Raw genomic sequence first — 56,475 nt, forward strand, 5'->3', positions numbered from 1 at the left:
CCGCCTTCGGCCGTCGCCTGGGCGCCCAGGGCCCCCGGTGGACGATCATGGGCATCGGCTTCTACCGCTCCCCCCAGGTGCCGTGGGCACCGTAGGCGGGGGCTCCGGGAATGACGCGGTGGTGAAAACGGTTATCGACACCGTCCCATGGTCCGTCAATCGAACAGGAGTCCACAGTGGCCGCCAACGAACCACGTCCCGTGATCAAGCTGCGCTCGACCGCGGGCACGGGCTACACCTATGTCACCCGGAAGAGCCGGCGTAACGACCCCGACCGGCTCGTCCTCACCAAGTACGACCCGGTCGTCCGCAGGCACGTCTCGTTCCGCGAGGAGCGCTGAGGCCCAGGCCGGGGATTCCCGCCGGGCCACGTGTCAGCCCCTCTCCGGGCCACGCGCCGGTGTGCGGGGCGTGGTCGGTGGGCGTTTCCGGTTACGGGGTGTCCGAGGCGGCGAGTTTCTCCAGGGCCTTTCCGGTGATGCGGTACGGCACCCACTCGTCCATCGGTCCGGCGCCGAGCGACTTGTAGAACTCGACGGCCGGGATGTTCCAGTCGAGGACCGCCCACTCGAACCTGCCGTAACCGCGTTCGACGCAGACGCGGGCGAGTTCGGTGAGCAGCTGCTTGCCGTACCCCTGTCCCCGGTGGCCGGGGTGGACGAAGAGGTCCTCCAGGTGGATCCCGTGCTTGCCGAGCCAGGTGGAGTAGGTGACGAACCAGATCGCGAAGCCCGCGACCCGCTCCCCGTCGGTGGCGATGTGGCAGAACACCGCGGGATCGGACCCGAAGAGCGAGTCGTGCAGCTGCTCCGCGGTGGTCTCGACCTGGTCCAGCGCCTTCTCGTACTCCGCGAGGCCACGGATCATGTCAATGATCGCCGGGACGTCGTCCGGCGTTGCGGGGCGAATCATGCTCGAAGTTTAGGCTTCGAGGCCGGGTGCCCCGGCGGGGGAGACGAGGTGCGGGCGCGGGGGACACGGGGGACACGGCGGGCACGGGGACGAGGCGGGCTCGGGGAAGGCGGAGACGGGGTGAATGGCCGGATTCGCCGGGATTCCCGTAAGTTGTCTGCTGATCGCACGCGGGTCGTTGAGAGAGGCGGATCACCATGTCGGCAGAGCCCACCGGTGAGCGGTTGACGGAGCTCAGGCAGCGGTTCGCCGCCATCGACGGCGACGGTGACGGCTTCATCACCGAAAGCGAGCTCACCGGGCACTTCCCGGGCCTGCCCGCGGAGGCGATCGGATCGCTGAACCGCGACGCGGACGCCGACGGCGACGGGCGGCTGTCCTTCGAGGAGTTCGTCCGGATCGTGGCGCAGGACTGACGGGGCTCAGTCGAGGGCGAAACCCAGCAGGGCCACGTCGTCGGGGCTGTCCTCGCGGTCGACCAAGGAGAGCAGCGCCTCCAGCTGGGCGTCGAGGTCGAGGCCGGCGACCCGCGCCATCTCGGCGCGCAGCCTGCCCATGCCGGTCACGACGTCCATCGACCGGCTCTCGATGATGCCGTCGGTGTACAGCAGCAGCCGCTCGCCGCGCTCCAGGCGGGTCTCGGCCGTCGGAAAGGTCGTGGACGGCAGGGCGCCGATCAGCGGGGCGAGCGCGCCGCCGAGATAGTCGACCTCCCCGTCCGCCCGGCAGACGAGGACGGGGGGATGGCCCGCGCTGGAGTAGGACAGCCGTCCCGTGGCCGGTGAGAGCCGTACGCACAGGACGGTGGCGTGCATGCGGTCGTAGCCGCTCGTCGTCATCCGGTTGAGACGGCCGAGGATCCGCCCCGGATCGGGGTCCTCCAGGGCGTAGGCCCGCAGCGCGTTGCGCATCTGCCCCATGGCCGCGGCCGCCCTGATCCCCTTGCCGACGATGTCGCCGATCACCAGCACCACGTCGCCGCAGGTGACCCGGACGACGTCGTACCAGTCGCCGCCGACGCTGGCCTCGTCGTTGCCCGGCAGATAGCGGCCGACGATCCTCGCGCCGTCGACCTTCGGGACCTCCGGCAGCAGGGCCAGCTGCAACGTGGTCGCCAGCCGCTGCTCCAGCTCCAGCTGACGCAGGTTCCGCAGGCGCGCGGAGGCGAGCTGGGCGAGCTGCCGCAACGCCGTCTCGTCGGTGTCCCGGGAGGAGACGGCGCCGCGGGCACGGGAACCCGACGGCTCGACCCGGAGGTCGCCGTCCGGGACGGGCGTCACCACGACCTCGGGGGCGTCCGCCAGCAGCCTGCCGTACTTCTCCGTCAGCTCCAGCACCTCCCGCTCCGACGACGCCTCGTTGATCGCGAGCGCGGCCTCGGTCAGCCCGCGCAGCCGCCGGTTGTGCCGGGACCGTACCGCGGCCAGCCGCAGCACCCCGCGCACCCGGGTGAGCAGCTCGCGGGCCGAGAACGGCTTGGCCAGGTACTCGTCGGCTCCCGCGAGGAGCCCGGTCAGCGACTCCTCCTGGCCCGCCCTGGCCGACAGCAGCATGATCGGCACACCGCGGGTCGCCGTGTCGGCACGCAGCCTGCGCACCAGCTCCAGCCCGTCCATGCCGGGCATCATCACGTCGGCGACGATCAGGTCGAAGGGACGCTCCCTGACGGCCCTGAGGGCGCTCGCCCCGTCGGGCACCGCCGTCACCGCCCAGTGCGGGCCGAGCAGGCGGACGAGATAGGCGCGCAGGTCGGCGTTGTCGTCGGCGACGAGGATCCGTTCCACGGCGGGCCCGTTCTCCGCGTCGCCCGCCGGGGAGTTCTCCGTGTCGCCTCCCGTGGAGGGCGCGAGGTGGATCCCGACGGCGGGAGCTCCGTCCGCCCGTTCGCCGAGGTCCCGCGGATCGGACAGCCACGACGCCTCGTCCGGCCCCTCCTCGTACGGCGCCGCCGCCTCCGCGAGACGGTCGGCGGGCAGGTGCGCCGAGCCGTACGGCAGCGTGATCGTGAAGGTCGTCCCGCTGCCGAGAAGACTGTCGACCTCGACCCGGCCGCCGTGCAGGGTGACCAGTTCGCGGACGACCGCCAGGCCGATGCCCATCCCCTCGTGGCTGCGCGCGGGGGAGCTCACGACCCGGTGGAAGCGTTCGAAGAGGTTGGGGATCTCGTTCTCGGCGATGCCGACCCCGGTGTCGGAGACCGTGACCACGGCGCAGCCGTCACCCGGCCTGACGCCGACCGTGACGCCGCCGGTGAAGGTGTGCCTCAACGCGTTGGACAGCAGGTTGAAGACGATCCGCTCCCACAGCCGCCGGTCGAGGTGGATCGGCTCGGGCAGCGGCTCGCCCTCCAGCCGCAGGGTGAGCCCGACGCTCTCGATCGACGAGCGGAACACCCCGGCCAGCTCGGCGGTCTGCGCCGCCAGGTCGGTCGGCTGGTAGCGGGTGTTGACACGGCCCGTGTCGATGCCGGTGAAGTCGAGCACGTCGTTGACCAGCGTGAGCAGCCGCAGCGCGTTGCGGCGGGCCGTACGGAGGACGAGCCGCTGCCCTGAGCCGAGCGAGGGGTCGTCGAGCAGCTCCTCCAGTGGTCCGAGGACGAGGGTCAGCGGGGTGCGCAGCTCGTGGCTCGCGGTGGTGAAGAAGGCGGTCTTGGCGATGTCGAGCTCCATGAGCGCCCGCGCCTCCCGGCGTTCCCGCTCGTGGGTCTCGGCGGCGGACAGCGCCCGCGACAGGCTGGCCGCGAGCAGCCCGAAGAACTCCAGGTACGGCCCGTCCAGCCGCGACGCGGGGCTCACCCCGCACACCAGCAGGCCCCGCGTCCCGCCTCCCGCGCTGACGGGCAGGGCGATCGCGGGGCCGGAGAGGCCGAAGCGCTCGCCGGGCACCGTCGTGACGCCGCCCTGACCGGTCAGGGGTTCCACGAGCCCGTCGCCCGCCTCCAGCCGTTTCCTGGCCGTGGCGTGGGGCACGGCCAGGCGGGGTGTGCCGTCGTCGCCGGGGAGGTACACGAGGCAGAACGGCACGTCGTCACGCGCGTCGGCCAGGGCCGACACCGCGGCCCTGGCCACCTCCCGGCGGGTGGGCATCCCGCTCGTCGCCGCGTCGACCATGCCCAGCGCGCGCATCCTGCGCTCGCCGAGCACCCGTTCCGTCGTCTCGCTGACCAGGCACAGCACCCCGCCCACCGTGCCGTCGGCCAGGTGCACCGGGTCGTAGGAGATGTCGAAGTAGGTCTGCTCGGCGAAGCCGTGCCGGTTCAGGGCGAACGGGTGGTCCCGCGCCCAGAAGGGCTCGCCCGTCTCGCGCACCCGGTCGAGCAGCGGGTGCAGGACGTCCCAGAGCTCGGACCAGTTCTCCGCGGCCGGACGGCCGAGCGCGGCCGGATGCTTGGCGCCGATGGTCGGGATGTAGGGGTCGTTGTAGAGGGCGATGTACTCCGGCCCCCAGAAGAGGACGATCTGGGCGCGTGAGGAGAGGGCGACGTCGACCGCGCTCCGCAGGGGGGCGGCCCACCGGTCGATCGGTCCGAGAGGGGTGGCCGCCCAGTCGTGTTCGCGGATGCGCTCACCCATCTCCCCGCCGGTCACGGGGCTACCCTTCCGCATTTCACTCCCCGCCCATCAGGTAATGTGACAATACCTGGTCGACCAAGAGATCCCTCGGTGAGGACATGGCCATTCGCCTGGAGAGACGGACGGATCCCGACGGGTCGCGGGTGCTCGTCCCCATCGGCGACCTCGACCGGGAGGCGGCGGACCGGCTGACCGAGGCGGTCGAGGACGATCTGGCCCACTCGCCCGGCGTGCTGGTGATCAGCCTGACACATGTGTCGTTCTGTGACTCGTCGGGGATCGTCACGCTGCTGGAGGCCCACGCCGGCGCGAAGCGGCGGGACACCGAGCTCGTTCTCGCCGACGTCGACGGTCATCTGCGGAACCTGTTCCGGCTCTGCGCGCTCGACCAGGTGATCCGGATCGTGGAAGAGTCCCATGACTGAGACGGTCGGCGGCGAGGTGCGCCGGATCTCCTTCCCGATAGAGGGCGATCTCTCCGAGATGCGGCGGCGGGCACGGGAGTTCCTGGCGATCGTCGCCTTCGACGAGTTCCGGGAGACGAACTTCATCCTGGCCATCAGCGAGGCCGCGAACAACGTGCTCGACCACGCGGGCACCGACGGCCTCGTCACCCTGCGGTGCGACGCGGACCGGGTCGTCGCCGAGATCCGCGACGAGGCGGGAGTGCTCACCGACACCGAGGCCGGCCGTACGCCGCCGCCGGTCGGATCCCGCCGGGGTTACGGGATCTGGCTGATGCGCGAGATGTGCGACGAGGTGGAGATCTCGCAGGAGCGGGGCGCGTCCACGGTCCGGCTCACGATGATGCGTCCCTGACGGGCTCCCGCGCCAGCGGGTCCCGCCGCTCGCTGATCCGGACGGCGCACTCGCGGATCCGCCGTTCGTCGAGGTGCCGGACTCCGGGAATCTGCAGGAGGCTCACCCGCAGCGTCTCGTACACCTCGTCGGCGGGGCGTCCGCCGTGCGACGTGGCGACGCGCCGTATCACCTGAGTGGTCCGGACGTCGAACCCGGACTCCCGCGTGGCGTGCGCGGCCACGTCACGCAGGGCGGCGTTGTCCATGGTGATGCGGACGCGAGGCATCCTCGGTTCCCCCCGGGTGATCGGCACGTCTTGCCCGATCACCCTAGGAGCCGGAAAGGCGCGGGTCACGCACCGGCCGGGGTGTCGCGAGCCTTTACCCGCGGGTGTCGGACCCCGCCTCCCGGCGCCGGGGAGGCATGATGTCCAAGGTCCTGCCTTTGACCCTTACCCGGGAGAGTCCGTGACGACCTGGATGTTGTTGGACTACGGCAAAGTCATATCGCTGCCCCAGCCCGCCGAGGACATGGCGGCCATGGCGGCCCTCGCGGGCCGCGACCCGGACGTCTTCCACGGCCGGTACTGGCACCACCGGAAGTCCTACGACGGGGGCCGGGCCTCCCATCTGTACTGGGGCGACGTCCTGGAGCGGGAGCTGTCTCCCGACGATCCCGTCGTGGCCGAGCTGGACGCCGCCGACGTCGCGAGCTGGTCCCACCTCAACCCCGAGAGCATGAGCCTGCTCCAGGAGCTCACCGGCGGCCACCGGCTCGCCCTGCTGTCCAACGCCCCGGAGCCGATGGCGGCGGCCATCGACCGTGCGCCCTGGGCGCAGGTGTTCGCCCACCGCTTCTACAGCTGCAGGATGGCCCTCGCCAAGCCGGATCCGGCCATCTTCGAGAGCGTTCTGCGGCGGCTCGGCGCCGAGCCCGCCGACGTCACCTTCCTCGACGACCAGGCCGTCAACGTCGAGGCGGCGGCCGCGCTCGGCATCAACGCCGTGCTGTACCGCCCGCCGGACCCGCGGTAGCCGCCGGACCCGCGGTAGCCGCCGGATCCGGGGAACCGCCGGATCCGGGGCGGCGCCGGGCCCGGGACGACCGCCGGGACGAAGCGGAGCGGGCATGTCCCAAGGGATTCCCGGCGGTGGGAGACGAGAGAGGGGAGGAGGCGGCTCAGCGGGAGGTCGAGACGCTTCCTCCGAAGGCCCGCAGCAGGGACTCGTCCACGTCTCGGTCGATGGGAAAGGCCTCGGTCAGCCTGGTCAGCTCCAGCAGGCGTTCGAGCACCCCGTGCACGCCCGCCAGGCGCATCCAGCCGTTCTGCTCGTAGGCGCGGCGCAGCGTCGCCAGCAGGGTCCAGATGCCGGTGGAGTCGCAGAAGTCCAGCTTCGCCGTGTCGATGATGATGCGGACATGCCTCCGCGTCAGTGGCTCAGCGAGCGCTTCCTCAAGCCGTGGGGCCGATATTTTGTCTAGATCGCCGTTGAGCGAAACCACCGAGAAATGCGGATGGTCGTTCACGGTGACGGAAAGCCGTGTCATGATGCCCCGCTGTCTACGTCTGCTGAGACAGCGCCCTTATGGGAGCCGTGCGAAGACGGAAACCACTTCAACCACCGTACGCCCATGGCTCATGACAGTTCAACGGCCCGAGGCCAACAGTGACGCGGCGGGCCCACCGGCGGAGGAACGCGCCGGGGCCGGTGGAGTCGCGGGGGTGCCGGGGCCGGCGGGCGGGGCCGTACGGGAGGGGAGGCCGTCCGGGGAGGAGTCGTGTGAGAGGGACGGGAGGACAGGAGGGGGGAGGCCGTCTCGCCGGATGGTGATCGTGGAGACGGCGGAACCCTGTGTTTCCGTGGTCTTTTACGTGGTCTGCTGTCTCGTGCTGTGCGCTGCCGCGTTCCGTCGCGCGGTCGGCCGGTCGCCCGTCTCGCCGTGGATCCGGCGTGGGCGGTCCGCCGCGACCTAGACCTTCGCGACGACTTTCGCGACGCGCGAGGCCGACGGTGGCCGTATCTCCACCGGGTTGAGGTGGGAGCCGTGCTCGTCGTGGTGGTCGGCGTCGGCGTCGTCGAACCACAGTCCGCCGTCCGCCAGGTAGCGGAAGCGGATCGCCTGCTGCGACGGGATGGTGAGGGACACCTGGTAGGTGCCGTTGTCCTTGCGCTCCATCGGGTGGGCGTATGGATCCCAGTTGTTGAAGTCGCCGACCAGCGAGACGCCGCCGACGGACCGATCGAACGGCACGGTGAAGGTGATCCTGACCTTCCCGTTCTTGGTCGGCTTACCACGTTTGATCATCGAGATTCTCCTGACGTCACTGTCTCCGTAGGTGGCCGGCCGTGATCTCGGTGGCGGCGGACGCGAAGGTCATGCGAGCCCCGTGAACACGTGCCCGCGAGACAGGCCGCGATCAGGAGGCCGACATCCGGTCACGGCTGGCGGTAACGATCCACATGGATGGTTACCGTCAGTCATCGACCGACAACATGAGGTATTGATTTTTGGTCCGGATCACGTCCGATCTTGACTGGATCGTGATGGTTGACCGGTTCACGTTGAACCTGATCATGCCTGTAGGGATCGTCGCTGACGTCGGTGAAGCCCTGAGTGCGGTTACATCGGGAAAGATGTCGTGAATTAGGCGGTGATCGGTAGGCGGAGGCGATCGAGGAGGCCGGAACGGTCAAGAGGGCCGGGCGGGGCCGGGCGGGGCCGGGGCGGTCGAGGGCCGTTGACGCGGGTGGATTTTCCGTGGCCGTCGCCCGGAGGGTTACGATCCTCTGTGGAAATACGGCCTATCTCGCCATCGCTGCTGATCGAGGAACTCGCCGACCGGATAGCCTCCGCGCCTCGTTCCTCCTGGGTGCGCGTCGCCCTCGACGGCGCGCCCGCCGCGCGTCCCGGGCGGCTGGCGGACGAGTTGGTGGAGCCCCTGCGTCTTCGCGGGCGTGAGGTTCTCCGGGTCTCCGCCGACGACTTCCTGCGCCCGGCCTCGCTGCGCTTCGAGTACGGCAGGACCGACCCCGACGCCTTCTACACCGACTGGCTCGACGCCGGAGCCCTGACCCGGGAGGTTCTCGGCCCGCTGGAGCCCGGCCGCTCGGGAAAGGTCCTCCCCACGTTCTGGGACACCCGGATCGACAGGGCGACGCGCGCGTCCTACGTCACCGTGCCGCCGGGCGGCGTGCTGCTGCTGGACGGGGCCCTGCTGCTGGGCAGGGGACTGTCCTTCGACCTGACCGTGCACCTGTGGCTGTCTCCCGGTGCCCTCGCGCGGCGGACCCGCGAGGAGACGCGGTGGACGCTGCCCGCCTACGAGAGGTACGAACGCGAGGTCTGGCCGGTCGACAGCGCCGACGTCGCCGTCCGCGTCGACGATCCCCGTCATCCGGCGCTGGTCGGGAGGTCGTGAGAGGGGTCCGGCCTCCGGCCTCCGGCGTCCGCGGAACGCGCGCACCGGCGGGCCGGGCCTCGGCGCGCTAGACTCCGGCGCGCGACGGCACCAGGTTCTCGGCGTAGCTCCTTTCGAGGATTTCCTCCCGCACCGGCTGCATCATGTCGCGGGTCTCCTCAATGCGCAGGGCGATGCCCACCGCGAAGAACGTCGGCGCCCACTGGCCGATGAAGATCCCCCAGCGGTCGGCGCGGTCCAGCCCGGCCTCCTCGAACGACTGGGACGTCAGCCAGGACGCGAAGGACAGGCCGATCGACGCGACCCCGGCGGCGTACATCATGTGGGACTTTACGCCCATCTTGTGAAGTGCGTTGATCATTTCTCCCCCTGATTATGGCTCGCTGTTATCGGTACCCTTTCGGGTTTTATGTAACCAAATGTCCGATATTGCGAGTTGGGGAGGCGTGTCAGGAGTCCTGGGCTTTGGCGTGCCCGGCGTCGCCGATCCGCTTGAGCAAGCTTGCCCGCCGCTCCTCCAGTTCGTCGGCCAGGCCCTCCTGCTGGTCGGCCATGCTGATCAGCGCCGACCGCTCCGCGGCGTCGGTGGGTCCCAGGTCGCCGACCTGCCGGCGCAGGCTGAAGACCTCGGCGCGGAGCCTGGCCAGGTCATGCTCGACTTGGTGGAGTTCTTCTTGGATGCTCATCCGCTGTCCATACCCGCATCCTCGGACCCGACTCCACCGCCCCCGGTCGCTCGCGAGCGGTACCCTTCGCGTGGTCGTCCATGCCGTCTCGCCTGGTCGTCCGCGCCGCCGGAGGTGTCGACGGAGGTGTCGACGGGGAGAGGCCGGGCGCTCACCGGGCGCGACCCAAGATCTCTGTTAGAACAAGATCCAATGTCAGCCCTGTTTCTGACGCGAGGATAATGCTGCCAAAGTTGTACGATCCGCGTCTGAAATGTGAAACCGTTGCACCGTCCACGGGTGACAGGGAGCGATCATGGGCATACAACATGCCGAAGACGGTGCGATGGGCGGTGTGCTCGCCCACGCGGGCAGTGGACCAACCATCCTGCGAATCCTGCTGGGCGCCCAACTGCGCAGGTTGCGCACGCTCAAGGGCATCTCCCGGGAGGACGCCGGATACGCCATCCGCGCCTCTCACGCCAAGATCAGCCGGTTGGAGCTGGGACGGGTCGGTTTCAAGGAGCGCGACGTCGCGGACCTGCTGACCCTGTACGGCGTGACCGACCCCGACGACAGGGCGCCGCTGCTCACGCTGGCCCGCCAGGCCAACGCCCCCGGCTGGTGGCACAAGTACGGTGACCTGCTCCCGAACTGGTTCCAGGTGTACGTCGGCCTCGAAGAGGCGGCCTCGGTCGTCCGGAGCTACGAGGTGCAGTTCATCCCGGGCCTGTTGCAGAGCAGGGAGTACGCCCGCGCGGTCATCATGCTCGTCCACGGCACCGCCTCCGCCGAGGAGATCGACCGTCGCGTCGCCCTCCGGATGGCCAGGCAGGAACGCCTGAGCAAGCCGAACGCGCCGACGCTGTGGGCCGTCGTGGACGAGGCCGTACTGCGGCGCCCCATCGGCGGGGCGAAGGTCCTGGCCGCGCAGATCGACCACCTGCTGGAGGCCACCGAGCTGCCCAACGTCCGGCTGCAGATCATGCCGTTCCACCGGGGCGGCCACGCGGCGGCCGGTGGCCCCTTCTCCATCCTGCGCTTTCCCGACCGGGACCTTCCCGACGTGGTGTACATGGAGCAGCTCACCAGCGCGCTCTACGTGGAGAAGCGCGACGAGACCGACCACTACACCCAGGTCATGGACAGCCTGTGCGTCCAGGCCTACTCCGTCTCCGCCAGCAAGCAGTTCCTGCGCGACATGCGTGCCGGGATGTCAGTCTGACTTCCGGCCGACGCCGCCGAGCACGATCATGCCCGTGGACGGCGCCTCCATCCGGGGGCGCCACTTCGTGATGTCGACCAGGCCGGGCTCGGCCAGCTCGAATCCGTCGAAGAACGGCAGGATCTCCTCGCGGGTCCGCAGGTCGACCGCGACCGGCCCGCGCGCCAGCGCCGCGCGGGCCCGGCCGACGGCTTCCTGGCTTCCCTCGCCGCTCGGGTGGGAGATGACGAGATGGCTGCCCGCGACCATGTGCTCGCGGAACGCGTCGACGACCCTTGAGGCGTTCTCCACCCCGGGAATCAACTGCAGCACCGACAGGAACAGCACCCCGACCGGTTCGTCGAAGTCGATGAGCCGCCTGAGGTCGGGATGGGCCAGGATGCTCTCCGGCTCCCGGATATCCGCGCGAATGGAGGTCAGGCCGGGGTCGGTGGCCAGGAGCACGTCGTTGTGCACCGAGACGATGGGATCGTTGTCGACGTAGACCACCCGTACGTCGGGGTGGGTCTCGCGGGCGATCTCGTGCACGTTGGGCGGAGTCGGGATGCCTGCGCCCAGGTCGAGGAACTGCCGGATGCCGGCCTGGGCCATGAACTCGACCGTCCGGCTCAGGAACCGCCGATTGGCCTTGGCCAGCACCGGATAGTCGGGCATCTGAGAGACGATCTTGTCTGCGTACTCGCGGTCGACGGCGTAGTTGTTCTTGCCGCCCAGAACGTAGTCGTACACGCGCGCCACATGAGGGGTTCCGGTGTCGATGCCGTCGGGGGGTGACTGATCATGACTCACGAGGCGAGTGTAGTCATCACTTCCGAGGGGATCTATCCCGCTTATCGGTCGGGACTGATTACTTGTGTGATGACCGCATGCCTTCGCCGTATTCGGGTTCCTTTACGGCTCCGGCACACGAGTATTCGACCGGTGACCGAGCGTCCTCACCGCGCCGGGCCGTACGCCCGGGTGTCTCCGGTCCGGTCCGCCCGGGGCTCCTCGGCCGGGGTCGCCAGCAGGAGGGGCCGGACGAGCAGGCAGGCAGCCCCGGCGAGGAACAGAAGCGTCGCCAGGTTCAGGCCGTTCCACCCGAGCGCGGTCAGCAGGGCACCGGCGGACACCGACCCGGCGGTCGCGCCCGCCGCGCCGAGCAGTTCGGCCGCGGCCTGGGTGCGCGCCCGCTCCGGCGGCAGGTAGGCGTGCACGACGAGGCTTCCGCCGGTGACCGACAGGAAGTTCCAGCCGACGCCGACCAGGGCCAGGGCGGCCACGAAGTGCGGGCGGCTGTCGCCTGTCATGGCGAGGGCGGCACCCGCGGCGAGCAGGAGCGCCCCGGCGGCGGCTCCGGCCTTGGCGCCGTACCTTTCCACGACCCGCCCCGACAGCGGTGAGGTGACGAACATGCCGACCAGGTGCCACTGGACCACCATGGCGCCGTCGGCGACGGTGTGGTGGTGCGCCACGGCGGCCAGCGGAGAGGCGGTCATCAGCATCATCATCGCGAACTGCCCGACGGCCGCGCAGCCCACGCCCGCGACGAAGACCGGCCGGGTGAGCACCACGCGCGCGGGCCGCGCCGCCGTGCTCTCCGCTTGCCCCCCACCCGCACCCGCACCCGCGTCCGCATTCGTATCCGCGCCCGCCTTCCCGCCCGTGCCCGCCTTCCCGTCCGGGGCCGCCTTCCCGTCCGGGGCCGTACGGGAGCCGGTGCCGTCGGAGGTGAGGCGCAGGAACAGGAGCACGGCGGCGGACCCGGCGGCGAGCGCCGCCACGACCAGGTAGGACCCGGCGAAGGGCGCGGCCAGCAGGTCCTGCCCGGAGGTCGCGACGAACGGCCCGACGACGGCCGCGACGACACCCGCCGCCATCACCGTGGACAGCGCCCTGGTCCGTCCGTGCGGGGGCGCGTCGTCCGCGGCGGCGTACCGGTAGTAGCCGCCGAACGCCTGGTAGAGGCCGATGGCGGCGGTGCTCAGGCACAGCAGCCAGAAGGAGCCGATCGTCACGGCGACGACGGAGGCCAGACCCGACAGCATTCCGGCGGCCGAGCCCAGTAGGAAACCGGCCCGCCTGCCGATCCGTGCCATCAGTGCCGACGCCGGGTAGGTGCCGAGCGCCGTCGCCACCGTGATCAGCGCGAACGGGGCCGTGGCCAGCGCGGGGTCCGGGGCGAGCCGCATCCCGGCCAGTCCGGTGACGGTCAGGTCGATCGCCGCGCCGCACATCGCCAGCGCCTGCGCGACGGTCAGTATCGACAGGTTCAGCCGCTGTCGTCCGATCGGGGACCCGTGCTGTTCGATGGTGCCGCTCACGATGCTCCTTGCTCTGCCATGCGGTACGGGATCGCTCCGTCCCGCCGCGTGGAAGGCAAGTCTCCGGCCCGCCGAGCCGGGAGAGGGAGTGGCTGGAAAGCAGGAAAAGGTATGATTCCAGCCATGCACCGGATCGTCGTGCTCGCGCTCCCGGGTTTCCTCCTCTTCGACCTCGCCATCCCCGGACAGATCTTCGACAGTGGCCTGCGCGGCCACGCCGGAGGACCGCGATACGACGTCAGCCTCTGCGGCCTCGAACCCGGCCTCGTCATGTCCTCGACGGGGGTGCCGGTCGGCGTCGCGCATGGCGTCCGTGCCCTGCGCGCGGCCGACACCGTGATCGTGCCCGGCAAGGTCTCCCCGGAGGAGCCCGTCGCCCCCGAGATCCTCGCCGAACTGCGCGCCGCCCACGCGCGGGGCGCCCGCATCGCGACGATCTGCACCGGGGCGTTCGTGCTGGCGCAGGCCGGGCTGCTGGACGGCAGGCGCGCCACCACCCACTGGGCGAACGCCGCGAGGCTCGCCGAGGTCCACTCCGAGATACGCGTCGAGCCGGAGGTCCTCTACGTCGACGACGGCGAGATCCTGACCTCGGCGGGCGTCGCGGCCGGGATCGACCTGTGTCTGCACATGGTCCGCACCGACCACGGCGTCGAGATCGCCAACCACATCGCCAGGCACACCATCGTGCCGCCCCACCGCAGCGGCGGCCAGGCCCAGTACATCGAGCGGCCGGTGCCCGAGCGCGTCGGCGGCAGCCTGGAGGCGACCCGCCTGTGGCTGACCGAGCAGCTTCACCGTCCCGTCAGCCTGGCGGACATGGCGGCCCACGCCCACCTGGCCGAACGTACCTTCACCCGCCGTTTCCGGGCCGAGACCGGCGTCTCGCCGCTCCAGTGGCTCCAGCAGCGGCGGCTCGACCACGCCCGCAGGCTGCTGGAGACCACCGACGTCACCGTGGACGTCGTCGCCGCCCGCTCCGGGTTCCCCTCCGCGCTCGCCCTGCGGGAGCACTTCCGCCGGGTGACCGGCACGACCCCCGGCCAGTACCGCGCGACCTTCCTGTCCCCCTCCTCACCCACCCCCCACCACCTTCCCGAACTTTCCCCACCCGTTTCCTGACTTCCTCCCCGGCCCCCGCACCATGCGGCGAAGCCGTTCAGTGCGGTGGCCGTGTACCTGCACCCTCCCGGTGTGCTCGCTCCAGGCGCCGGTACGGCGAGCGGTGATGCGGAGCGGATCGGCGCTGATGAACGGCGCCAGGCCCGGTGAACGTCCATGGTCGATACACCCGGCGAAATCTCGCGATTTACCGGAAGGTCGACCTTACCCATGCGTGAGGAAGACGTAATGCTCCCTTGTCAATTCGGTGGAACGGGCTGACATTCTGAGCACCCCGGTCGATCGGGGCTGAGCCCCAGGAGGCCGGATTGACCACCCCCCGCCGTGTTCTCGCTGCCCTTGTCCTTCTTCTGGCGGCGCTGACACCCGCGCTCATACCGGGAACGGCCGAGGCCCACACCTCACCCGTACCGGGACCGATAAAGGCGATGGCCTCGCTGGGAGACTCCATCACCCGGGGTTTCAACGCGTGCGGCTTCTATCTCGACTGCCCGTCCCGCTCCTGGTCCACCGGATCGGGGCCGATCAACAGCCACTACCTGCGCCTCCAGGCGGCCAATCCCTCCCTCGGCGCCTACAACGACGCGAAGACGGGAGCCAAGGTCGCCGACATCCCCGGGCAGGCCCAGAAGGCCATCTCCCAGCGAGCGGACTACGTCACGATCATGGTCGGGGCCAACGACGCCTGCACCCCCTCGGAGGGCGCCATGACGTCGGTGGCCGCCTACGAGGCGGCCTTCCGTACGGCGTTGCGGACCCTCACCACCGGCCTGCCCAACGCGACGATCTTCGTCGCTGGCATTCCCGACATCAAACGGCTCTGGGAGGTCGGCAAGGACCACAGGGCCGCCCGCGCCGCCTGGGCCGCCCTGAAGATCTGCCAGTCGCTGCTGGACGATCCCCGCTCGACCGACCGGGCGGACGTGGAAAGGCGCGACCGGGTGCTCGCCCGGGTGGTCGACTTCAACCTGGTGGCGGAGAAGGTCTGCGCCGAGTACACCACCTGCCGCAACGATGGCGGCGCGGTCTTCAACCATCGGTTCGAGTTGTCCGACGTGAGTCACTGGGACTATTTCCACCCCAACGCCACGGGGCAGAAACTGCTCGCCAACCTGACCTACCCGACCAACGACGACCGGTGAGCTGACGCGGTACCGCTCGCGCCATCCGGCTTACCCGTCCGGCTCGCCCGGGCGGTCAATCGCCGGCCGTTCGATTCCGCCGTCTCACCTTCACGCCCGCGGGACCACGTTTCTCGGCGGAGGCATTTGATTCTCCCTGCCGTTATGAATCCGGGGGTGCCGTCTTCTCGCCATGAGCCTTGTGAACACCTCTATTACGTATCACGATATACCGTGAGACGTAATAGAGAGGGTGAGTCGATGGAGCTCGGTGGGCTCGGACGGTTCGCCGACCCGGCGGTGCTGATCCTGAGCAGCCTGGCCGGTGGCGACAGACACGGATATGCGCTGCTGCGCGACATCGAGGAGTTCGCCGGGGTGACGCTGGGACCCGGCACCCTGTACGGCGCGCTGACCCGGCTGGAACAGCGGGGCCTGATCCAGTCACTGGCCGCCGAGCAGCGGCGCAGGCCCTACCGGCTGACCGAGGCCGGAGCCGCCGCGCTGCACGAGTATCTCCAGCATGCCCGCGCCGTGACCGAGGTCGGCCTGCTCCGCCTGTCGGCCACCTGAACGCCGGACGAGCGGCCGCCCCGCCGCAGGGCTACATTCGCGTCCGCGCGTACTCGTGCAGCGCGTCGCGGACGAACACCGCGCCCTCCGCGTTCTCGTACATGGCGGTGAAGCGGGGATCGTCGACGTACATGTTTCCCAGCCCCTTCACCATCGCGATCGACCGCTTCCTGTCGCCCTCGGCCGTCGGGGTCCCGGGGATCCGGCTCAGCCACCGCACATGCCGGGCGGCCAGAACCTGGGCCCGTTCCGACACGGGAGAAACCTCGTCCTTCACCGCGGCGACCCAGGCGGCGACCAGGTCCTCGGTGTCACGCTTCCAGGCCCGCTGCTGCTCAAGGGTCTTGCCGTGCCACCAGTCGTTGCTCACCCGGAAAGCGTGCTCGCCCCAGCGGGAGATCACCTCGTCCTTGTAGCGGTCGTTGAACCCCTCCAGCATCACGTCCATGCTCGGCTCCGCCCTTGCCAGCATGGCGTCGAGCGTGTGGCGCACGGCCCGGATCCGCTGCTCGATGCGGTCTCGCTCGGCTTCCAGCGCGGTGATGTGGGCCAGCAGCCCCTCGCGTTCGTCCACCTCGTCGGCCAGCACCTCGGCGATGGCGGGCAGCCCCATGCCCAGCCTGCGCATCAGCAGGATGCGCTGCAGCCTGGCGACGGCCGCCGGTCCGTAGAAGCGGTAGCCGTTCGCGCCCACCCGCGAAGGGACCAGCAGCCCGATGCCGTCGTAGTGGCGCAGGGTGCGGCTCGTGATGCCCGCCTTGGCGGCGAGCTCCTGGATGGTCCACTCCATGGTTCCAGTGTTATCCGATGACCTTCGTGCTGTCGGCACGCAGGGCCTGCGCCGCAGTCTGTCCCGTCGCCGCGAGGTAGGCGTCGACCAGCCTGTTCCCCGCCGCGTACCCGGCGCCCATCGGCAGCCCGACAGGGGCGACGCCGAAGCGCTCGGCGCTCGGGTCTCCGTGCACCCAGGCGGTGAAGTTCTCCATGCCGGTCACGCCGAGTCCGGTGAGCACCTTGGCGAAGACCGCGTCGTCGTCCTGGTGCGGCACGCCGATGCGGGTGCGGCCGAGGTCGTCGCCATAGAGCTGGCGGGCGAACGCGTCGGCGAGCCCTTCCGAGACCACGTGCTCGCCGACGGTGACCGTCATCGGGTTCCATACGACCTCGCCGGGACCGTAGCGCAGGTTGTGGTGGAGCTCGTGGACGGCCGTGGCCTCCAGTCGCGCCACGTTCTCGGGGAAGGGCCACAGCGTGATCACGATGTGGCCGGGTATGCCGCCGTTGCCGGTCACCCCGAGGCAGGGGCCCATGAAGTGCTCGTCCGCCGGGTCGCCGAGCAGGAACAGCACGGTGATGTCCTGGACGTCCAGCTCGGGTGTCGCCTCCAGTTGGAGGGCGAGGCCCTCGTCGAGGGCGCGCCGTATCCGGTCCCACGCCCCGGCCTCGGCCAGCGTTTCGAGCGCGGCGAGGCAACGCTCCTCGTCGCGGTCGATGGGGAACCCCGACGACTGCCGGTGCATGGCCACCAGGTCGACCTCGCCGGGAAAGTAGCGGTACATGCCGGCGACGGGCTCCAGCATCGAACGCAACAGGTCGGCGCGATCGGCGGCAGGGGCAAGCAGGATCCGCCTCATGGCGGAGTAGGTGTCGAGAACGGTGATCGTCATGGCGCCGAGGTTAGGAGTTGACGCAACGTCAATGTCAACCACGGGCGAGGCGACGTCACGGTGACGGTTCGACGGGGAGCGCTGTGATGGAAACCTGGTCGGGAGCCCGGGGTCAGTGCGGTGATCACTTGTCTTTCACCGTGTTCGTGTCCGTTTGGGCGCCGGTATGGCGGGTGGTGAAGTGGAGCGGGTCGGCGCTGATGAGCGGCGCAGGCAGGGAGCCCGGGGCTGGTGCGGTGATCACTTGCCTTTTACTGTGTTCGTGTCCGTTCGGGCGCCGGTATGGCGGGTGGTGAAGTGGAGCGGGTCGGCGCTGATGAGCGGCGTCTGACCCGGTGAACCTCCCCGATCACAGCACTAGGTGCTTGGTCGGGGTGTGGTTGAGGTGCCCGGCCGGTGTGGGGTCCGGCCGGGCACCGAGGGCGCACCGGTCCGGTATGGCGGTCGGTGCGGGGCGGTTCCCCTTCCCCGACGTGCGGGAACCGCGTGGGGGTGCGGCTCGGGCCCCTCCTCCCGAGCCGCACGCGGATGGTGCGGTGACGGAGATCAGGTCCTCGCGCCACCGCACGGGTTCAGCGGCGGACACGCGGGACGGGGATCCCTGCCTCCGGGTTCGTCACGCCGCACTCCGGTAGGGGTGGGCGGGGTACGGCGGCGCGGCGGCAGGAGCCGGGGAAGCACTGCCGCCGCGCCTGTCTGCGAGAGGCGGGGACACCGGCGTGGGCGTCTCACCCCAGACGATCGCGGGAGTTTCGTCCCGAGACGCGAGTGTCCCGTCTCTGAGGGGCGAGAACGCGTCACCCTGGACGGTCGCGGGCTCCCGTCCTGGGGTGCCGACCGAGGTGACGATGGAAAGGGCTGTCCCGGCTCCTTGAGTGACCATGGCCGTCTCCGCTTCGCGCATCCGGGCCTCCAGGCCCCCGGGGGTGGTGTCCTCGAGCATCAGCGGTTCGGGAAGCGGCCAGGAGGCCAGGGCGTAGAAGCAGCGGCTGCCCGGGCCGTACAGGATGGTCCACTCCGGCCACTCACGACCCAGTCGCTCGGCCTCGGCGCGGGCGGGGCCGTCCCACAGACGGCGGTGTACGGCGGTGCGGGGTTGTCCGTCGCGGTGCCGCCCGGGGAATCGGGAGCGCAGAGTCACGAGATCACCTGCCTGGCCGCCTGCTCTGGCACCTGCGTCACTCGCCCGGCCACCTGCGCAGCCTGCTCTGTCGTCTGCGCAGTCCACTCCGTCGCCTGCCGGGCGGCGGTCTCCTGCCTGATCACCTCGGCCTGGAGGTCGTCGAGGGTGTCGGCGTCGACCGTGCGCGTCGCACCGGCTCCCATCTCGTCCTCGGTGAACGGGACCACGCGCGAGGCCCACAGCCGTTTCCTGTCACTGAGAATCACCCGCCATCCGGGGATCGCGGGCGCGGGGTGTTCGGGCCTAGCATTTTCCATAGGTCAGGACCTCATTCCTGATCATGGGCCCGTCCGGTGTTGTGAGCGCCGGGCGGGTCTCTTGTTTTGCGGGTGAACCCCGCGATTCAGTGTCAATATTGAGGCGAACAGGAGGTCCGAATAGGTCGTTGTCGTAGCCGGGCCGTAGCCGCGAAAGTGGTTACACGAGCGCGAGGAAAACAATGGGCGACGAGTCCGAGATCATTGATCCGAACGTGGCATTCGGCGCGGTCATGCGCCGTTTGCGGGAGTTTCAGAAGATCGGCCTGCGGCTGTTCGCGGAGAGACTGCACGTCAACTTCGTGCACCTGGCCCGCTGGGAACGGGGAGAGCGTCCCGTGCCCTCGGAGATGGTTCCTGTGATCGATGAGATCTATGGAGCAAATGGTGTTCTCATTACGCTTCATAAGATCTTCGATCAGATGGATAGCGTGCTTAGAATGTCCGATTTTCGGCGTATATCTGGGAGTAAAATCGGATGGGATGCGTGTGATCAAAACGGAGAGGGTGATATGGAGCGTCGTGCCGTAATACAGCTTCTTACCGCACTCGGTGCCGGAACGGTCCTGCCGATTGACAGCTTGGAAACCCTGCGTTCGGGTTTCGGTCGTGCTCTCGGTGCCGCCGACGGCGACAGCCTCGAGGACTGGGAGCGGATCGCCTACGAGCACGCCTGCTCCATCGGTCCGCTACCGCCGACCGATCTGATCGGCCCGCTCGCCGTGGACATCGCCGATCTACGACAGGTCATGGAGCGTCACTCGGATCTCGAAAGGCGCGGCTTTCAGAGAGTGGGTGCCCAACTCGCCGCCATCATGGCCATGGCGCTGCACGAGACGGGGGATCTCTGGCAAGCTCGCCGGTGGTGGCGTACGGCTCGCTCCGCCGCCGACTCCTCCTCTGATCTCGACCTGTCGGTCTGGGTCCGTGGACGGCAGGCGCAGATCGAGTGTTACCAGCCCGATGCGACCGTACTGCCCCTGGCGCTGGAGGCGGAGCGCCTTGCCAATGGGCGGCCCAGCGTGGGACTGGCCGAGGCGCGGATCGCCCAGGCGAAGGCGGCTCATTTCACTGCTGTGGCGATGTCTCATGGGCGTGAATCCGCCACGCGGCCCGCCGAGGTTCTGGCCCGGTTCGACGAGCTCGGATCCTCGCTCCCGCATGAGGCCGTCCGGGAAAAGGCCGCCATCTGGGGATGGCCCGAGGAACGACACATGGGATCCCGTGTCGTGCTGGGGCTGGTCCTGGGCGACGACAGCGTCTATCCAGAGATCGTCAACCGGAACCCGGAGTATGGCCCCGGCTCTGGCGGCGCCCGAAGGCGCGCACTCAACGAGCTTCAGAAAGGGACGTGCATGATCAAGGCGGGAGAGGTCGAGCAGGGACTCAATGGAGCCGCCACCGCCCTCTCCTCGCTCCCGGTCCCGCACCGGACGACGGCGGTGATGTGGTGGGCCGATCAGATCCTCAAGTCGAGCCCCCAGCAGGCCCAGGACCTCGACGCCACCCGCGAACTCCGCGCCCTGACCGCCGGACCGAAATCGGCCTGATCCCGCACACCGACATCGAACACCGGAAACGCTCACCAGCCTGAGCACCGCTCATCAGCGCCGATCCGCCCCGCCCCACCGCTCGCCGTACCGGCGCTTGGACGAACACGCATGCGTGGGGGGTGAGGGCGGGTGCGGACGGGTGGGGGAGGGGGCGCGAACGCGTGGGAGGTGAGGACGCGTGGGGGGTGAGGACGGGCGCGAACGCGAGGGGGGTGAGGACGCGTGGGGGTGAGGGCGGGTGCGGGCGCGTGGGGGAGGGGCGTGAGCACGTGGGGGTGGGTGGGGGTCGCGTTGGTCGTATCCATGGGGGCGTGGTGGTGGAGGTAACGTGCCTTCGCTCCACCGCTCGTTGTGCCGGTGCTTGAGGGTACGTACGTGGCGGGGTGAGTGGGTGTCGCGTCGGCCGTCCGGACACACGCCCCTTCCCAAGGTGAGGATGACCGAGGCGGTCATCTCGGTGGGGGCGGTGACGGTCACGGTACGGCGGAACCCCAGGTTCACCCACTACGGTCACGGTACGGCGGAACCCCAGGTTCACCCATTGATGTCGCCGGCCCGGCGGCGGCCGAGTATCGCGGCGATCGGCACGGAGGCGGCCAGGCCACTGAGCAGGACAGCGGCCAGCGCTCCCAGCACGGCCGGTGTGTTGTTGAAGGCGATGCCGACGGCGGCCAGGGCGGGGCCGGCGTTGCGCACCGCCGTGACGCCCCCCATGGTGGTGCGCCGCTGCGGCGTTCCGGTGGCCAGTACGGTACCGGCGGCGAAGGCCGTGACGGCCAGGACGAATCCCGCCAGCAGAGTGCGTGAACCGGCCAGCGCGGCGATGTCGTGCCAGTTGCCCAGCAGCATGCCCGCCAGCACGATCAGGAACGTCACGTTCGACACCGTTATCGCGGGGGGATGCCACGACCGCGCCACGGCCGACGCGTAGTGGCGCATGATCAGCCCGACGGCGAACGGGACGAGCTGCAGGACGGCCACGGTCCGCACCAGAGCGGCGACATCCAGGGAGATCCCCCCGCCGACTTTCGCCGCGGCGAGGACGGCGTTGGCCGTCGGGCCGAAGGTGAGGCTGCCGAGGGCGGCCAGCAGCACCTGCGTCGCCGCGCCCGCGACCACGTCTCCTTTCTGTACCATGCCCAGCTTCGCCCCCAACGGCCCGCCCGGGGAGGAGGCGATCAGCACCGTCGCGACGAACGCCGCCGTGGGCAGGCCGAACAGCGCGGCGATGCCCCAGCCCAGCAGCGGGACGACGACCAGGTTGGCCGCCAACGTCAGCACCAGCAGTAGCGGGGCGGTCAGGATCGCGCGCAATGCCGACAGGGTGGTTCCCAGGCCGGCGGCGAACATGGTGGCCGCGATGAAGATCACGGTGATCGCGTTGAGCAGCAGATGCAGCGTGTCCATGGCGCTCCCGCCCCGATGGCACCGGCGGGCGACGTGCCCGAGGCGGTGCCCGTCGCCCCTTCGGTTCAGTCTGTGAGATCACCGAGCCGGCTCAGGGGGCTCAGCGAGGGCATGAAGCAGTGAGGCCGTGGAAGGTGGAAGGTGAGCGTGACGCTCACCCAGGTCTCGCCCAGCGGGCTCGTCGTGTCGGCGGCCGAGGTCACCACCGCGCGCACCCGCCGCATCAGCTCCCGTCCGTGCGCGCGGTCGTCGATGCGGAACAGGATGTAGGCCGTCGCGTACGGGCTCGGCCGGGGGCTGAGGACCCCGCGCTGGATGTCGCCGAGCTGGAACGCGGCATGTGTTCGCGTGCTCACCGGTACCTTCCCTCCGCTTCGCCTGAGATGTCACTTCACCGTGGCGATGTTCCGCCAGAAGGCGCGCAGGCTCTCGTCGCCGCCGAACAGCGAGCTGAAGATCGTGGAGTCGGCCAGGAGCACGTCACCGGCCCGATCTCCGGCGGGGGGCATCCACAGGAACATGTTGAACTCGGTGTTGCCTGCTTCGGTGAAGGGGTGCGGCGGCCTGGACAGGTCGATCGGCTGCCGGCCCAGCACGTGGACGACGTCCGGGCCGTCGCTCGTCACGGCGTAATGCGGCAGGTGCATGTGGAAGTTGAAGGTGGTCACGCCGTTCAGCCATCCCTTGGCGTCCAGGTCCCGGTCGGCCGACAGCGGCGCGATCTTCCCGGCCTCCCGTACCGCGGGCCGCAGCCCGTAGCGGTTCTCGACCGGCACCCCGAGCCCCCACATCAGGCCCCGGACGTATCGGGCGAAACGCTGCTGGCGGGGCACCAGGGGGTCGCCGTGGTGGTGATATTCGGCGTCGCGTACGGCCAGATCGTCCGAGGCCCCCACGTCGTGGTGCGGTCCCAGGACCAGGCAGGTCCCCTCCCTGGCCAGGAAGTCCCGCAGTGCCTCGATCTCCCCGGGCTCGGCCTCCTGCCCGGTGACCATGTGGTCCAGCCCGAACACCAGCAGGGTGTCGGTGTCGGCCAGCACCCGCTCGTCCAGCACGGTGCGGAAACCGGCCTGGTCGACGCGCTGGTACACCGGCACGGGATGGCCGGTGGTCTCCTCGACGAACCGCTGGAACGGCGCCCACCCCCAGAAGAACAGCTCCAGCACCCCGGCGATGCCCTGCTGGAAGCGCAGTGGGTCGGACCAGCGGGGATCCTCGTAGGCGGGCCAGCTCACCCGCCGCACTTCGGTCATCGTGGAGAAGCGGTTGTCGAGTTCGGCCGGGTTCCTGCCCGCCTCGGCCGGGTAGCTCCACGACACGTAGATGCTCACCCGCCGCCGCCCCGGGGTGTGGGGGCGCGGCACATGGTTCTGGTTGTAGGTGCGGGCGGTCCTCGACTCGCTCATCAGTCCTCCGATCGGCAGCGGGACACACCGGGCCTCGGTCCGGTCTCACTGCATCTGGTCGAGCATCTCCGACAGGGCGTCCTTGATCCGCAGCGCCTTTTTGATCTCGTCGGCGGTGACGTACGGATACTCGCCGTACTCGATGAAGCTCGGGCAGTGGTGCTCCCGGACGAACCTGACGAACGCCTCGGGGTTGGTCTTCCAGTCCTCGGGAAACCCCACGAGGTTCTCGAACGCCGTGTTCACCCCCGCCTTGCTGAACAGCGCGACGGCGTCCTCGGTGTACTTGTCGAAGTCGGTGTCGAAGATCCCCTGATACATGAACCGCGTGTCGTCGTCGAAGAGCACCCACCGCAGGTAGTGCAGCTTCAGCGGTGCGAGGAGACGCGGGTCGGCCTCCAGGGCCTGGGCCAGCCGGTGGCCGTAGTCACGGATCGCCTGGGCCCGGCCTGGCTTGACGTCGGCGACGATGGTGAACCCGTAGCACGCCGGGGTCCGCGGGAAGACAGGGCCGTACTTTCCCTGTTCGAGCTGGTCGGTCTCCTTGGGGATGACCATCGCCTGCGGCGTGATGTCCATATCCGCTTCTCCCTCGTCCGGTCAGCGGGGGAAGCGGCCAAAAGGCCTCCTGACATGGGAAATCATTCCCCTCCGAGAGAGCTCCGAACTACCGGCCCGTGCCACCTGGCGCCGGCGAGGCCCCATCCCGGCCCTGCCTCCGCAGGGTTCGAGGCCGGGCTCCGGTCCCGGTGGAGGTATCAGTCGAGGGCGGAGACGTGGGAGTCGTAGAGCGTTCGGAGCAGGTGGTTGAGGTGCTCGCGCTCACGGTGCGGCAGGGCGAAGAGGAAACGATCCTGCTCGGTCGCCGCTGCGGCGGCGAAGGCGTCGAGGAGGGCGTTCCCGCCGTCGGTGAGGGTGATGGTGCGGCGGCGGCGGTCGGTGTCATGCGTCCTGCGCTCGACGAGCCCTCTGGCGGCCAGGGAGTCGAGGACCGGCACGATGTTGCGAGCGTCCACGGCGATCAACTCGGCAAGATGCCGTTGGCCGATGGGCCCCTGTTCCTTGAGTGTCGTGAGGATCGAGTACTGGGTCTGGGTGAGGTCGTGCTCTGTCAGGAACGCGGTCCACGACCGCGCTGTCAGCGAGCCCAGCCGTGCCAGCAGGAAACCCGTTCCCCGCTCGAAGGCGGGTCTTTCGTTGCCGCTCACACCGGCCAGACTAGTCGATCGACATGATTCATGTTGTTTGATAGACATGAATCATGTCGATCAAATCGCGTCACATTCACCTGCCGATCGCCGGCCTCTCGCTGCACGTCGTCGAGGCGGGGGATCCGCGGGGCAGGCCGCTGCTGTTCCTGCACGGCTGGCCGGAATCGTGGCGGACATGGGAGGGCGTGATGGGGGTGGCCGCCGCGGACGCTCGGATCATCGCCATCGATCTGCCCGGAATCGGGGAATCCGTTGGGGCCGTCCCCGGTGGATCCAAGCTTCATCTGGCGGGAGTGGTTCACGAACTGGTGCGGCACCTTGAACTCACCGAGCTGACACTGGTCGGTCACGATGCCGGTGGGATGATCGCCTACGCCTATCTGCGGCGGTACGACGACGTCGCCCGCGTAGTGATCATGAACACGGTGATCCCCGGCGTGGCCCCGTGGAATGACGTTCTGGCCAACCCCTACATCTGGCACTTCGGCTTTCATGCCGTATCGGGGCTACCGGAGACCCTGGTCCAGGGGCATCAGGCCGGGTACTTCGACTACTTCTACGATGTGCTGTCGGTGGACCCGGCGAGAATCACCCCGAAGATGCGGCAGGCCCACGCCGCCGCCTACGGTGGCGACGCGGCACTCACCGCCGGGTTCGACCTCTACCGCGCCTTCGCCCAGGACGCGCGGGACAACGTGGCCTTCGCCGAGGCCGGACCGGTCGGCACCCCGCTTCTCTATCTGCGAGGGGAGGGGGAAGGCGGTGACATCACCACCTACGCGCAGGGATTTCGCGAATCGGGAATCCGGCACCTGACCACCGCTCTGGTATCCGACGCCGGCCACTTCGCCCAAGAAGAGGCGCCTGACCAGGTCTGGAAGCTCATCCGTGACTTCGCCGCGCGGGGCCTTCCCGGGGATGGCGTCGGCCGTGCTCCGGGGCTTGACCTCGATCGCGGTTGAGGTCTGACACTGGGATCATGTTGACGGTTGACGAATTGATCGCCGAGATGCAACGGGCCTGGAACGCCGGTGACGGTGCCGGGTGGGCGGCGAACTTCGCGGAGGACGCGGAGTTCGTCGACGTGGTGGGGCGGGTGCAGCACGGCCGGGAAACGATCGCCCGCGAACACCAGAAGATCTTCGACACCATCTACCGGGGGAGCCGGGTCGAGATCCGGAAGGTGGCCGCCCGTCCCGTCGGCGGCGACGTGCTGCTGGTGCACACGACGTCGACGCTGCGGGTTCCCTCCGGGCCGAGAGCCGGAGACACACACGCCGTCCAGACGATGGTCGTTCGGAACGGGCAGATCCTGGCGTTCCAGAACACCATCCGATCGGACATGGCGACCTTCGCGAAACGGGACGAGGACCTGGCCCGCCTGTCCCCACTGGGCTGGGACAGGGACTCCTACTGAATCCCAACGCGTGATGTCGCCACAGATGGCAGTGGCCTGGGAGAACAACGGCTTGCCAGACGACATCACGCGTAGACATCAGTAGTGCGGTGACCGCTTACCTTCACCGTGTTCGTGTTCGTCACCGGCGCCGAGGGGACACGAACACGGTGCCGGGTGGGGCCGGGGGCGATCACTTCCCGGGGTGCCACCCGGTGATGTGCTGGTTGCCGATGTTCTGGTAGATCTGGCCGCTTCCACCGCCGACGGCGTGCATCACGATCGATCCGATGTGGATGCGTTCCGCCGGAGTCAGCGGGGGAGTGAGCTCTTCGTCCAGGATCCGTCGTAGGTCGGTGATCAGGGCGGGATCCTCGTGCAGAAGGCGTTGCAGCCGTATCTGCCAGGAGGTGACCAGTGCCCGCTCGGTGTCGGCGTCGCCGTCCCTGCGGGCGGCCAGCATCAGGCCGCGCAGCTCGCCCAGCTCGGCCTCGACGGCGTCGGCCTGCCCGGGGTGGATCCGCCGCCACAGCGCGACGATCCCCGAGCGGGCCTGCTGCCAGGCGTCGGTGGTCATCGCCGTCACCAGAGCGGTTCCGGCGGCCAACGCGATTGGGTCCATACTTCACCCCTTGATTACCGTTTCTCGGGCTCACGGTAGAACCTCCGGGCTGCCGTGACCATCCGAATGTGGAAATCGAATATTGAGCAGGCCCGATGCTTCGGGGAAGCCGGGGCGGTGTTTGGGATGCCTGTCCGATGTCGCTCGTGGATCGCTCCATCCTGCATCGAGATCCGCTGCATCTTTATACGCATTCACTCGTTGCGTAGAAAAAATGAATATTTCGCTCGATGCCGGATTTCTGTGGTTTGTGCTGGTCGGTGCCCCTCGGGTGGGCTCCGTTGGCCGCGACCATGGAAGGTCGTGGACTCGCGGGCGTCCTCGGTCCGTCCGCGGGTGTCGATCACGACGATGCGACCGCCGGGAATTCATGTTGTTTCGAGGAGTCGGTCGCGATGCTCCGGAGTAAAGCGCTATATCAGGTATCTCGCCGATGCTCGGCCTGCGCTCTTATACGGACACGCAATCTCCGGTACGGCATCCGCGCTTCGGAATGCGGCGCTCGGTGGACGGGTCAGCCGCGGAGCAGGCAGAAGGGGTGTCCGGCCGGGTCGGCGTAGACGTGCCAGCCCCGGGTGTCGTCGCCCGCGTCCAGCAGGGTGGCGCCGAGCCGGAGGACCCCTTCCCGGGCCCGGTCGAGGTCCTCCACGTCGATGTCCAGGTGGAAGTGCTGCGGGTGCGCCGGGTCCGGCCAGCGCGGCGGCCGGTAGTCGTCCACCCCCTGGAACACCAGGACGAGACCGGCGTCAGTGTGAAGTGTCGCCCAGGCGTCGTCGACCGACCAACGGGGATCCGGCCGGTTGATCTCACCGCCGACAAGCCCCTGGTAGAAGCGGGCGAGAGCCGGGGCGTCGGGACAGTCCAGCACCACACACTGCAGCCTGCCGATCACTTCCACCCCTTCAACGAGGACACGGACTCCACGAGCCTAAGCGGTCCGCTCCGGAAGTTCTTCGGGGTTGACGTGCGGTCGGTTCACGCGTGGGCGGGTGGCGACGAAGGCCGCCGGCCGCCACCGCCTGACCGAGGCGGGCTGAGGGAGCCCGGCGGAACACCGTGGACCGCATCGGCGGGGGCGCGGCCGGGCACCTCCGGGCGAACTCGGTTCGGGGCCGGACGGCATGGGCCGTGGGGCCGCCCGGCCCCTCTCGGGGTGACGGACCGTGAACGGGGGCGAAGGCCGGACGACGGTGTCCGGGATCCGGAGGGGGCGTCCACGATCCGGGGGGAGGACCGGGGGAAGGAGGTGATCGCGACCTGGGAAGCGCGATGATCGGTGTGACGAGCACGACGGCGATGTCGTGGCTCCGATCCGGAAGACGAGGCCTCGGAATCGGGGCGGTCGCCTCCTCCTTCGTCTTGACCATGACACGGCCGGGCCGGGAAGCTCCACCTCGCGCGCATCAAAGGCCGGGCAAGGCCCGGCCTGTTCCGTCCTCGCGGGGTGGTCGCGGACAAGGGCGGGGCGAGTGGCCGTCGTGCCGGTGATCGCCGTGCCGGTGATCGTCGGCGGAGACCGGCTTTCGTGGCTTTTCCGAAGGCCCGCGGTACGTGGTCTCGTGAATGCGGTCAGGAGACGAGTCGATGTGCGCTTTGGCCGCTGAGCGGAGGAAGTAGTGGTTTACCTGCTGTTGCCATGTCATGGATGAGTTGGCAGGCAGCGCCGATATATGCAAATAAGTGCCGCCGGTAAGGTGCGCGGTGAGCCCGGCGGGGGCCGGCGGTGCCGTGACGCGGCGGTGTCGCGGCGCGGGTCCGCAGAGCCGTTGCAACGTTCCAGATCCGGGCGGCCGAGTGGCCCGCGGCGCATACGGAGCCCTCCTCCGGTGGCGCATTCCCCGGGGTTTCCCGGCCTCCGCCAAAAGCCTCTCTTACTGAAAAGTGTCTTTAAAATTGGCCGCCGACCGTCAACGCGATGCACCAGGGCGCGGGGAAAAAGCCCTGGAAACAGGGGGTTGTAACGCTCCAGCAATGCGTGGTTCACTGTCGCCGTCTCCGCAATTGTAAGTAAACTTTCCAGTAAGTGGCCTCATAGTTTGGGCGATCAGCCATGGAACAGATCCAGCCGCTCTCGTACGGACAGGAACGGCTATGGTTCCTCCACCGGTTCGATCCGAGGGATCACTCGTACAACACCTGCCACGCCTACCGGCTGCGCGGCGAGCTCGACGTCCTGGCTCTGCGGACCGCCTTCGAGGCGGTCGTGCGGCGGCACGAGACCCTGCGCACCCGCTTCGACGAGGTGGACGGCCGGCCCGTGGCCCTCGTCGGCCCCGGCGGCCCCGTCGTGATCGACCGGTTCGAGGCCGGTTCGGAGGAGGAGGCCCGGCGGATCGTCGCCGAACGGGCCAACACCCCCTTCGACCTGTCCGCGGCGCCGCCCGTGCGGGTCACGCTCATCCGCCTCGGCTCCGACGACCACGTTCTGGCGATGACGCTGCACCACATCATCGCGGACGGCGCCTCCACCGCTGTCCTGCGCGACGAGCTCGCCCACCACTACGCGGGCCGCGAGCCCCTGCCGCCGCTGGCCCTGCAGTACGGCGAGCACGTCCGGGCCGAGCGCGCCAGGCAGGACGGCTCCGGCCTCGCCTACTGGACCGGGCAGCTCGCCGACGTGCCCGCGCTCGACCTTCCGACGGACCGGCAGCGCCCTCCGCAGCGCACCGGCGACGGAGCCGAACTCCGGTTCACCCTGCCCGCCGAGCTGGTCGCGCGGGTGAACGAGTTCGCCCGCGCGCAGCGGGTCACGCCCTTCATGGTGCTGCTGGCCGCCTACCAGGTGCTCCTGGCCAGGCACAGCGGCCAGGCGGACTTCTGCGTCGGCGCCCCCGTCGCGGGCCGTGACCGCACCGAGCTGGAACCGATGATCGGCTTCCTGTCGAGCATGCTGGTGCTGCGGGCGGACCTGTCGGGCGAGCCGACCTTCGCCGAGGTGCTCAAACGGACCAGGCGGACCGTCATCCAGGCCATGAGCCACGCCGACGTGCCCCTCGAACGGCTGCTCGGCGCGCTGGGCGTCGAACGCGACCCCAGCCGGACCCCGCTGTTCCAGACGATCTTCGCGCTGCACACCCAGAGCGCCGACGGCGGCGAGGGGCCGCTGCCCGGACTGCGCGAGAGCACCTTCCCCGCCGGCTGGGTCGCCGCCAGGACGGACCTCTCCCTCGACCTGTGGCCCGACGCGGACGGCGGGCTGTCCGGCGTCCTGGTCTACAGCACGGACCTGTTCGACCGCGAGAGCGCCGAACGCGTCGCCGCCCGCCTGCGGGTCCTGCTCGACGCCGCGCTGGACGCGCCCGCGCGGTCCGTCGCCGAGCTCGACATCCTGCCCGCCGGCGAGCGCCGGTGGCTGCTCGACCAGGACACGGCCGTCGAACGGCCCCCGCTGACGCTGGTCGACCTGTTCCTCGCCCAGGTGGCCGAACGGCCCGACGCCGTCGCCGTCGTCGGGGAGTCCGCCCAGACCCTCACCTACGCCCGGCTCGCCGGGCGCGCGGCGGCCCTGGCCGTACGGCTCCGCGACCGCGGCGTCGGCAGGGGAGCGCTGGTCGCGGTCCGGGTGAACCGGGGCCCCGGCATGCTGGTGGCGCTGCTCGGCGTCACGATGGCGGGCGCGGCCTACCTGCCCGTCGACCCCGCCTACCCGCAGGCGCGGGTGGACTACGTGACCGAGGACTCCGGCGCGGCGCTCGTCCTCACCGACGACGACCTGCGCGACCTGTCCGCGCAGCCGGACGGCGACGCCGCCGCCCTGCCCCGCCCCCGCCTCGGCGACACCGCCTACGTCCTGTACACCTCCGGCTCCACCGGCCGCCCCAAGGGGGTGGTCGTGCCGCACGCCGCGCTGGCCAACACGCTGCTCGCGATCGGCTCCCTCGTCGGCGCGCGCCCCGAGCACGCCTGGCTGGCCCTCACCTCGATGGCGTTCGACATCTCGACGATCGAGCTCTACCTGCCGTTGATCACCGGCGGCAGGGTCGTCGTCGCCGAGGACGCCAGGGACGGTACGGCCGTCGCCGAGTTGGTCGGACGGACCGGGGTCACCCACGTCCAGGCCACCCCCTCGGGCTGGCGCGTCCTGCTGGCCGGGGACCTGCCGCGGGTGACGGGCGTCACCGCGGGGGAGCCGATCCCACCGCAGCTCGCCCGCCGGCTCCGGGCCCGCACCAACCGCCTGATCAACGGCTACGGTCCGACCGAGACGGCGATCTACTCCACCACGTGGGACATCCCCGTCGAACCGTACGAGATCGTGATCGGGCGGCCGATCGCCAACAACACCGTCTACGTCCTCGACCCCGCGGGCGGCCTCGCGCCGATCGGCGTGCCGGGAGAGCTGTTCATCGGCGGCCTCGGCGTGGCCCACGGCTACCTCGGCCGCCCCGCCCTGACCGCCGAGCGTTTCGTGCCCGACCCGTACGGCGAGCCCGGCGCGCGGCTCTACCGCACCGGTGACATGGTCAGGTGGCTCTCCGACGGCACGATCGAGTTCATCGGCAGGACGGACAACCAGATCAAGCTGCGCGGCCACCGGATCGAGCTGGGCGAGGTCGAGGCCGTCCTGGAATCCCATCCCACAGTCCGGCAGGCCGTGGCGGCCGTGTACGAGGAGACCCTGGTGGCATGTGTCATCGCGCCCGAACTGCCCGTCGTCGAGGGAGGCCCCGACGTCGGCGTCCTGCGTGAGCACATGGCCGCGCAGCTGCCCGGCTACCTGGTGCCGCAGTCGTTCGTCCCGCTGGACTCGCTGCCGCTGACCCCGAACGGCAAGGTGGACCGCAAGGCGCTGCCCGCCATCCTGGCCGCCCTGTCCGAGGCGCGGGCCGCCGCCGCCGACGCGGCTCCGCCGCGCACCCCCAACGAGCACCTGGTCGCCGGGGTGTTCGCCGAGGTCCTCGGGCGCGACACGGTGGGCGTGCACGACGACTTCTTCGCCCTCGGCGGCCACTCGCTGCTGGCGACCATGGTGACCGCGCGGCTGCCGGTGCGGATCCCCGTACGGGAGGTGTTCGCCAGGCCGACGGTCGCGGCGCTGGCCGAGCTGCTCGACGCCGAGGCGCCGGAGCACGACGACGTGCCCGTCCCGCGTCCCGAGGGGACCGTGCCGCCGCTGTCCTACGGCCAGGAGCGGCTGTGGTTCATGAACCGCTTCGACCAGGAGGGCAACGCCGCCTTCAACATGTGGCACGTCCTGCGGCTGACCGGACCCCTCGACGTCGAGGCGCTGAGTGAGGCGTTCACCGGGGTCGTCGCCCGCCACGAGAGCCTGCGCACGCGCTTCCCCGACGTCGACGGCGACCCCGTGGTGGTGATCGAACCGCCGCGCCCCGTCGCGATCGAGTACGTGACCGGCGACGCCGCCGTCATCGTCCCCGAGCGGGTGAACACGCCCTTCGACATCACCGCCAGGACGCCGCTGCGGATCACACTCATCAGGCAGGACGCCGAGGACCACGTCCTGTGCATCGTCGCCCACCACATCCTCGGCGACGGCTGGTCGCTGAACATCCTGCGGGACGAGCTGGCCGTCCTGTACTCCGGCGGCTCGCTGCCCCCGGTGCCGCTGCAGTTCGGCGACCTGGCGCTCTGGCAGCGCGGGCGCGACACGAGGGAGCCGTTCGAGTACTGGAGGACCCAGCTCGCCGACCCCACGCCGCTGAGGCTGCCGACCGACCACCCGCACGCCGTCGGCGGGATCCGGCACAGCGCCACCGTGGACTTCCGGCTGACCGCCGCCGAGACCGACGCGCTCGTCGCGATGGGCCGCCGCCGGGGCGCGACGCTCTTCATGACCCTGCTCGCCGCCTACCAGGTGCTGCTGGCCCGGCACAGCGGCCAGACCGACATCCTGGTCGGCACCTCGAACGCGGGCCGGGACACCGTCGAGCTGGAGTCGGTCATCGGCTACGTCACCGACATCCAGGTACTGCGCGGCGAGCTGTCCGGCGACCCGACCTTCACCGGGTTCCTCGCGGCCACCCGCGACACCGTCCTGGAGGCCTTCGCCCACCAGGACATCCCGTTCGAGCAGATCGTCGACTCGCTCCAGCTCGAACGCGACCTGACCCGGGCGGCCGTCTTCCAGACGATGGCGATCCTGCACACCGAGAACTCCGGCCGCGTGCCGAAACCCTTCCCCGGGCTGGCGGTCGGCCAGTTCGCGGGCGGCCACGCGCAGGCCAAGTTCGACCTGATGCTGGAGGCCTGGCAGGACAGCGAGGAACTGCTGGTCCAGCTGGAGTACGACACGACGCTGTTCGAGCGGGCGACCGCCGAGACGTTCGCGTCGCGCCTGGAGGTACTGCTGCGCGAGGTCACCGCCGACCCCGACCGGGAGGTGTCCGCGCTGCCGATGCTCACCGGCGCCGACGAGGCGTTCCTCGCCTCGGTCTCGCGAGGGCCCGCGCTTCCCGATCTCGAATCGGTGCCCGAGACGATCGCGCGGATCGGGTGGAGCTACCCGGACAGCCCGGCGATCGGCTGCGGGGGTCGCGTCGTCACCTACCGCGAGCTGGACGAGCTCGTCGACAAGGCCGCCGCGCGGTTTCGCCGCGGCGAGATCGTCCCCGTCACGCTCGACCGTTCCCCCGAGGGCGTCGCGGCACTGCTCGGGGCGTGGCGGGCCGGAGCCGCCTACCTGCCGGTCGACCCGGCGCTGCCCGAGGAGCGGCGCGCGTTCATGCACGCCGAGATCGACGGTGTGGCGGCCGACGGGGCCGCCTACGTGATCTACACCTCGGGCTCGACCGGCACGCCGAAGGGAGTGATCGTCGATCACGAGGGCCTGGCCGCGCGCGTCGCCTGGATGAAGGACGCCTACGGCCTCGGCCCCGGTGACCGGGTCGTGCAGTTCGCCGCCCTGAGCTTCGACACCCACGCCGAGGAGATCTATCCGGCGCTGGCCGCCGGGGCCTGCCTCGAACTGCTGCCCGACGGGGCGGTGACGCTGCCCGACCTGCTGGCCACGCCCGAGGGCCGCCAGGTGACCGTGCTCGACCTGCCCACGGCGTACTGGCACCACCTGATGGGCCAGATCGACGAGGTGGCCTGGCCGCCCGCGCTGCGGCTGGTCATCCTGGGCGGGGAGGAACTGCGGGCGGGCGCGGTCGCCCGATGGCGGGAGCGCTTCGGCGACCGGATCCGTCTCGTCAACACCTACGGCCCGACCGAGGCGACGATCATCGCGACCGCCGCCCAGCTGGCCGGGACCGGTTCCGGCGAGGGGAAGGGGCGGCCCCCCATCGGACGGCCCATCGCCGGTGTCCACGTCGCCGTCCTGGCCGAGGACGGCTCGCCCGTGCCGCCCGGCGCGCCCGGTGAGCTGTGCCTCGGCGGGGCGGGCCTGGCGCGCGGCTACCTCCGCCGCCCCGCCCTGACCGCCGAGCGTTTCGTGCCCGACCCGTACGGCGAGCCCGGCGCGCGGCTCTACCGCACCGGAGACCAGGCCCGCTGGCGCCCCGACGGTCAGCTGGAGTTCCTCGGCCGGACCGACGACCAGATCAAGGTGCGCGGTTTCCGGATCGAGCCGGGGGAGGTCGAGGCGCGGCTGCTCGCCCACCCGGCCGTACGGCAGGCCGCGGTCGCCGCCGTGGACGACACCCTGATCGGATACGTGGTGATGGGCCCGGCCACCGGAACGACCGGCGGCCGGTCCGTGGGAACGGTCCCGGACCCGGCCGACGAGCTGCCGCCCTTCCTGTCCAGGGCCCTGCCCTCCTACCTGGTGCCCTCGGTGTGGGTGACGCTCGACGCGCTCCCCCTGACCCGGCACGGGAAGATCGACAGGGCGGCGCTCCCCGAACCGGTCATCGACCGGAACACCCCTTCGGTGCCGCCCAGGACGGACGCCGAGCACCTCGTCGCCGAGGTCTTCGCCGAGGTGCTCGGCCTCGCGGAGGTCGGCGCGCTGGACGACTTCTTCGCCCTCGGCGGCCACTCGCTCCTGGCCACCCGCGTGATCGCCCGGGTCCGCGCCATCACCGACGTGGAGGTCCCGATCCGGGTGATGTTCGAGAACAGCACGGTGGCGGGCCTGGCCGGGATCGTCGAGGACATGCTCCTGGCGGAGATCTCCGGCCTGTCCGACGAGGAGGCGGCCCGGCTCACCCAGGAGGGGTCCCCGTAACCCGCGCCCCCGAAGAGACCGCACGACGAAGAAGCCCACGATCGAGACCCCGCACGGTCATACCAAGGAGCCTGTCCAGGTGACGTATCAAGTCGTGGTCAACCACGAGGAGCAGTACTCGATCTGGCCCGCCGACCGGCGGCTTCCCGACGGCTGGCGGCCGGACGGGACCTCGGGGAGCAGGCAGGAGTGTCTCGACCACATCGATCGGGTGTGGACGGACCTGCGGCCGAAGAGCGCCCGATGAGCGCCGCCCGGCCCGCGACGGTGGAGGAACCGGTGGATGTGAGGGAGCTCGTGACGGCCGGGGAGCCGGTGGGAGTGAAGGGGCCCGTGGCGGCGGGGGAGCCGACGGGTGTGCAGGGGTCCGTGACGGCGGGGGAGCCGGTGGGCCGCGTCACGGTCCGCTACGGCGGTGAACGGACCGGCAGCGGGCCGGTGACCGTGGGCCAGGCCAACATGATCCGCTGCGTGCTGTCCGACCCGCCCGAGCACATGAACTACCGCGTCGTACTGGACCTGCAGCCGGGGACGACGCTCACCGACATCGCCGCGGCGGCGGGGACGCTGCTCTCCCGGCACGAGTCGCTGCGCACCACGTTCCGGGACGGGATCCAGTACGTCGCGGCCGAGGGGGAACTGTCCGTCGAGGTGCACGAGGGCGGCGGTTCCGCCGACGTCGCGGACGAGGTGGCGTCGTGGCTGCAGGCCGTACGGTTCGACCTCGCCGCGGAGATCTCGGTGCGGATGGCGGTGATCGTCTCGGACGGCGTCCCCGAGCGCCTCGTCTTCGTCACCACGCACAGCACGGTCGACGCGGGAGGCCTGGCCGTGCTGCGGTCCGAGCTGAACGACCTGCTCCTGGGCAAGCCCCTGGCCGCCGTGACCGCCCCCCAGCCGCTCGACGTGGCCGAGAGCGAGCGGACCCCCGCGAGTGTCAGGAGGGCGGAGGCCGCGCTCCGGTACTGGGAGACCCAGCTGTGGCGGATCCCCCGCTCGACCCTGACGGTCGCGGTCGACGGGGACGACAACGACTGGCTGCTGCCACGTCTGCGGGTCCGTTCGACGGCGGCCGCGCGGGCGCTCGGGCGGATCGCGGCCCGCACCGGCGCCAGCCGTTCCGCCGCGGTGCTGGCCGCCTTCGCCGCGCTCGCCGGAGTGCGGGCCGGCCAGCCCGAGGTCGTGGCCCTGGCGATCTCGGCCAACCGGTTCCGCCCGGAGCTGCGGGAGTACGTCGGCCCGCTCGCCCAGGACGCCCTGGTCCCGGTCGGCGTCGACGAGCCCACGTTCGACGGCGTGCTGCGCCGCACCCGCGCCGCCTCGCTGGCCGCCTACCAGAACAGCCGGTTCGACTCCGACGCGCTCATCCAGATCATGGAGAGGGTGCACCGGGAGAGAGGGGTGTTCTTCGCCCGCGACATCGTCTTCAACGACATGAGCATCCCGGGGCTGGGGCGTCGCACGGGGGGCCGTACCGCGGAGGAGGGCCCGGACATCCGCTCCCACTGGCTCCCCGACGCCACGCTGCCCACCCGCACGTCGCTGTGGGTGCACCTGCTGGAGGGCGAGGTCGACTTCACCCTCTGGGCCGACCCCCGCTGTCTGCCGCGGGCGGACGCCCAGGCGGTCGGCGAGGGGATCATGCGGCTGCTCGTCGAGGCCGGTGACCGGGACGTGCCGATGGCCGAGCTGTCCGGCCTGACCGGGGTCCTTCCGGTGCCCAGGGACGACGGGTGGCTGATGACCGACTCGTGCTGGGTCGAACTGGCCGAGGTCCGGCGGCTCGTCGCCGACGCCGTGGACGGGCGCCCCTTCCTGGTGACGCCGGTCGACGGACGGCTCGTGTGCCACCTCGCCGCGCCGGCGACCCCGCAGGAGGTCCACACCGCCTGCGTGGCCAGGCTGTTCGGCCGGATGTCGGCGATGGCCCCGCACCACTACGTGATCTGTGAGAGCGCCCCCGGCTCTCCCGACGGCTGGCAGGACCAGCCGGTGATCGCCGAAGGCTCGGGACGCTAGTGCTGTGACCGGGAACGTTCACCGGGCCGGACACCGTTCATCGGTGCCGGCCCGCCCCACTCCACCGCTCGCCGTACCGGCGCTCGGACGGTCACGAACACGGTGAAGGCACGCGGTCACCGCACCGGCTGTCACAGGCCCCCGGAACCAGCCCGGTGCTCGCCCAGGTGACCACCCAGGAAACCGCCCAGGTGACGACCCAGCCCACCACCCAGGCCGTCGCCCGATGCTCGAAGGTGTCGGCAGGAGGGGCCTGCCGGCACCGAAAAGGGGGCATGTGATGGGAACGAGCGGTGGCAGGATCGGGGCGCGTGGACCGGTGGCGTGGGTCAAGAGCGCCTACAGCGGACACGGCAACTGCGTTGAGGTGATCGCCGCCGGGGGCGGGGTCGCGGTGCGTGACTCCAAGGTTCCCGACGGCCCGCTGCTGTGGTTCACCCGCGCGGAGTGGAAGGCCTTCCTGGAGGGCGTCAAGGACGGGGAGTTCGACCACTTCGCCGAGGGCGCCTAGCCGTCGGCCGGGGGCGCCGCGGTGGCCCGGCCACCGCGGCGCCCTTCCCGGGGCGGGCGGCCGGTCCGTCCCGGGCGACGGGCCGGGGAACCGGGCCCGGGAGCCGGAAGACGGGGGACCGGGCCCGGGAGCCGGAAGACGGGAGCCGAAAGACGGGAGCCGGAAGACGGGGCCTGGGAAGCGGGGATCTACCGCGTCTGGGCGCGGACCGTGGCGCTGATCTCGGTGAGGAGGTCACGGGCCTGGTCGCCGTAGAGCGCCGACCGGCTCAGCAGGCTCCGCTGGTCGTAGTAGAGACGGATGTCCCGCGGATCGCTGACGAGCAGCTCGGTGTGGAGCGTCTCCACGGTGATGAAGGTGTCGGCCTCGTTGTCGCCCTCGTAGATGACGAAGCCGTGCGGGACGAAGGCGAGAGCCTGGTGGCAATAGGGAATGAGCCCGATGGAGACGTTGTCCAGGGTGCTGAGCGAGGCGATCCGGTCCAGCTGGGCCAGCAGGGTCTGCGGTGAGCCGTGGCGCCAGTGCAGCGCGGCCTCGGCGATCAGGAAGTCGAACCGTTTGTCGCCGTAGAGGCACACCTGACGCTCCAGCCGGGCCGCGACCGCGGCGGCCACGGCGTCGGGGGAGTAGGGCACGCCGAGGATGGGGAACAGCTGGCGGGCGTAGTCGGCGGTCTGCAGCAGACCGGGGATGACCACCGACTCGAACCCGAGCATCGTGTGAACACGGCTTTCGCGTTCCCGCACGTCGTCCTGCAGATGGGAATGCTCAGCGAGCCGGGTCCGCCAGACGTGGGACTCGGTGAAGGCCGCCTCCGTCAGGATCTGCAGCAGCTCCCGAGTCTGGGCGGGAGCCGCCACGGCCTCGGCCCACGCGCCCACCTCGGGCAACGAGGGCAGCGCGGTCCCCGACTCGATCCGTGACACCTTGGACTGGCTGATCCCGATCCGCTGGGCCAGCTCCCGGCCGGAGAGACCGGACAGATCACGCAGGCGGCGCAGTTCGGCGGCCAGCCGTTGCCGTTTGGGCTGCGGCTCTCGCTGCTCGGACATGTCCGCCATTGTGACCTCAGCCTTCCCGCGGAAGCATGCCGGTGCCTCCGGGACTCTCATAGTGATTCAAAATGATTCAATTATGATTCGGATCATGCCAGGAAAGATGACTCGGTGTCAACTATACGGACGCCTGTATTACCCTGATTTCCTAGGTTTTCTAGGGAAAAGTGGCTTGACAGGGAGAAGGAGGTGATTCAATGTGAATCATTATGATGCAAATTGAAGGCACGGGGATTGCTTTCCCTTGGGAACCGCGTGTCGAGGTGGCCGGTACGGCGCACGATTCGCCGATCACCACCGGCGCGGCATCGTCCCCTCGGGTGGCCGGATGGTGTCCGGACACCCACCACGGCGCCGGACGGTCCGCTCTCCACGGTGCCGGACCGCCGATCGCCCCCACGGCCACCGTCTCTACCGCGGGGAGTCAGTGATGATCGAAACCGTGTTTCGCAGCGAGGACCTGCCCGCGCCCGACCGGTTCGCCTGGTGGCTCGAGATGACCGCCAAGTCGTTCGTCCCCACCCTGATGAGCAGCGACCACGAGGCCGACTTCCGGGCCACCCTACGCATGCTCGACCTCGGCCCGGTCCAGCTGTCCACGATGACCTACCCGTCGCTGCGGCCGTACCGCACCCCCAAGCTGATCCGCCAGAGGGATCCCGAGATGTTCTGCCTGTCGCTCACCCTGCGCGGCATCATGGGACTGGCCCAGTCCGGGCGCCAGGTCGTGCTCGGGCCCCAGGACCTGATGCTCTACGACACCTCCCAGCCGTTTTCCGGCTGGACTCTTTCCGAGGACGGCGACGGTGTCGCCGGCATGATCCTGCAGATCCCCAAGGCCCTGATGCCGCTGCCCGCCGACAGCGTGGCCCGGCTCACCGCCACGCGCCTGCCCGGCCAAGAGGGCGTCGGCGCCGTGCTGCGCGCTCACCTCTGCGAGCTGGTCCGCAACGCCGCCGGTTACACGGCCGCCGACACCGTCCGGGTGGGCGCCATCACCCTGGATCTGGTCGCCGCGGTGTGCGCCCACCATCTCGAGGCCGACGCCGTCCTGTCAACGGAGCCCGACCGGCAGGTACTGCAGGCGCGCATCCACGCCTTCATCCAGCGCAACCTCGGCGATCCGGCCCTGTCCGCCGAGACCGTCGCCGCCGCCCACCGGATCTCCACCCGCCACCTGTACCGGCTGTTCCAGGACCAGGGACTGACCGTGGCCGCCTGGATCCGCCAGCGCCGCCTGGAACGCTGCCGCCACGACCTGGTCGACCCTCGGCTGCGCTCCCGGCCCATCCACGCCATCGCCACCCGCTGGGGCTTCACCAACAGCGCGCACTTCAGCCGGCTCTTCCGGACCGCCTACGACATCTCGCCCGCCGACTACCGCAACCTGATGGGGCACGAGGTCATGCGGGAATCGGCAACAACCGTGCGGGAATCGTCAACGACTTCCTGACCGGCGTCCGGCATGCTTCTCGTGAGGCGCGCACGGACACCCTCCGGCCGTCAAGCGTGGGGCCTGAGCTGCCGGAGGGTGTAGCCGTCGCCCGCCGGATCCAGGGATTTGGTGGCCTGCTTGAAGAGATACTCGGCGCGCTCATAGGACAGCCGGCGGCGCCCCGTCTCCGGGCACAGGTCCGCCTCCGGCGGCGTCCGGGACGGTCCGGGCCGTCGGTCGGCGAGGAACAGGGGACCCCGGGACCGGCCGGCCAGCAGACGGGGGAGGAGCCGGGCGGTCCCGGAACGCCAGCCGACCCAGGTGCCGCCCGCGCGGGCCCGGCGGTCCTCCAGGTCCAGGTCCTCGACGTTCAGGGACAGGACGGTCCCCACCCCGGCCGCCGACTCGTGCAGGAGCCTCCACAGCGTCTGTTCGCGCACCGGCAGGCCGGGGCGGTTCCAGAGCGCGTCCAGCTGTGCCGCTGCGATCCCCTCCGTCCGGCCACGGGTCTCGGCCCGGCGGTCGAGTCCCGCCGCGAGGTCCTCCAGGGACGCCCAGGCGCCGAACGACCTGACGGCCGACCGGTGCCGGTTCCACGTCCCGGCCGCCGCGTCGCCCCAGGCGACCGCGAACACCCGCGCCACCTGGTCGGCGGTCAGGGAGGCCAGCGGCGTCTGCCCGCCCAGGGTCAGGCACAGGCGCCGCATGGTCTGCCCGTACGAGCGGATCGTCCCGGCGTCCAGATCGTCGCGCCGGAGGAAGTCCTGGGCGGCCAGTGCGAGGGTGACCTCCGGCGCGCCGGTGCCGGCGACCTCGTCGGCGCGGCGGAGCAGGAAGGCGCGTTCGGCGACGTTCCTGGTGAGAGAGGCGGCCCGCTCGAACTCCAGGCGTGCCTCTCCGTGCCGTCCCAGCCGGGCCAGCATGTCGCCCCGGACGCCCGGCAGAAGGTGGTAGTCCCGCAGCGCGGGGTCGGTGAGCAGGGAGTCGACCAGGGCGAGCCCCGCCTGCGGCCCGTGCGCCATCCCGAGTGCCACGGCCCGGTTGAGTTGCACGACCGGCGTCGGCAGCAGCCGGGCCAGGGCCTCGTACAGGGCCGCGATCTGCGCCCAGTCGGTGTCCTCGGGGGTATGCGCCTGCGCGTGGCACACGGCGATCGCCGCCTGCAGCACGTATGGTCCGGGCGTGCCGCCGACCTCCCGCGCCCATAGCATCGCGGTGAAACCACGGTGGATGAGCAGCCGGTCCCACTTCCCCCGGTTCTGCTCGTGCAACTGCACGGGCTCACCCGAGGGCCCGGTCCGCGCGGCCGAGCGGGACGCCTGGATCTCCATCAGCGCGACCAGCCCGTGCACCTCGGCCTCGTACGGCGCCAGCTCGGCCAGCGACCGGCCCAGCCGCAGCGCCTCCAGGCAGAGCCCCGGCCGTATCAGGTCGTCCCCCGAGGTCGCCGAATACCCCTCGTTGAAGATCAGATAGATGACCTCGAGCACCGACGCCAGACGCTCGGCCAGCTCCGGGCCGTCCGGCAGCTCGAACGGCACCCGTTCCTCGGCCAGCGTCCGCTTCGCCCCGGCGACGCGCTGGGCGATCCTCGGCTCGCCGACGAGGAACGCCCGCGCGATCTCCTCGGTCGTCAGGCCGCCGACCAGCCGGAGCGTCAGCGCCACCCGCGCCTCGGTCGGCAGCACCGGGTGACAGGAGACGAACATCAGCCGCAGGACGTCGTCCTGCTCAGGGGCCTGCTCGGGGGGCCGCTGTTCCAGCTCGTGGGCGAGCTGCTCGTGCTTGCGCTCACGACGCTGGGAGCGCCGGATGTGATCGATGGCGCGGCGCTTGGCGATGGCCGTCAGCCAGGCGCCGGGGTTGTCCGGGACACCCGATTCGGGCCACTGTTCGAGCGCGGCGACCAGCGCGTCCTGGGCCAGCTCCTCGGCGAGGCCGACGTCGTGCACCATCCGCGCGAGGCCGCCGATGATCCTGGCCGACTCGAGTTTCCAGACCGCGTCGATCGTGCGGTGGGCGTCCGTCACAGGCATCCCGTCAAAACGACTCCGTCATGGGCACGGTCATGGGCACGGTCATGGGCACGGCCATGGGCACGACGACGGCACCCGCCCCCGGTCCGTTCATGACCGGGGGCGGGTGCCGTCACCGTTTCGGGGCCGCGGCTCAGCCGAAGACCTGCTGGATCACGCTTTCACCGTCGCCGACGATCCTGCGGAACCGGCGGGTAAGCTCGATCGCCTCCTCCTTGGAACGGACCTCGACCAGGGCGAAGCCGGCCACGGCCTCCTTGGCCTCGGCGAACGGCCCGTCGGTCACCGTGATCTCGTCGCCGGAGGAGGTCACACGCACGCCGCCCGCCTCAAGGCCGCCGGTGGCCAGCAGGACGCCCGCCGCGGTCAGCTCCTCGACGAACTTGGCCATCTCGACGTACAGGTTCTCGTCGGGGGCGGTCTCGGAGGCCTTGGCCGTCATCAGGTAGCGCATGGGTCTTTCTCCTTCACTCACTTGCTTGCTCTGCCAACACGTCGCACGAACCCATGTGACAGGGAACGTACGCGTTCCCTGTCACATCGTCGAACCGACGTGTGGGTGAGAACCGAACAGGACGACCCCAGGAGAGACCTCCACCATGACCGGCACCCGGCTCCCCGCCACCGCTTCCACCACCGCGCCCACCGCTTCCGGCGCCGAGTCCCCCGCCGTTTCCGCCGCTTCCGGCACCGCGTCCGCCTCCACCCGCGCCCTGCTCACCTGCGCCGCCGTCGCGGCACCTCTGTGGGCGGTCGTCTCCCTGGCCCAGGCCGCCACCCGCGAGGGCTTCGACCTGACCCGTCACCCGCTGAGCGCGCTGAGCAACGGCTCCCTCGGCTGGCTGCAGATCGCCAACTTCCTGATCGCCGGAGTCCTGACCGTCGCCGGGGCGGCCGGCCTGCGCCGGGTCCTGCGCGGCACCCCCGGAGGCACGTGGGCGCCGCGGCTCGTCCTGCTCGACGGCATGGGCATGATCGCCGCGGGGGTCTTCGTCATGGACCCGGGTGACGGTTTTCCCGCCGGCACCCCGTACGGGGCCGGGACGCTCACCTGGCACGGCTACGGCCACATGGCCGCCGGCTCGATCGCCTTCACCGCCCTGATCGCCGCCTGCTACGTCCTGGGCCGCCACTTCGGCCGCGCCGGGAGGCGCGGCCACGCCATCGCCTCCCGCGTCGCGGGCACCGCCCTCCTGGTCGGTGACGGCTGGGCGATGAGCGGCGGCACGGCCGGCTCCCTGACCCTGGCCGTCGGGGCCGTCACCGCGATGCTCTGGGTCTCCGCGGTCGCCGCCGAGTACCGCCGCGGCCTCTGAGACCCGCGCCCCCTGGGACCCGCGGCCTCTGGGACTCGCGACCCCTGGGACCCGCGCTCCCTGGAACCCGCGGCCCCTGGGACCCGTGACCCCAACCGCCCGACCTCGACCGCGAGGCTCCTGGTGAAGGCGGAGGCCCCCGCGTCGCAGGCGGAGTGGACCGCGTGGCCCGGGACGCCGCGGAACGCCCCGACGGTCGAGTTGCCGACCACGCGGCCCGATCCCCGCTCGACCATGACGGGCAGGTCCCGGTAATTGGCTCGCACATCGTGCGAGATTCATAGTACGGTGTACGAGTATTGTCCCGAACACTGTGCGAGTCACGGAGTCGCCATGTCATCCCCCCACCCCAGACGGTGGCTGATCCTCGGGGTCCTCTGCCTGAGCCTGCTCGTGCTCGTGGTGGACAACGGGATCCTCAACCTCGCCATCCCCTCCCTCATGAAGGAGCTGGGAGCGAGCCCCGCGGACATCCAGTGGATCATCAACGCCTACATGCTCGCCTTCGCCGGGGTGCTGCTCACGGTGGGCGCCCTGTCCGACCGCTACGGCAGGCGCCGCTTCCTGGTCATCGGCCTGGCGCTGTTCGGCGGGGCCTCCCTGATCGCGACGTTCGCCCAGACGCCCGCCCAGCTGATCGCCTGCCGCGCGCTCATGGGCTTCGGCGGGTCGTTCCTCATGCCGAGCACCCTGTCGATCATCATGAACGTCTTCGATCAGTCCGAGCAGCGCAAGGCCATCGCCGCCTGGAGCTCGGTCCTCATGGCCGGCGGGATCGCCGGGCCGTCGCTGGGCGGCTTCCTCCTCGACCACTACTGGTGGGGATCGGTCTTCCTGATCAACGTCCCGATCAGCGTGCTCGCGATCGCCGCGGCGCTGCTGCTCATGCCGGAGTCCCGGGGCCAGGCCAGGCCCGTCGACATCGTCGGGGCGCTGCTGTCGACCGGCGGCATGGTCGCCCTGGTCTGGGCGATCATCTCCATTCCCGAGCGGGGCTGGACCGCCCCGGCCGTGCTCGCCGCCGGGCTGGTCGCGGTCGTCCTGCTGACCGCCTTCGCCTTCTGGGAGCGCCGCAACCCGCACGCCATGCTGCCGCTCGGGCTCTGGCGTGACCGCAACTTCAGCGGGGCCAGCTTCTCGATCGTGCTGATGGCCTTCTCGGCGGGCGGCCTGCTGCTGATGCTCACGCAGTACCTCCAGTTCGTCCTGGGCTACGGGGTCCTGCAGGCGAGCCTGGCGCTCATCCCCTACATGGTGGCGGCCATCGTCTTCAACGGCCTCGGCGCCACCCTGGGCAAGAAGCTGTCCAACCGCGCCATGGTCACGCTGGGCATGCTGGTGTTCGCGGCCGGATTCCTGCTGCTCACCCGGATGACGCCGGACACCGGTTACCCCCTGTTCATCTCCGGCTTGATGGTGATGGGGGTCGGCGGGGGCCTGGTGGGTCCCTCGGCGTACGCGTCGCTGATGAGCGCGGTGCCGCCGGAGCGCGCCGGCATCGGCTCGGCGCTCAACGACACCGTCCAGCAGACCGGAGGCGCGCTCAGCGTCGCCCTGCTCGGCAGCGTGCTGGCGGCGGCCTACTCCTCCGGCCTGCCGGACGGCGTGCCCGCACCTGCCAGGGAGTCGATCGCCACCGCGCTCGCCATCGGCGACCCGGCGCTCGCCCGGACCGCGAAGGCGGCCTTCGTCGACGCCATGGCGATGGGGATGGTCGTCGGCGCGGTCGGCGCGGTGGCCGCCGCGCTCGTGGCCTGGGCGCTGCTGCGCCCGATCGAGACGCCCGCCCCGGCCGGTCCTCCCGCCGACTCCCCGGCGTCCCCGGCCGAGGTCTCCGAGCAGGTCTGACGGTCCGGCCCGGCCCGCTAACGGGCCGGACCGTCCGACGGGGACAGCGAGGCGAGCACCGGGGGCAGCTCGCCGGTGTGCACGACCCCCAGGCGCTGGGTGGGCCGGGTCAGCGCGACGTACAGGTCGTTCGGCCCGCGCGCCGACTCCGCCATGATCCGCGCCGGTTCGACGACCAGTACCGAGTCGAACTCCAGCCCCTTGGCCTGCCCGGCGGTGAGGACCGTCACCCGGTGCTCCGGCTCCCCGCTCTCCCCGTGCCCGATGACGGGCGAGGAGAGCGCGGGGGAGGCCCCGGGAACGGACATGGGGAAGGACACGGGAAAGGACACGGCGTCGGCGACGGCCCGGCCCAGCTCCGCCGACAGCGCCGCGGGCACGATCACCGCCAGCCGCCGCTCGCCCGGCAGGGCGGCCTCGCGGGCGACGATCTCCCCCAGGCGGGCGGCCAGCGCGTCGCGCGGCACCTCCGCGTGCCAGGGCCGGACACCGGTCTCGCGCACCGACCGCGGCGGCTCGATCGCCGGGTCGATCGCGGCCAGCAACTTCGAGGCGACCGCCATGATCTCGGCGGGGACGCGGTAGTTGAGGGTCAGCCGCTCCAGGTGCCACCGGTCCTCCAGGTACGGGCCGAGAACCCGCCGCCAGGAGGTCGTGCCCGCCGGGTCGCCGGTCTGGGCGACGTCGCCGACGAGCGTCATCCACCTGGTGGGGCAGCGCCGCATGAGCAGCCGCCACGCCATCTCCGACAGCTCCTGGGCCTCGTCGACGATGACGTGCCCGAAGGTCCACGTCCGGTCGGCCGCCGCCCGCTCGGCGGTCGTCCGGGGGTCGGCCTCCTCGTGGCGCCCGGCGAGCGCGTCGGCGTCCACGAGATCGTAGGCCGACAGGACCTCCGGCTCCTGGTCGTCCTCCAGGTCGGTGGAACGGGAGCCGAAGGTGACGTCCAGCACGCCCTGGGCATAGGCGATCCGCTCCCGGCGCAGCCGTTCGGCGAGCGCCCCGGCGGCCCGGTCGTCCTCGCCGAGCAGTTCGGCCGCCTCGTCCAGCAGCGGAACGTCCGAGGCCGTCCATCCGCTCCCCGGATCGCGCACCAGCGGCAGCCGTTCCGCCTCGGTGAGCCCGGGAGCGGCGGACGCGAGCCGTTCGGGGGAGGAGAACAGGTCGGTGAGCAGCCGCTGCGGGGTCAGCGACGGCCACAGCAGGTCGATCGCGGCCAGCACCCCGGGGGCGGCGCGCATCTCCCGGCGGATGTCCGCGACCTGGGTCTCGTCGAGCAGGTTGGGGCCGCCGAACAGGTCGGCGCCGATCCGGTCCGCGTACTGCCGGGCGAGGGCGTCGACGATCACCGGGACGACGAGCGGCCGGGCCTGGTTGTGCGGCAGCCGGGAGTCGCGTCCCAGATCCCGCGCCCGGACACAGGTCGCCCGGTCCAGCCGCAGGGTCTCGCCCTCGAAGACGACCTCCAGCGCGTCCGCGGGCACCCACTGCCGATCGCGTACGGCCGCCGCCACCACCTCCGCCATGCGGGCCCCTCCCTTGATCTCCGCGGCCCCGGCCGGCTCGGCACGGCTCACCCTCACCCCCGGGTACAGCTCGCCGACGGTCGACAGCAGGACGCCGGTCTCGCCGAGCGAGGGCAGCACCCGCTCGATGTAGCGCAGGAAGGCGGTGTTCGGGCCGACGATCAGCACTCCCCGCCGGGCCAGCAGGTCGCGGTGCGTGTACAGCAGGAACGCGGCCCTGTGCAGGGCGACGGCGGTCTTGCCGGTGCCGGGACCGCCCTGCACGACGAGCACGTTGCGGTGCCCGGAGCGGATGATCCTGTCCTGGTCGGCCTGGATCGTCGAGACGATGTCCGTCATGTGGCCGGTCCGGCCGGCGTTCAGCGCGGCCAGCAGCGTGGCCTCGCCGGTCAGCTCCGTGCGTCCGGTCCCGTCCACGGAGCGCAGGTCGAGGATCTCCTCGTGGACGTCCACCACCTTCCGGCCGCGTGTCCTGATGTGCCCGCGCCGTTCGACGCCGTGCGGGGAGACCGCCGTGGCGAGGTAGAACGGCCGCGCCGCGGGTGCCCGCCAGTCGATCAGCAGCGGTTCGCCGTCGTCCGGTGCGTCGCCTCCGCCGGATTCGTCATCGCGATATTCAGGAGAAATACCGATTCGGCCGATATAGCGCTGGGCGCCGCCCTCAAGGTCGAGCCGGCCGAAACACAGCCCGTTCTCCGCGGCGTTCAGCCGGGCCAGCCGCGCGCCGTATCCGGCGTGGGCGGCGTCCCGTTCGCTCCGTGCCTGAGGGGTTTCACCCGGCTGCCGCAGTATCCCCGCCAACCGGGCGGACGTCTGTTCCCGGAGGTCGTCGAGCCGTTCGTAGAGCATCGAAACGTATTTCTGCGCCGCGGCCGTCTCCGCGCTTGACAAAATCCGCCTCCCCTGGAATAATAAAGTGGGGTTTTGTGTTTCCTTTGTGCATTTTCTAATGTAGCGCACAATCGCCCCGTTCACTGTGGCGCTTTCGACGCGTTCCCCCTTTCCGTGCACCCGGAGTGTCCAGAGCGGACGTCGCCGGACCGGCGCTCCCGCCGGGGAGCGGCTCCGGTGTGAGCGCACCCGAGGGGTCACGAGCCTCCGCGGGCCGCCCCCGCTCCGCCGAATCCCGCTCCGCCGGGCCCCGCTCCCGCCTGCCCTGTCTCGCCCTGCCGCGTCACGTCTCGCGGCGATGATCCGCGGGTGCGTCCCGGGCGTCCGGAAAATCCGTTCATGTGCCGGATGATTCGCGGGGAAACGTGGAGACGGTGGTTTTCGCGCCTTTCCTGTCCGTTTTGCGGTGTGGCACACCCGCTGTTCCGGCGCCCCGGAAACGGGGTTCCGGGCGACGATCTCAGAGTTTTTGAGTGATTCACCCTCCGGTCGCGCTCCGTCGCATTTCTGGTGGTGAAGGCGCTGCTGCGGACGTTTGTTCGCTTTTTTTGGCGATAATGAGCTGAGCTCGGATATTCGCCGGTCCATCTCCGTGGACATTTCCCGGAATCTGCGATCTCATATTTTCGCCAGTCCTCAGCGGAACATTTATGAGATGCGGAGAAACGCATGGCCGGTTGGCGAAGAACAATGGCGGTCGTCGTCGCGTTCGCGACGGCGATCGGTTTCGGTGCCGTCGAGGCGCGGCCCTCGGCGGCGGTGCCGTCCCAGGACCTCCGGATCACCCGTTTCCTCGGCGAGCAGCGCCTGCCGCACAGGATGCAGTTCGCCGACACCACCGTCGGGGGCCTGTCCGGCATCGACCGCGACCCGTTCACCGGCACGTGGTACTTCATCTCCGACGACCGGTGGCGCTACAACCCCGCCCGCTTCTACACCGGCAGGCTGGACATCGACCCGCTGACCGGGCGGTTCACCGGGGTGGACCTCACCGGCGTCACCACCCTCCTGCGCCCGGACGGAACCCCCTACCCGGCGTACGGGCAGCCCGAGTCCGCCGACCCCGAGACGATCCGCTTCGACCCCTGGCGCCGCAGGCTCCTGTGGGGCCACGAGGGCGACAGGCCCGACGAGACACACCCCGCGATCCCGGTCTCCAACCTGTTCCTGCGCTGGACCGACCGGCGGGGACGCCACCTCGGCGAGCTGCCGCTGCCCGGCAACCTGAGGCTGACCGAGACCACCTCGGGCCCCCGCCGCAACTTCGGGTTCGAGGGCCTGACCTTCACGCCCCACACCATCGCGGCCGTCGTCGAGGGGCCGCGATACGAGGACGGGCAGCCCCCGACGGTCGAGCACGGCGCGCCCGCCCGCATCACCGTGTGGAGCCGCGACGGACGGATCCGCGCGCAGTACGCCTATCCGATCGACCCGCTGCCCGCCGCGCCGATCCCGCCGACCGGCCAGACCGACAGCGGCGTCTCGGAGATCCTGGCGATCGACGACCACCGGTACCTCGCCCTGGAGCGCTCCTGGATCGAGGGCGTCAACTACCGGGTCAAGCTGTACGAGGTCGATCTGCGCGGAGCCACGGACGTGCTGAACGACGACAGCCTGGCGACCGGCGGATCGTACCGTCCCGTCACCAAGCGCCTGGTCCACGAGTTCGCCCCCACCGACGTGCCGGTGCAGAACCTCGAAAGCCTCGCCTGGGGGCCGCGCCTGATCAGCGGGGAGTGCACGCTGGTGGTCGGCTCCGACGACAACTTCGACGCCCGGGAGGTCACGCAGTTCCTGGCCTTCGCCGTCCGGGGCTGCTGACCGCCGAAGGCGCCGCACCCTCCCGGAGACGCCCCGGGAGGCGATCCGCGCACGGCCCGCGCGACAGCGGTCCGGCCGGTTAGCGTGGAGGAGGGCGCGTGCGGCGCCCGGTGTTCGGACGGCGCGGAGACGGCGCGCGGACAGGGAGGCGACGGTGCCGGAAGACGGTGAGCGCGAGTGGGTTCCCGAGGCGGTGCACAAGCCCGGTGACCAGACGCACGAGTACGTCGTCGAGCGGGTCAGGGACATCACCCGGGAGGGGAGGATCGTGTTCGAGACCCCCGGCGGGAAGATCGACACCGGCCTGCGGCGGCTGATCCCGGTGACCTACGACATCGACCTCGACCACCCCGAGGTCACCAGGACCGGCGAGGACAAGTGACCGGTACGGCCGGGCCGGCGCGGACGGGTGACCGGCGCGGGCGGGCCCGGCCGGGCGTTCCCCGGGTGAGGCGCGGGTGAGCGGTCCCGGCGGTGGGGACGTCCACCGCCGGGACGCGTGTCACCCGGCCTGTCCCGCCGAGTGCGGCGGCGCGGCGGGTTCGAGGTCCCGTCCGGCCGCGCCGCGGCCCCTGGCGGACCGGGTCACGAACTCGGCCGCCTTCTCCGCGATCATGATGGCCGGGGCGTTGGTGTTGCCCGTCGTCACCGCCGGCATGATCGAGGCGTCCGCCACCCACAGGCCCTCGACGCCGTGGACGCGCAGCGTGGGGTCGACCACCGCCTGCCCGTCCACGCCCATCTTGCAGGTGCCCGACTGGTGGTGGTAGGTGACGACGGTCTCGCGGATGTAGGCGTGCAGCCCCTCCTCGGTCTCCGCCAGCGATCCCGGATAGAGCTCGTAGGCGTCCCAGCCCTCGCGCAGCGCCGGAGCCGCCACGATCTCCTGGCACAGCCGTACGGCCGCGGCCAGCGCCGTCACGTCGGCATGCTCGGACAGCACCCGCGGATCGATGAGCACCGGGTCGGAGGGGGAGGCGCCCGACAGGCGGATGACCCCGTGGCTGAGCGGGCGGATCAGGCCCGCCATGAGGGAGACGCCGTCCGGCGGCCCCTCCATCCACCGCTCGTAGAGGGGCGCGTCGAAGTGGAGCGGCTGCAGGTCGGGCACGGGCAGGCCGGGCCTGCTGTGCCAGAACAGGTGGCTCTGGGTGCGCGGGAGACCGTGCGACGGCGGGAGCGGCCGGCTGGTCGCGGCGATCACCGGCACCAGCCAGTGGTCCTGGAGGTTGCGCCCGACCCCCGGCAGGTCCGCCTGCACGGCGATGCCGTGCGAACGCAGCGCGGCGGCGTCGCCGATCCCGGAGCGCATGAGGATCTCCGGTGAGCCGATCGCGCCCGCGCTCAGCACGACCTCCTGCCCGGCCAGGCCGCGCTCCAGCACGCCCTCCCGCTCCCACTCGACGCCGACGCAGCGCCCGCCCTCGAACAGGAGCCGGTGGACCACCGCGCCGGTCACCAGCGTGAACCCGCCGGAGTCCGGCCATGGCTCCAACAGCGGCCCCAGGTAGGCGTCCGCGGTCGTCCAGCGGCGGTGGTCGTGGATGGTGAACTGCATGAAGGACACGCCGTCCTGCGAGGCGCCGTTGTAGTCCGGGTTGAACGGCAGCCCGGCCTGCTGCGCGGCCTCGACGATCGACCGGTGGGCGGGCGACGGCTCGTACCCGGTCAGGATGTGCAGCGGCCCGAGCGGGTCCCCGGCCGAGACGTCCGCCGAGTCCGGGGCCTCGATCCGCTCGAAGACCGGGCGCACGTCCTCCCACGCCCATCCGGGGTTGCCGAGCGAGGCCCAGTGGTCGTAGTCGGCCGGGTTCCCCCGCACCCAGATCATGGCGTTCAGGTTGTGCGACCCGCCGACGGCGCGGCCGCGCGGCAGGTGCAGGCGGCGGTTGTGGGCGTGCCCCTGCGGCACCGTGCGGTAGCCCCAGTCGAAGGGGGAGTCCCACAGCTCGTGCATCCGCGCGGGGTCGTCGACGGCCGCGACCCGCTGCGCGGGCCCCGCCTCCACGAGCAGCACGCTCGCACCGGCGTCGGCCAGCCTGCGCGCGACCACGGAACCGGCGGAACCGGCGCCGACCACGATCACATCGGCGTTGAACACGTTCGGCGCTCCGTTCACGAGATCACCAGGCCGCCGTTGGGGCTGAGCGTCTGCCCGGTGAAGTAGGTTCCGCCGTCGCCGGCGAGGAAGGCGACGGTGTCGGCGATCTCGCGGGGCAGCCCGAAGCGCCCCAGGGCGATCCGCTCCTCCAGGTCGGCGCGCATCCGCCCGCCGATGACCGAGCCGAGCGGGGTCTCGATGTAGCCGGGGGCCACGCAGTTGACGCGGATGCCGTACGGCGCGACGTCGCGGGCCACCGCCCGGGTCAGCGCCTGGATCCCGCCCTTGGCCGCCGAGTAGTGCGGCAGGTGCTCGCAGCCGGTGAGCCCGCAGATGGAGGAGACGTTGACGATCGAGCCGGAGCGCTGCGCGGTCATGACCCGCAGCGCCGCCCGGGTGCAGTAGAACGTGCCGTCGAGGTGCACGGCGAGCATGTCCCGCCAGGCCTCGTCGGAGATGTTCACGGTCGCGTCGACCGTCGTGACCGGCGTGCCGTCCGTCCTCAGCTCCTCCAGGCGCGCGTCGAGCCGGCCGAAGGCGTCCTCCGCCTCCTGGCCGCCGCGCACCCCGGCGTTGTTCACCAGGATGTCCAGGCGGCCGTAGGTCTCCGCCACCTCGGCGATCACCTCGTCGACGGCGGCGGAGTCCGCCACGTCGGCGATCCTGGCCTCGGCCTTCCTGAGCGTGCCCGCCGTCAGCTCGGCCGCCTCCCGGACCCGGTCGAGCACCACGACGGTCGCTCCGTCCGCGTCCAGGCGTCGGCAGATCGCCTCGCCTATGCCCGAGCCGCCTCCGGTGACCAGGGCGATCCTGTCTTTCAGCGGATTTTCGAGTGTGCCCACCTCTGTGTCCTTCCACGAGCCCCGAGGTCGCGATGACTGCCACGCTAACCACGGGGCCGAGCGCCGGAACTCGCCGGGAGACGACCGGGTGAGCGAAAGACAAGGAGTGGTCACCCAGAGTCAAGTGTGTTCCGCGTCACCTCCGCCAACCTTGGCGCAAGTCCGGTACAAGGAGACATCCGCTACGAGGAGACGGAGGGACGACGTGAGTGTCGACGATGTCGGAACGGAGGGACCGGTGACGGGGGACGCCCCGGCTGCCCCGGGGAACCGTGCGACGCGGTCGCCGTACGGGCCGCTGGGCGTCCTCGCGCGGCGGGTTCCGGCGATGGAGTCCATGAGCGTGCTGGTGGCGACGGTCGCCCTGGTCGTCGTGATCGGCATCCTGCACCCGGACTTCCTGTCGGCCGGGCAGTTGCTCGACACGCTGCAGGCGTCGGTCTACGTCGGCCTGCTCGCGGGGGGCATGGCCTTCCTGATCTCGATGCGGGAGATCGACCTGTCCGTCGGATCGATGTTCGGGCTCTCCCTCATCAGCATGGGCCTGCTGATCGACCAGGGGATCTCCCCGTGGCTGGCGGGTCTCCTGGGTGTCGTGCTCGGCGGCCTGCTGGGCCTGGTCAACGCGCTCGTCGTGCAGTTCATCGGCATCCCGACCATCGTGGCGACGCTGGCCACGCTGTCGGTCTACCGCGGTCTGGCGCTCGCCCTCAGCGAGGGGCAGCAGGTGACCGGCATGCCGGTGGAGAACTCCTTCTTCACCTTCCTCGGCGGCAAGACCTTCGGCGTCTACACGAGCGTGTGGGTGCTCGTCGCCGTCGCCGTCCTGCTCACCGTCGTCCTGAGGTTCACCTCGTTCGGATACCGGGTGCGCGCGATCGGCTCGAACCCCGACGCCGCCACGTTCTCCGGCATCTCGGCCAACCGGGTCAGGATGCAGGTCCTGGTGATGATGGGCCTGCTGGCCGGTGTCGCCGCCGCGCTCGGGCTGGCCTTCTTCACCTCGGGCGACCCCAACATCGGCACCGGCTTCGAACTGCAGGCCATCGCGGCGGCCGTCATCGGCGGCACTCCGCTGCGCGGCGGCACCGCGACCGTCGTCGGCGCGATCTTCGGAGCGATCCTCCTGGCCGTCGTCGGCAGCGGGCTGCAGTACTTCAACATCCCCGTCAACTGGAGCTCCTTCGCGACCGGCGCGGTGATCCTGCTGGCCGTCTCGCTCGACAGCCTGCTGCGCAGGCGCCGCAGGCGTAAGGACGCGGAGCTGGGCCTCTGACGGACCGGCCCGCGACGGACGGGGCCACGAACCGGTCGGCGACGACCGGACCCGTCCATCTCCTGAAAAACTAAGTGATCACCGTTCCGGACAAGCCCGTTCTGAACGACCTACGAGAAACCACGGCCATCCGCACACAACCCCCACCACCCCCCACGTGATTTTCGAGGAGCCGTCCATGACCGCTGAACAGAGGCGCCGGGGCCTGCCCCGCCGCCACCGTACGTTCACCGTCCTGTCGATTCTCACCGTCTCAGCCGTCATGCTCACCGCCTGTTCCTCGGGCTCGTCATCCGACTCGAAGGACGCGGCGGGCACGGGCGGCGGCAAGGACAAGCCCCTGCGGATGGGGTTCATCTACGCGACGTCGACCCAGAACCCGTTCCAGGAGATGGCCTTCGGCGCCAAGGCCGCCGCCGAGCAGGCGGGCAACGTCACGCTCAACTCGGCGGCGCCGGTCGGCGTCAACGGTCCCGCGCAGGTCCAGCTCTTCCAGTCCGCGATCAGGAACTCCCCCGACGGGATCGCGCTGGAGACGCTCACCCCCGACCTGTTCGTCCGGCCGCTGAACCAGGCCACCGAGCAGAACATCCCGCTGGCCGCCGTCGACACGGCGGCGCCGCCCGGCACGAAGGTCGACCTCTACGTCGGCAACAGCAACACCGAACTCGGCACCGCGCTGGGCAACGAGTTCATCAAGCACGTGCCCGCGGACGCGAAGGGCGAGGTCGTCATCGGCAACGACATCCCCGGCCTCCAGCTGCTGGTGCAGCGGGCCGACGCGCTCATCGCGGTCATCAAGAAGGAACGCCCCGGGCTGACGATCAGCGGGCCGTACGACACCAAGTCCGAGCCGACCGACAACTTCAACGCCTGGCAGGGCGTGGTGAAGGCCCACCCGAAGGCGATCGCCTTCCTCGGCGTCGGCGGTCAGGACGGCGTCTCGCTGCCCCTGATCCAGCAGCAGACCGGCCGTAAGTTCCTGGCGGGCTCGGCGGACATCCCGCCGGAGGCGCTGAAGGCCGTCAAGGACGGCTACCTGTTCGCGCTCTCCTCCCCGGAGCACTGGCTCAAGGGATACGTGGCGATGCGCCTGCTCATCGAGTCCAAGCGCACCGGTAAGCCGATGCCGTCCGGCTGGTGGAACCCGGGCACGCTCGTCGTCAACAAGGACAACGTCGACGAGATCATCAAGCGGCAGACCGACGAGGTCACCCGGGCGGCCTACTTCAAGACCGTCGTGTACAAGCAGTTCGCCGACCAGGCCTCGTTCATCAAGCCGATCGGGCAGGCCAACTGAGACCGGCGGGGCGGCCGGTCAGGGGCAGACCGGCCGCCCCGTCCGGTGCCGTGTGACCCGGCGACCGCCCGTGGTCACCGCACCGGCAACCCGCGGGGTCCCCGCCCCCCGCGACTCACATGCCCCCCGCACAAGCCCGCAGCCCGTACAGCCCGCGAAGGAGGAGCGCGCATCATGGCGATCCTGGAGGCCAGGAACATCGGCAAGACGTACGGAGGCGTCGTCGCTCTGAAGGACGCCGGCATCCACGTCGAGGCGGGATCCGTCCACGCCCTTCTCGGGGAGAACGGCGCGGGCAAGTCGACGCTCATCAAGATCATGTCCGGTGCGGTCGCCCCCGACCGGGGCCGGCTGATGCTGAACGGGCAGGACGTGCGGTTCCGCAACACCGCCGAGGCCGCGGCCAAGGGGGTCGCCGTCGTCTCCCAGGAGCTCAACCTCTTCCCCGACCTCGACGTCCTGGCCAACCTCTACCCGGTGACGGGACCGCGCCGCGGGCCCTTCCTCGATCGCGCCGCCATGGCCGAGGCCGCCGAGCCCGTGCTGGAGCAACTCGGCCTGAGGGTCTCGCCGCGGACACCGGTCGGGGAGCTGTCCCTGGCGCAGCGCCAGCTCGTCGAGATCGCACGGGCCCTGCTGACCGGGCCCCGCGTCCTGATCCTGGACGAGCCGACCTCCGCGCTCGAACAGGCCAGCGCGGACCGGCTGCTCAACGTCGTGCGGGTCCTGCGCGAGCACCAGGTCGGCGTCGTGTTCGTCTCGCACATCCTCGAAGAGGTCATGGCGCTCAGCGACGTCATCACCGTGCTGCGCAACGGCCAGGTCGTCATGGACGCCGAGGACCGGCGGGCGCTGTCCATGCCCGAGGTCGTCACGGCCATGCTGGGCGACCGGCCGGTCTCGGCGCGGGCGGAGGCGCCGCAGGCGGCCTCCCGGGACGGTAGGACGTCAGGCGGGGCGGGGGAGGCGGGCCGTACGGCCGGCGGCGAGCTCAAGATCGTGAACGCCGGTTCGCGGGGGGTTCTCACCGGGGTGTCGCTGACCGTGCGGCCCGGGGAGATCCTGGGCCTCGCCGGTCTGGCCGGATCGGGCCACCAGGCGACGCTGGAACTGGTCGCCGGGCTGCGCCGGGCCGACACCGGCGAGGTGCGGCTGCCGTCAGGCCGTCCGGCGCCCCGGGGACTGCGCCGCAGCATCGCGGCGGGCGTGGCCGTCGTCTCCGGCGACCGCCGGCGGTACGGGCTCATGCTGGACAAGCCGATCTGGGAGAACATCGCCCAGGTGCGGGCCGTGGCGCTCGGCCGCGACGGCGCGTTCCTGCGCCGCGCGGGGCTGCGCGCCCGTGCCCGCGACCACGGCGAGCGGATGAGCCTGAAGTGCGCGAGCGTCGACCAGCGCACCGGCCTGCTGTCCGGCGGCAACCAGCAGAAGGTCGTGCTCGCCAAGTGGCTCGACGCCGACCCCTCCGTGCTGCTGCTCGACGACCCGACCCGGGGCGTCGACGTGGGGGCCAAGGCCGAGATGCACACGCTCATCCGGTCGGCGACCCAGGCGGGGACGGTCACGCTGCTCTGCTCGACCGACGTGGAGGAGCTCGCCTCCCTCTGCGACCGGGTGGCGGTCTTCTACCGGGGTGAGGTCGTCGCGACCCTGGAGGGCGACGACCTCGACCAGCACCGCATCCTGGAGATCATGAACACCGGCCGGGAATGACCCCTCAGGGCCGGTCCGGGGGAAGGGCCTCCTGGCCGGCCTGCGGCGGCGTGTCCACGCACGCCGAGACCGCGATACCGCCGTGCGCGTCCCGCGTCAGCCGGTACTCCCGCGGGGAGATGCCGTAGGTGGCCTTGAACAGGCGGCTGAAGTGGGCCGCGTCGACGAAGCCCCAGTGCGCCGCGACCGTGCTGACCGAGAGCGTCCACTGCTCGGGGTCGACCAGGTCGCGGCGGCAGT

53 protein-coding genes (2 of these 53 running past the window's edge) are annotated in these 56,475 nt (G+C 70.7%); 26 read left to right on the top strand and 27 right to left on the bottom strand.

What is annotated here, in order from left to right:
* Both AB0N02_RS16365 and rpmG read left to right on the top strand, forming a co-directional pair.
* Positions 1-95, top strand: the 3' end of a protein-coding gene (locus AB0N02_RS16365; RefSeq protein WP_363946539.1) for a beta-N-acetylhexosaminidase. The gene continues 1,639 nt to the left of window position 1, outside the view; the window shows 95 of its 1,734 coding nt (coding positions 1,640-1,734); its start codon lies beyond the left edge, outside the window; the stop codon is at positions 93-95.
* 81 nt (positions 96-176) lie between these two features.
* Positions 177-341 carry a 50S ribosomal protein L33 gene (gene rpmG, locus AB0N02_RS16370; RefSeq protein WP_363946540.1) on the top strand — a complete coding sequence of 55 codons (165 nt, stop codon included), beginning with the start codon at positions 177-179 and terminating at the stop codon, positions 339-341.
* A gap of 91 nt (positions 342-432) precedes the next feature.
* Here the strand turns inward: rpmG and AB0N02_RS16375 are convergent, their stop codons facing one another.
* Positions 433-912 (bottom strand): GNAT family N-acetyltransferase, encoded by a 480-nt coding sequence (locus AB0N02_RS16375; RefSeq protein ID WP_363946541.1) that lies wholly within the window; start codon positions 910-912, stop codon positions 433-435.
* 197 nt (positions 913-1,109) lie between these two features.
* Between AB0N02_RS16375 and AB0N02_RS16380 the strand changes: the two genes are divergently transcribed.
* Positions 1,110-1,328 (top strand): EF-hand domain-containing protein, encoded by a 219-nt coding sequence (locus AB0N02_RS16380; protein WP_363946542.1) that lies wholly within the window; start codon positions 1,110-1,112, stop codon positions 1,326-1,328.
* Between the two features lie 6 nt (positions 1,329-1,334).
* On the opposite strand, the gene AB0N02_RS16385 is transcribed toward AB0N02_RS16380, so the two are convergent.
* Positions 1,335-4,517 carry a SpoIIE family protein phosphatase gene (locus AB0N02_RS16385; RefSeq protein WP_363946543.1) on the bottom strand — a complete coding sequence of 1,061 codons (3,183 nt, stop codon included), beginning with the start codon at positions 4,515-4,517 and terminating at the stop codon, positions 1,335-1,337.
* Positions 4,518-4,582: 65 nt separating this feature from the next.
* On the opposite strand from AB0N02_RS16385, the gene AB0N02_RS16390 reads away from it, so the two are divergent.
* Positions 4,583-4,909: an STAS domain-containing protein gene (locus tag AB0N02_RS16390; protein WP_363946544.1), complete on the top strand. Its 327-nt coding sequence runs from the start codon at positions 4,583-4,585 to the stop codon at positions 4,907-4,909.
* The gene (locus AB0N02_RS16395) at positions 4,902-5,303 is read left to right on the top strand and encodes an ATP-binding protein (RefSeq protein WP_363946545.1); all 402 of its coding nucleotides are present in this window, start codon (positions 4,902-4,904) and stop codon (positions 5,301-5,303) included. The genes AB0N02_RS16390 and AB0N02_RS16395 overlap by 8 nt, the downstream gene beginning before the upstream one ends.
* On the opposite strand, the gene AB0N02_RS16400 is transcribed toward AB0N02_RS16395, so the two are convergent.
* Entirely contained in the window at positions 5,284-5,571 is a 288-nt protein-coding gene (locus AB0N02_RS16400) for a hypothetical protein (protein ID WP_363946547.1), read from the bottom strand. The two genes, AB0N02_RS16395 and AB0N02_RS16400, sit on opposite strands and share 20 nt — an antisense overlap.
* A 181-nt stretch (positions 5,572-5,752) precedes the next feature.
* Between AB0N02_RS16400 and AB0N02_RS16405 the strand changes: the two genes are divergently transcribed.
* A complete protein-coding gene (locus AB0N02_RS16405; RefSeq protein WP_363946549.1) occupies positions 5,753-6,319 on the top strand; it encodes an HAD-IA family hydrolase in 567 nt (188 codons plus the stop codon).
* Between the two features lie 145 nt (positions 6,320-6,464).
* On the opposite strand, the gene AB0N02_RS16410 is transcribed toward AB0N02_RS16405, so the two are convergent.
* Both AB0N02_RS16410 and AB0N02_RS16415 read right to left on the bottom strand, forming a co-directional pair.
* Positions 6,465-6,833, bottom strand: coding sequence for an STAS domain-containing protein (locus AB0N02_RS16410; RefSeq protein ID WP_363946551.1), 369 nt, complete (start codon positions 6,831-6,833; stop codon positions 6,465-6,467).
* 423 nt (positions 6,834-7,256) lie between these two features.
* Complete coding sequence (locus AB0N02_RS16415) at positions 7,257-7,592, bottom strand: isoamylase early set domain-containing protein (protein ID WP_363946553.1); 336 nt, start codon at positions 7,590-7,592, stop codon at positions 7,257-7,259.
* 484 nt (positions 7,593-8,076) lie between these two features.
* Here AB0N02_RS16415 and AB0N02_RS16420 point away from each other — a divergent pair, with 484 nt between their 5' ends.
* Positions 8,077-8,706 carry a uridine kinase gene (locus tag AB0N02_RS16420; RefSeq protein ID WP_363946554.1) on the top strand — a complete coding sequence of 210 codons (630 nt, stop codon included), beginning with the start codon at positions 8,077-8,079 and terminating at the stop codon, positions 8,704-8,706.
* A gap of 67 nt (positions 8,707-8,773) precedes the next feature.
* Here the strand turns inward: AB0N02_RS16420 and AB0N02_RS16425 are convergent, their stop codons facing one another.
* Positions 8,774-9,067: a hypothetical protein gene (locus tag AB0N02_RS16425; RefSeq protein WP_363946556.1), complete on the bottom strand. Its 294-nt coding sequence runs from the start codon at positions 9,065-9,067 to the stop codon at positions 8,774-8,776.
* An 88-nt stretch (positions 9,068-9,155) separates the two neighbouring features.
* Positions 9,156-9,392, bottom strand: coding sequence for a hypothetical protein (locus AB0N02_RS16430; protein WP_363946558.1), 237 nt, complete (start codon positions 9,390-9,392; stop codon positions 9,156-9,158).
* Between the two features lie 295 nt (positions 9,393-9,687).
* Here AB0N02_RS16430 and AB0N02_RS16435 point away from each other — a divergent pair, with 295 nt between their 5' ends.
* Complete coding sequence (locus tag AB0N02_RS16435; protein ID WP_363946560.1) at positions 9,688-10,596, top strand: helix-turn-helix transcriptional regulator; 909 nt, start codon at positions 9,688-9,690, stop codon at positions 10,594-10,596.
* Here the strand turns inward: AB0N02_RS16435 and AB0N02_RS16440 are convergent.
* Together AB0N02_RS16440 and AB0N02_RS16445 are read right to left on the bottom strand one after the other, a co-directional pair.
* Entirely contained in the window at positions 10,588-11,385 is a 798-nt protein-coding gene (locus AB0N02_RS16440) for an SAM-dependent methyltransferase (protein WP_363946562.1), read from the bottom strand. The genes AB0N02_RS16435 and AB0N02_RS16440 overlap by 9 nt on opposite strands.
* Before the next feature lie 146 nt (positions 11,386-11,531).
* Positions 11,532-12,899 (bottom strand): MFS transporter, encoded by a 1,368-nt coding sequence (locus AB0N02_RS16445; protein ID WP_363946563.1) that lies wholly within the window; start codon positions 12,897-12,899, stop codon positions 11,532-11,534.
* 123 nt (positions 12,900-13,022) lie between these two features.
* Between AB0N02_RS16445 and AB0N02_RS16450 the strand changes: the two genes are divergently transcribed.
* The 3 genes from AB0N02_RS16450 (at position 13,023) to AB0N02_RS16460 (ending at position 15,715) form a co-directional block, all read left to right on the top strand.
* Positions 13,023-14,021, top strand: a complete 999-nt coding sequence (locus tag AB0N02_RS16450; RefSeq protein WP_363946565.1) for a helix-turn-helix domain-containing protein — start codon at positions 13,023-13,025, stop codon at positions 14,019-14,021.
* Between the two features lie 308 nt (positions 14,022-14,329).
* Complete coding sequence (locus AB0N02_RS16455; RefSeq protein WP_363946567.1) at positions 14,330-15,163, top strand: SGNH/GDSL hydrolase family protein; 834 nt, start codon at positions 14,330-14,332, stop codon at positions 15,161-15,163.
* Between the two features lie 240 nt (positions 15,164-15,403).
* On the top strand, positions 15,404-15,715 hold the full coding sequence (locus AB0N02_RS16460) for a PadR family transcriptional regulator (protein WP_363946570.1): 312 nt from the start codon (positions 15,404-15,406) through the stop codon (positions 15,713-15,715).
* Between the two features lie 31 nt (positions 15,716-15,746).
* Here AB0N02_RS16460 and AB0N02_RS16465 read toward each other — a convergent pair whose 3' ends face one another.
* The 4 genes from AB0N02_RS16465 to AB0N02_RS16480 all read right to left on the bottom strand — a co-directional run bounded on the left by AB0N02_RS16465 (position 15,747) and on the right by AB0N02_RS16480 (position 18,822).
* Complete coding sequence (locus tag AB0N02_RS16465; protein WP_363946571.1) at positions 15,747-16,505, bottom strand: MerR family transcriptional regulator; 759 nt, start codon at positions 16,503-16,505, stop codon at positions 15,747-15,749.
* A 10-nt stretch (positions 16,506-16,515) separates the two neighbouring features.
* On the bottom strand, positions 16,516-17,382 hold the full coding sequence (locus AB0N02_RS16470) for a DUF2268 domain-containing putative Zn-dependent protease (protein ID WP_363946573.1): 867 nt from the start codon (positions 17,380-17,382) through the stop codon (positions 16,516-16,518).
* Between the two features lie 616 nt (positions 17,383-17,998).
* Positions 17,999-18,523, bottom strand: a complete 525-nt coding sequence (locus tag AB0N02_RS16475) for a hypothetical protein (protein WP_363946575.1) — start codon at positions 18,521-18,523, stop codon at positions 17,999-18,001.
* Positions 18,520-18,822 carry a hypothetical protein gene (locus tag AB0N02_RS16480; protein WP_363946577.1) on the bottom strand — a complete coding sequence of 101 codons (303 nt, stop codon included), beginning with the start codon at positions 18,820-18,822 and terminating at the stop codon, positions 18,520-18,522. The genes AB0N02_RS16475 and AB0N02_RS16480 overlap by 4 nt, the downstream gene beginning before the upstream one ends.
* Before the next feature lie 182 nt (positions 18,823-19,004).
* Here AB0N02_RS16480 and AB0N02_RS16485 point away from each other — a divergent pair, with 182 nt between their 5' ends.
* Complete coding sequence (locus tag AB0N02_RS16485) at positions 19,005-20,372, top strand: helix-turn-helix domain-containing protein (protein ID WP_363946579.1); 1,368 nt, start codon at positions 19,005-19,007, stop codon at positions 20,370-20,372.
* Positions 20,373-20,909: 537 nt separating this feature from the next.
* Here the strand turns inward: AB0N02_RS16485 and AB0N02_RS16490 are convergent.
* From AB0N02_RS16490 to AB0N02_RS16510, 5 genes are all read right to left on the bottom strand, one after another.
* On the bottom strand, positions 20,910-21,782 hold the full coding sequence (locus AB0N02_RS16490) for a bile acid:sodium symporter (protein ID WP_363946581.1): 873 nt from the start codon (positions 21,780-21,782) through the stop codon (positions 20,910-20,912).
* 65 nt (positions 21,783-21,847) lie between these two features.
* Entirely contained in the window at positions 21,848-22,138 is a 291-nt protein-coding gene (locus tag AB0N02_RS16495) for a hypothetical protein (protein ID WP_363946583.1), read from the bottom strand.
* A 30-nt stretch (positions 22,139-22,168) separates the two neighbouring features.
* Positions 22,169-23,188 carry a hypothetical protein gene (locus AB0N02_RS16500; protein WP_363946586.1) on the bottom strand — a complete coding sequence of 340 codons (1,020 nt, stop codon included), beginning with the start codon at positions 23,186-23,188 and terminating at the stop codon, positions 22,169-22,171.
* Positions 23,189-23,233: 45 nt separating this feature from the next.
* A complete protein-coding gene (locus tag AB0N02_RS16505) occupies positions 23,234-23,767 on the bottom strand; it encodes a hypothetical protein (protein WP_363946588.1) in 534 nt (177 codons plus the stop codon).
* A 179-nt stretch (positions 23,768-23,946) separates the two neighbouring features.
* Positions 23,947-24,396, bottom strand: coding sequence for a MarR family transcriptional regulator (locus AB0N02_RS16510; protein ID WP_363946591.1), 450 nt, complete (start codon positions 24,394-24,396; stop codon positions 23,947-23,949).
* A gap of 53 nt (positions 24,397-24,449) precedes the next feature.
* On the opposite strand from AB0N02_RS16510, the gene AB0N02_RS16515 reads away from it, so the two are divergent.
* Together AB0N02_RS16515 and AB0N02_RS16520 are read left to right on the top strand one after the other, a co-directional pair.
* On the top strand, positions 24,450-25,361 hold the full coding sequence (locus AB0N02_RS16515) for an alpha/beta hydrolase (RefSeq protein WP_363946594.1): 912 nt from the start codon (positions 24,450-24,452) through the stop codon (positions 25,359-25,361).
* Positions 25,362-25,378: 17 nt separating this feature from the next.
* Positions 25,379-25,816, top strand: a complete 438-nt coding sequence (locus AB0N02_RS16520) for an SgcJ/EcaC family oxidoreductase (RefSeq protein ID WP_363946597.1) — start codon at positions 25,379-25,381, stop codon at positions 25,814-25,816.
* Positions 25,817-25,988: 172 nt separating this feature from the next.
* Here AB0N02_RS16520 and AB0N02_RS16525 read toward each other — a convergent pair whose 3' ends face one another.
* A complete protein-coding gene (locus tag AB0N02_RS16525; protein WP_363946600.1) occupies positions 25,989-26,417 on the bottom strand; it encodes a hypothetical protein in 429 nt (142 codons plus the stop codon).
* A gap of 514 nt (positions 26,418-26,931) precedes the next feature.
* Complete coding sequence (locus AB0N02_RS16530; protein WP_363946603.1) at positions 26,932-27,309, bottom strand: VOC family protein; 378 nt, start codon at positions 27,307-27,309, stop codon at positions 26,932-26,934.
* 1,158 nt (positions 27,310-28,467) lie between these two features.
* Here AB0N02_RS16530 and AB0N02_RS16535 point away from each other — a divergent pair.
* The 4 genes from AB0N02_RS16535 to AB0N02_RS16550 all read left to right on the top strand — a co-directional run bounded on the left by AB0N02_RS16535 (position 28,468) and on the right by AB0N02_RS16550 (position 37,075).
* Positions 28,468-34,545, top strand: coding sequence for an amino acid adenylation domain-containing protein (locus AB0N02_RS16535; RefSeq protein WP_363946605.1), 6,078 nt, complete (start codon positions 28,468-28,470; stop codon positions 34,543-34,545).
* Positions 34,546-34,624: 79 nt separating this feature from the next.
* Positions 34,625-34,792 carry an MbtH family protein gene (locus tag AB0N02_RS16540; RefSeq protein WP_363946608.1) on the top strand — a complete coding sequence of 56 codons (168 nt, stop codon included), beginning with the start codon at positions 34,625-34,627 and terminating at the stop codon, positions 34,790-34,792.
* Positions 34,789-36,564, top strand: a complete 1,776-nt coding sequence (locus tag AB0N02_RS16545) for a condensation domain-containing protein (protein ID WP_363946611.1) — start codon at positions 34,789-34,791, stop codon at positions 36,562-36,564. The genes AB0N02_RS16540 and AB0N02_RS16545 overlap by 4 nt, the downstream gene beginning before the upstream one ends.
* Before the next feature lie 280 nt (positions 36,565-36,844).
* Entirely contained in the window at positions 36,845-37,075 is a 231-nt protein-coding gene (locus tag AB0N02_RS16550) for a DUF397 domain-containing protein (protein ID WP_363946614.1), read from the top strand.
* A gap of 188 nt (positions 37,076-37,263) precedes the next feature.
* On the opposite strand, the gene AB0N02_RS16555 is transcribed toward AB0N02_RS16550, so the two are convergent.
* Positions 37,264-38,127, bottom strand: coding sequence for a helix-turn-helix transcriptional regulator (locus tag AB0N02_RS16555; protein WP_363946617.1), 864 nt, complete (start codon positions 38,125-38,127; stop codon positions 37,264-37,266).
* A 433-nt stretch (positions 38,128-38,560) separates the two neighbouring features.
* Between AB0N02_RS16555 and AB0N02_RS16560 the strand changes: the two genes are divergently transcribed.
* Positions 38,561-39,583, top strand: a complete 1,023-nt coding sequence (locus AB0N02_RS16560) for a helix-turn-helix domain-containing protein (protein ID WP_363946620.1) — start codon at positions 38,561-38,563, stop codon at positions 39,581-39,583.
* 50 nt (positions 39,584-39,633) lie between these two features.
* Here AB0N02_RS16560 and AB0N02_RS16565 read toward each other — a convergent pair whose 3' ends face one another.
* Both AB0N02_RS16565 and AB0N02_RS16570 read right to left on the bottom strand, forming a co-directional pair.
* Positions 39,634-41,601 carry a sigma-70 family RNA polymerase sigma factor gene (locus AB0N02_RS16565; protein ID WP_363946623.1) on the bottom strand — a complete coding sequence of 656 codons (1,968 nt, stop codon included), beginning with the start codon at positions 41,599-41,601 and terminating at the stop codon, positions 39,634-39,636.
* Positions 41,602-41,734: 133 nt separating this feature from the next.
* Positions 41,735-42,055: a YciI family protein gene (locus AB0N02_RS16570; protein ID WP_363946626.1), complete on the bottom strand. Its 321-nt coding sequence runs from the start codon at positions 42,053-42,055 to the stop codon at positions 41,735-41,737.
* Positions 42,056-42,200: 145 nt separating this feature from the next.
* Between AB0N02_RS16570 and AB0N02_RS16575 the strand changes: the two genes are divergently transcribed.
* On the top strand, positions 42,201-42,917 hold the full coding sequence (locus tag AB0N02_RS16575; RefSeq protein WP_363946629.1) for a DUF998 domain-containing protein: 717 nt from the start codon (positions 42,201-42,203) through the stop codon (positions 42,915-42,917).
* Between the two features lie 333 nt (positions 42,918-43,250).
* Positions 43,251-44,765 carry an MFS transporter gene (locus AB0N02_RS16580; RefSeq protein WP_363946632.1) on the top strand — a complete coding sequence of 505 codons (1,515 nt, stop codon included), beginning with the start codon at positions 43,251-43,253 and terminating at the stop codon, positions 44,763-44,765.
* 17 nt (positions 44,766-44,782) lie between these two features.
* Here AB0N02_RS16580 and AB0N02_RS16585 read toward each other — a convergent pair whose 3' ends face one another.
* A complete protein-coding gene (locus tag AB0N02_RS16585) occupies positions 44,783-47,182 on the bottom strand; it encodes a helicase (RefSeq protein ID WP_363946635.1) in 2,400 nt (799 codons plus the stop codon).
* A 669-nt stretch (positions 47,183-47,851) separates the two neighbouring features.
* Between AB0N02_RS16585 and AB0N02_RS16590 the strand changes: the two genes are divergently transcribed.
* Both AB0N02_RS16590 and AB0N02_RS16595 read left to right on the top strand, forming a co-directional pair.
* On the top strand, positions 47,852-49,003 hold the full coding sequence (locus AB0N02_RS16590) for an esterase-like activity of phytase family protein (protein ID WP_363946638.1): 1,152 nt from the start codon (positions 47,852-47,854) through the stop codon (positions 49,001-49,003).
* 154 nt (positions 49,004-49,157) lie between these two features.
* Positions 49,158-49,385, top strand: a complete 228-nt coding sequence (locus AB0N02_RS16595) for a hypothetical protein (RefSeq protein WP_363946641.1) — start codon at positions 49,158-49,160, stop codon at positions 49,383-49,385.
* A 120-nt stretch (positions 49,386-49,505) separates the two neighbouring features.
* On the opposite strand, the gene AB0N02_RS16600 is transcribed toward AB0N02_RS16595, so the two are convergent.
* Both AB0N02_RS16600 and AB0N02_RS16605 read right to left on the bottom strand, forming a co-directional pair.
* Positions 49,506-51,122 carry a GMC family oxidoreductase N-terminal domain-containing protein gene (locus AB0N02_RS16600; RefSeq protein ID WP_363946644.1) on the bottom strand — a complete coding sequence of 539 codons (1,617 nt, stop codon included), beginning with the start codon at positions 51,120-51,122 and terminating at the stop codon, positions 49,506-49,508.
* Entirely contained in the window at positions 51,119-51,946 is an 828-nt protein-coding gene (locus AB0N02_RS16605) for an SDR family NAD(P)-dependent oxidoreductase (protein ID WP_363946647.1), read from the bottom strand. Before AB0N02_RS16605 ends, AB0N02_RS16600 begins: the two co-directional genes overlap by 4 nt.
* Positions 51,947-52,151: 205 nt before the next feature.
* On the opposite strand from AB0N02_RS16605, the gene AB0N02_RS16610 reads away from it, so the two are divergent.
* From AB0N02_RS16610 to AB0N02_RS16620, 3 genes are all read left to right on the top strand, one after another.
* The gene (locus AB0N02_RS16610) at positions 52,152-53,222 is read left to right on the top strand and encodes an ABC transporter permease (RefSeq protein WP_363946650.1); all 1,071 of its coding nucleotides are present in this window, start codon (positions 52,152-52,154) and stop codon (positions 53,220-53,222) included.
* A 178-nt stretch (positions 53,223-53,400) separates the two neighbouring features.
* Complete coding sequence (locus AB0N02_RS16615; RefSeq protein ID WP_363946653.1) at positions 53,401-54,522, top strand: sugar ABC transporter substrate-binding protein; 1,122 nt, start codon at positions 53,401-53,403, stop codon at positions 54,520-54,522.
* 174 nt (positions 54,523-54,696) lie between these two features.
* Positions 54,697-56,235 (top strand): sugar ABC transporter ATP-binding protein, encoded by a 1,539-nt coding sequence (locus AB0N02_RS16620; protein WP_363946655.1) that lies wholly within the window; start codon positions 54,697-54,699, stop codon positions 56,233-56,235.
* 4 nt (positions 56,236-56,239) lie between these two features.
* Here AB0N02_RS16620 and AB0N02_RS16625 read toward each other — a convergent pair whose 3' ends face one another.
* Positions 56,240-56,475, bottom strand: the end of a protein-coding gene (locus AB0N02_RS16625; protein ID WP_363946657.1) for a helix-turn-helix domain-containing protein. It continues 796 nt past the right edge of the window; the window shows 236 of its 1,032 coding nt (coding positions 797-1,032); its start codon lies off the right edge, out of view — the gene reads right to left on this strand; its stop codon occupies positions 56,240-56,242.

It is taken from the genome of Streptosporangium sp. NPDC051022, from assembly GCF_040683035.1.
Taxonomy (GTDB): domain Bacteria; phylum Actinomycetota; class Actinomycetes; order Streptosporangiales; family Streptosporangiaceae; genus Streptosporangium.

Coding starts and splice junctions, on each gene's coding strand:
- AB0N02_RS16375 (WP_363946541.1), bottom strand. CDS start 912: ATGATTCGCCCCGCAACGCCGGACGACGTCCCGGCGATCATTGACATG.
- AB0N02_RS16380 (WP_363946542.1), top strand. CDS start 1,110: ATGTCGGCAGAGCCCACCGGTGAGCGGTTGACGGAGCTCAGGCAGCGG.
- AB0N02_RS16385 (WP_363946543.1), bottom strand. CDS start 4,517: ATGCGGAAGGGTAGCCCCGTGACCGGCGGGGAGATGGGTGAGCGCATC.
- AB0N02_RS16390 (WP_363946544.1), top strand. CDS start 4,583: ATGGCCATTCGCCTGGAGAGACGGACGGATCCCGACGGGTCGCGGGTG.
- AB0N02_RS16395 (WP_363946545.1), top strand. CDS start 4,902: ATGACTGAGACGGTCGGCGGCGAGGTGCGCCGGATCTCCTTCCCGATA.
- AB0N02_RS16400 (WP_363946547.1), bottom strand. CDS start 5,571: ATGCCTCGCGTCCGCATCACCATGGACAACGCCGCCCTGCGTGACGTG.
- AB0N02_RS16410 (WP_363946551.1), bottom strand. CDS start 6,833: ATGACACGGCTTTCCGTCACCGTGAACGACCATCCGCATTTCTCGGTG.
- AB0N02_RS16415 (WP_363946553.1), bottom strand. CDS start 7,592: ATGATCAAACGTGGTAAGCCGACCAAGAACGGGAAGGTCAGGATCACC.
- AB0N02_RS16425 (WP_363946556.1), bottom strand. CDS start 9,067: ATGATCAACGCACTTCACAAGATGGGCGTAAAGTCCCACATGATGTAC.
- AB0N02_RS16430 (WP_363946558.1), bottom strand. CDS start 9,392: ATGAGCATCCAAGAAGAACTCCACCAAGTCGAGCATGACCTGGCCAGG.
- AB0N02_RS16435 (WP_363946560.1), top strand. CDS start 9,688: ATGGGCATACAACATGCCGAAGACGGTGCGATGGGCGGTGTGCTCGCC.
- AB0N02_RS16450 (WP_363946565.1), top strand. CDS start 13,023: ATGCACCGGATCGTCGTGCTCGCGCTCCCGGGTTTCCTCCTCTTCGAC.
- AB0N02_RS16460 (WP_363946570.1), top strand. CDS start 15,404: ATGGAGCTCGGTGGGCTCGGACGGTTCGCCGACCCGGCGGTGCTGATC.
- AB0N02_RS16465 (WP_363946571.1), bottom strand. CDS start 16,505: ATGGAGTGGACCATCCAGGAGCTCGCCGCCAAGGCGGGCATCACGAGC.
- AB0N02_RS16470 (WP_363946573.1), bottom strand. CDS start 17,382: ATGACGATCACCGTTCTCGACACCTACTCCGCCATGAGGCGGATCCTG.
- AB0N02_RS16480 (WP_363946577.1), bottom strand. CDS start 18,822: ATGGAAAATGCTAGGCCCGAACACCCCGCGCCCGCGATCCCCGGATGG.
- AB0N02_RS16485 (WP_363946579.1), top strand. CDS start 19,005: ATGGGCGACGAGTCCGAGATCATTGATCCGAACGTGGCATTCGGCGCG.
- AB0N02_RS16490 (WP_363946581.1), bottom strand. CDS start 21,782: ATGGACACGCTGCATCTGCTGCTCAACGCGATCACCGTGATCTTCATC.
- AB0N02_RS16500 (WP_363946586.1), bottom strand. CDS start 23,188: ATGAGCGAGTCGAGGACCGCCCGCACCTACAACCAGAACCATGTGCCG.
- AB0N02_RS16505 (WP_363946588.1), bottom strand. CDS start 23,767: ATGGACATCACGCCGCAGGCGATGGTCATCCCCAAGGAGACCGACCAG.
- AB0N02_RS16515 (WP_363946594.1), top strand. CDS start 24,450: ATGTCGATCAAATCGCGTCACATTCACCTGCCGATCGCCGGCCTCTCG.
- AB0N02_RS16520 (WP_363946597.1), top strand. CDS start 25,379: ATGTTGACGGTTGACGAATTGATCGCCGAGATGCAACGGGCCTGGAAC.
- AB0N02_RS16525 (WP_363946600.1), bottom strand. CDS start 26,417: ATGGACCCAATCGCGTTGGCCGCCGGAACCGCTCTGGTGACGGCGATG.
- AB0N02_RS16535 (WP_363946605.1), top strand. CDS start 28,468: ATGGAACAGATCCAGCCGCTCTCGTACGGACAGGAACGGCTATGGTTC.
- AB0N02_RS16545 (WP_363946611.1), top strand. CDS start 34,789: ATGAGCGCCGCCCGGCCCGCGACGGTGGAGGAACCGGTGGATGTGAGG.
- AB0N02_RS16550 (WP_363946614.1), top strand. CDS start 36,845: ATGGGAACGAGCGGTGGCAGGATCGGGGCGCGTGGACCGGTGGCGTGG.
- AB0N02_RS16555 (WP_363946617.1), bottom strand. CDS start 38,127: ATGTCCGAGCAGCGAGAGCCGCAGCCCAAACGGCAACGGCTGGCCGCC.
- AB0N02_RS16560 (WP_363946620.1), top strand. CDS start 38,561: ATGATCGAAACCGTGTTTCGCAGCGAGGACCTGCCCGCGCCCGACCGG.
- AB0N02_RS16565 (WP_363946623.1), bottom strand. CDS start 41,601: ATGCCTGTGACGGACGCCCACCGCACGATCGACGCGGTCTGGAAACTC.
- AB0N02_RS16570 (WP_363946626.1), bottom strand. CDS start 42,055: ATGCGCTACCTGATGACGGCCAAGGCCTCCGAGACCGCCCCCGACGAG.
- AB0N02_RS16575 (WP_363946629.1), top strand. CDS start 42,201: ATGACCGGCACCCGGCTCCCCGCCACCGCTTCCACCACCGCGCCCACC.
- AB0N02_RS16580 (WP_363946632.1), top strand. CDS start 43,251: ATGTCATCCCCCCACCCCAGACGGTGGCTGATCCTCGGGGTCCTCTGC.
- AB0N02_RS16590 (WP_363946638.1), top strand. CDS start 47,852: ATGGCCGGTTGGCGAAGAACAATGGCGGTCGTCGTCGCGTTCGCGACG.
- AB0N02_RS16615 (WP_363946653.1), top strand. CDS start 53,401: ATGACCGCTGAACAGAGGCGCCGGGGCCTGCCCCGCCGCCACCGTACG.
- AB0N02_RS16620 (WP_363946655.1), top strand. CDS start 54,697: ATGGCGATCCTGGAGGCCAGGAACATCGGCAAGACGTACGGAGGCGTC.